The following is a 42,178-nucleotide window of genomic DNA, read 5'->3' as shown; positions in this document are numbered from 1 at the left end:
GCTCAAGCCCTACAATTAGCTTACCACAGCATTCGTGCCAAAGATAAAACCTTCAACCTTACCATTGAAACTGACTATGACAAATCAATTGAAGAACTAGATGTCGCCTTTTCTGACCTCAGCCGCGCCTTAATTAACATCATCGATAATGCTTGCTATGCCTCCCATATTAAACAATTTAAAATAACCGCAGATTTCAATCCAACAGTTTCTATCACCACTAAAAATCTAGGCACAACAATAGAAATCCGCATTCGTGATAACGGCATCGGCATTCCTAAAGAAAATCAACAAAAAATATTCCTCCCTTTCTTCACTACCAAGCCTCCCGGACAGGGGACAGGTTTAGGTTTATCCATCACTCACGATATCATTGTTGGACAACACAGAGGCAATTTGGAAGTGCAAACCGAAACCGGAAATTACACCGAATTTATCATTACTTTGCCCAAAAGTTAAATATCTTTGGCGCACGATAGAGGCGTTAAAACATTACATTAGTAACTTTACTAGAAGGTTTAAACCGCTTCTACACAAACCAAACCCACCTTTACGGGTTTAAATTATACAGTGAATTTTCAGTATATTCACTTAATTAAACGTAAAATACGGATGACTAAAAAGCTGATTGCATAAGTATTCTTCCTTCTTCCTGACTACATCCTCATTAATAAATTTAATCCTTTACAAATTTTAAACAACGCGCTATATTAAGCTAATGACCCTAGTTATTTCTACCATAGGATACAGAATAGCTTCCCATGACAGCCAAAATCCTAGTCGTCGATGATGAACAACTTTTAGAATACGTCATTCAACAAAGATTCCGGCAAAAAATTCGGGTCAAAGAAATTGAATTTGTCTTTGCTCACAATGGCAGAGAAGCCTTAGAAAAAATTGCTGAATCTCCACCATTCGATTTAGTGCTAACAGATATTAATATGCCCGAAATGGACGGGTTAACTTTACTAGAAAAACTCTCAGAAATCGACAATACATTAAAAACAGTCGTCATCTCCGCCTATGGAGATATGCAAAACATTAGAACTGCCATGAACCGGGGAGCTTTTGACTTTTTGACAAAACCTATTGATTTTCAGGATATGGAGATTACTATCCAAAGAGCCTTAGAGACTGTCAAACAAGTCAGACAAAATTTAATAGAACTCCAACAGGTGCAAACCCAACTCATTCAAAACGAAAAAATGGCTTCCGTCGGCCAGTTAGTTGCCGGAGTTGCCCACGAAATCAATAATCCCATCAGCTTCATTTTAGGAAACGTTGAACACGCCGAAAACTACTTTCAAGAATTGATAACTGCCCTCAACATTTATCAACAATATTGCTCCCTAAATAACCCCGAAGTCCAAGCCAAAATAGAAGCTCTCGATCTCCCTTTTATCTTAGAAGACTTGCCACAATTGCTCAATTCTATGAAAGAAGGAACTGAGCGTATTCTGGGAATCAGCATTTCTCTGAGAAATTTTTCCCGGGCAGATAGTACATCTAAAGTTCGTTTCAATATCCATGAAGGAATTGATAGTAGCCTATTAATTTTGAGACATCGGCTCAAAGCGGCTGACGGTAAACCAGAAATTCAAGTGATAAAAGACTACGGAGATTTCCCCCCATTAGAGAGTTACCCCGGACAGTTAAATCAGGTGTTTTTAAATATCCTTGCTAATGCCATTGACGCATTGGAAGAGTGGAATGCAGGGCGGAGCCGCGATGAAATTAAGGCGAATCCTAATAAAATTACGATTCGGACTTTCCTTACAGATGAGAGCGAAAAGATTATCAATGAGCGTTCAACTTCTCATGTTATAATTTCTATTGCTGACAATGGGATGGGAATGACTGAAGAAGTGAAACAGCGGGTATTTAACCACTTATTTACTACAAAATCTGTGGGTAAAGGGACGGGATTGGGTTTGTCAATTTCACGGTCTATTGTTGAAGAAAAACACGGGGGGTGGCTCAGTTGTAACTCTGCACCTGGAGAGGGAACTGAATTTATTATTGAAATTCCCACTTAAGGGCTGGGAACTGATAAAGTTATGAGTGCGAGCGTAAGAGTTAAATTCTAGAGACGTATTGCTTGGACATGGTGTCAACAATTGCCTAAAACCTTCTGTCTCTCTGGCTTGTATCCAAGTCTCGCTCCCCCTAAATCCTTAAAAAGGGAAGGGGGACTTTGAGTAGTCGAGTTCCCCCTGTTTAAGCCACGGCTGATTCATTGTCGTAAAACCTGCCAGGGGGTTTCAACCCCTGACTAATAGCTGAAGTCGTCTTCAGACGATTAACATACTATTTTTTAGTCGGTTTTAACCGACTTTAGCTATCTCGTCAAGGGCTTCAACCCCTATCGGACTCCTCATCACTCGTTTCTCAAAATTCTCCATCTCCTGGCTACTTGCTAACAAGAGCAATTCCATGACAGCTAAAATCTTAGTAATTGATGACGAACCACTTTTAGAATATGTAATCCTTCAGCTATTTCGGCATCAAATCAGCACTCAAGAATTTGAGTTTGATTTTGCAATTAATGGACTCCAAGCTTTAGATAAACTGCAAGCTGATGGCTCCTTTGACTTGGTGCTAACTGATATTAGTATGCCCGAAATGGACGGTTTAACTTTGCTACAGAACCTGCCAGCTATTGACCCAACGCTCAAAGCTGTAGTGATTTCAGCTTACGGGGATATGCCAAATATTAGGACAGCTATGAATCGGGGTGCTTTTGATTTTTTAACGAAGCCAATTGATTTTGATGACTTAAAAATTACAATTAATAAAACTTTAGACTTTGTGCGACTTGCTAGGGAAAAAGAGCAGCAACTTGCTGCAGCAAATGAACAAATCCGCTACCAAGCATTTTACGACGAGCTGACGGGTTTGCCTAACCGTAATTTGCTCTTAAAGGAGATGCGTAGCGGCATAAATACTATCAGAGAATCTGGTCATCTAGAAGCTATTTTATTTCTGGCTCTTAACCGCTATCAAATTGTTAAATATAGCTTAGGTCATTCTAGAGGAGAGCAGTTGCTAGTAGAAGTAGCGCGGCGGTTAGAGGCTTGCGCTCTGAATACGAATCTTATAGCAAGAGTGGGAGAAGATGAGTTTGCGATTTGGCTGGCAGATATTACTAATTCTCAGTTAGCTTTAGATGCAGCAGAACGCATTCGCCAAGCATTAGAACTGCCATCGAATTTGAATGGAACTGCGGTTTTTTCTAGTGTTAGTATTGGCATCGCTTTAGGTGCAATCGGCACAGAAGAGCCGGAAGATTTGCTGCGGGCGGCTGATGCGGCTAGACATGAGGCTTTTGTTCGGGGTGCTGGTAGCGCTGTTGTCTTTGATGTTGATATGCAGTCGCGAGCTTTAGAGCTACTCCAGTTAGAAACTGACTTGCAAAATGCAATTAAATTGCAACAATTTCACCTTAATTATCAGCCGATTGTATCTTTTGCAACGGGTCAGCTAGTGGGGTTTGAAGCGTTGGTAAGATGGCGGCATCCGACCCGCGGGTTGGTTTCTCCAAGCGAGTTTATTCCTGTGGCAGAAAGAACGGGTTTGATTGTGGCGCTAGGGGAGTGGGTACTGTCGGAAGCTGTGGCTTGTTTAAGTAAATGGCAGTTGCAATTCCCTGACTATTTGCCTTTGAATATGAGTGTGAATTTATCTGGGCTTCAACTATTTTCTCCTAATTTGTTACCACTGTTAGACTCACTGCTACGAATGCATAATTTGAAGGGCGAATTTTTGAAGTTAGAGATTACTGAGAGTGTTTTAATGGAGAATGCTGAGGCGGCGGCTGGGGTGCTAGAGCTATTGAAAGCTCGGCAAGTTAGGGTTTGTTTGGATGATTTCGGCACTGGTTATTCAAATTTATCTTACTTACAATTGCTACCGATCGATACTCTCAAAATTGACCGCTCTTTTGTTTGCTGCATGGAGGAAGGGGGGAAAAATTTAGCTTTGGTGGAGGCGATTTTAAATATTGCGAGTTCTTTGGAATTAGAAGCGATCGCGGAAGGGGTGGAGACGCAAGAGCAACTAATTATGCTCCGTTCTTTGGGATGCAATTCCTATCAAGGGTACTTTTTCTCGCGGCCTTTGGAGGAGGAAGGGGCTGTTGCTCTGTTGAGGGCTGCAACTCTCTTGAGCGATACTTAAACGGCGGATATTTCAAGGCAAACTCATATAGAACCCATTTGATATCTATTAGCGATCGCCCACAGCAGGCGATCGCCCACAGCAGGCGATCGCCCACAGCAGGCGATCGCCCCAAAAGCTCTTTTTTCAGGTCATCCGGTTTAAACTATAGCGGGCGAGAGATTTTCAAGTTGGTTGTCTCTCCTTACTGATATTGATGTAAAGTTACCATCAAAACACACTCTCTGGTCATGCCGTATTCTACCAATCTCACAGATTCAGAATGGGAAATTATCGAGCCCTTAGTCAATCAAATATTGCCACTTAAAAAGAAAACTTTACCCCCTAACTGGACTAAAATAGAAATCTTGAAAGGCATCGCCCGATCGACTCAAAATGGTTGCAATTGGGCAAACTTAAGTAGGTCGGTGCAAAAAAACAAAACTATATCATTATAGACGAAGCTTACAAATAGTGAAAAAATACGGAAAATAATCTCACAAACTGCATGAAAATAACTTCATTAAATAGACATCTGGGGAAAATAAAATATCGCACCCGGAACGATCGCCCCCACTGACGAGAGTTAAGCATTTGGACATAAAACCAGAGGTTTGAAACATACATTTTCGCCCCTCAGCGTACTCCTTACATCTCTCGCCCAAATATGACATTACCCGTTTCCCGCCGGTATACGCACAGTAAAAATAGACCCTTTCCCCTCCTCACTTTCTACCAAAATCTCGCCGCCCATCATCTGACAGTAGTGGCGGCTAATTGTCAGCCCCAATCCGGTGCCACCGTACTTGCGCGTCGCCGAACAATCAGCTTGCACAAAAGCTTCAAACAACTTGTGCTGTTGTTCCTCCGACATTCCAATTCCGGTATCTTTAACTCGAAAACAAATCCAATCCGACTGTTGACTATTCACCAGCGGACAAGCTAGGGTCAAAGAGCGAGCCTCATCCGCAGCCATTGAATTGTCAACACCCGATTGGTTAGCTGCATTCGATTCTCCCGTTCCCTCAATGCGGCTGACACTCACTTTCACCCTGCCGTTTTTGGTAAACTTAGCAGCATTGCTCAGCAGATTCAGCAGCACTTGCCGCACTTTCCCCAAATCTGCGTGCATTGTGCCTGCTGTTCGATCGCACTCTATTTCTAAAACATTGCCATTCTTTTCTACCGACAATTTCGTCGCAATCGCCACATTATCAACCAGGGATTCGATGTCAAACTCTTCGATGTTGAGTTTCATCCCCCCCGCTTGAATTTTCGACAAATCGAGGATATCGTTAACCAAAGATAGCAAGTGTGCACCGGCATTCTGAATCTTGTCTAAGTCGGGAACAAAATCCTCGCATCCCTGATCCACCGCATCTTCTAAAAGTAGTTGACTGTAGCCGATAATCGCGTTTAAAGGCGTCCGTAACTCGTGGCTCATATTTGCTAAAAACTGGCTTTTAGCAGTGCTAGCCGCTAAAGCCTCTTCCTTAGCTTGTTCCAATTCTTTTGTATGTTCCGAAACTCGCTCGATCAGGTGATTGAGAGACACAGCTAATGAGCCTATTTCGTCTTGTCCGGTGACGGGGGCTCGCAAATCAAAATTCGACTCGGCGGCCACTTGTTCGGCAACCTGAGTGACGCTGACGACAGGTTTGGCGATCGCCCGACTCGTCCGGTAAGCCACCATTCCAGCCACGGCTACCGACAGCAGCATACTAACTATAATTATGCTCTTTTCGATGCCTTGCGCGTCCTCCATCACTACACCGCCTTGCCACTCTTGCTGCTGGGCAATATCGAGGATTTTGCTCAATTCCTCTAGGCTGCTGTTGAGCTGTTTTACACCTTCTCCGCTTTCTGTCGCCAACAATTTTCTGGCCGACTCTATCTCCCGAGGTGACAGTTGCGATTGCTGGACTTGCTGCAAAGTTGACTTGAGAGTATCGGCGTAGGATTCTAAATTTTCCGTGCAATCTTGCAGTAAACTTTTCAGAATTTGCGGCTTTGCTGCCAGCCAAGCAGGTTGGCTGTCGGCAAACTTTTCTATACGCAACCGCAGGTTTTTTGCCTGAACAATACTGTTGAGAAACTGCTCTTCTTTCAGTTTCAGCTTAGCGGAATTATCTACAAAAGAATCTAGCTGCGCTCCCTGCAATTGTACCGCCAGCGCTGCCTCTTTAAAATTGCCTAGCAATTGTGCTTGTAGGTGAGCATCATTGAGTTGTTTTAATCCTTGTCCTTGGTGGTAGTCGGCAATCGCCAGTCCACTCAGGGAGCCAAAAAAGCCGATTCCTATTGCTAGTAAATACCCGCCGCCTATTTTTTGATGGATGGGCCAGCAGCCAATTTTAGATGGCAAGATTTTGCGGAGTCTCAAGGATGATATTTCTAAAAAATCTTGGCTGGATATTGTTTTTTGTGCGGTTTCTAGAGAACCGAATTTTTCAGAAATTAAGAGTGGCATCAGTTTACCTACCTTGCTATTTTTTGGGTTGAAATTTTGCGTTGCCACAGGTTTTTTCTGCGGGTTAAATGATTCTAACTCTGGGTTGAATTCGCCCTGGCATTCCCAAAAGGCAACCGATAAACTTGCTTCGTGTTCTGTTTTTTTTAGCAAGTTAATTTTTGACATATGCAACCCCTGTATTCTGTTAAAATCTACCACGCTCTTAAGTTCTCCAAATGGAAAAGCTTGTTTGTTTTCCAGTAGACATCTGCGAAAAAGCATCTGAAACTCTTGTCGAGTCAGAGAAGAAACTTAAATTCGGTTGATGTCTAATAGATAATTAGGCTGTTGAGGGCTGTTGCCAAATTACTTGTTCGACTCGTAAAAGTCTGCAGCAGGCAAAAGAAAGAAAAATTTATCCGGCAGTGAATTATCTCTGCATGGAATTTTACAGGCAGAAAATTCTGTCTGATACGTTTTGCCTGTGAGTGGCCCAAAGCCGATCTTGTCTGTTGACAATGCACCCGATTCCTCAGCTTTGGAGTGTTGCTGCCAGCAATGCGACGATTGCTTGACGATTTTTGTTGACCCTCTGACGACTTAGTACCACAGAATGTGACAAATGCGGCAGCCGATCGAACTTTTGCACCCTGGCGATCGACTTTTGGCATCGCTGCCCCCCAAAGACAAGTCTGAGGTGAAGTGTCGTTAATAGAGTATAACTGTAGGGCTTACGAAAAGAAACCCGGTTTCTGCGAGTCAATTATTGGCAATTGCGAGTTCTGGAGTGGCAGCGGCCAATTCGATCGCGAGTGCCAACTTACCGTCTCTACCCAAAGCTTCATCGGTCAAGTGCACCATCCAGCGATTCGGCTTCGCTTGGGGTCTGGCGGCGAGCACCAGGGCCCAAGCTTCCCGTTCTTTGCCGCGACCCAACAGCGCAGCACAAACAGTCAAAGCTGTTGCCGTTGAACGGCTGATGCCGCTTTGGCAGCAGATCAGCAAACTGCCTCCCTGCGACGACATTTTCAGGGCGAAGTCAATAATTTTCAGTACGTCATCAAGGGTAGGCAAGATTTGATCGGGGTCGTCAACGGGGGTGTCGAGGTCGTTAAACTCCAAGCACATTCGGTTCGGAATTTGATGAAAAGTTTTGGGTTCGGGCACGCCCGGACTGGCGATCGAGATCAGGTATTTGAGCTCGCGCCCTGCAGGCCGATCGACAATGTATTCGCTGGCTTCTGCTTCCGAAGCAATCAGGATTTTCGGCAGTTTTTCACCCGAGAAATCTGGGGAAGCTGAGATATCTAAATTAACAGTTTCTGCCTCAGTGCTGACATCCAGCAAGTATTGGGCTGCCAGCGCGCGAACGTCAGCAAATTCGCGGTTTAAAGCTGCTTCCAGAGCCAAAAGAGCAGCGGTCGAGCCAATTTGACCGAGGGATTTAACAGCATTGTGACGCACTCCAGAGGTTTCGTCCCCCAGCAGCCGCATCAAACCTGCCACAGCTTCCTCTGTCCCAATTTGCCCCAAAGCAGCAGCAACTCTCCACCGGACATAAGATTCGCTGTCGCCGATTGCCATCGCCAGTCCCGCTGTCACCATTTTTTGCAAGTTAGCATCTGAAGCTGTATTGATGTTCCCGAGGGCAACCGCCGCCCTGCCGCGCACGAAAATGTCTCGATCCGAGAGCGATCGCATTACCGCCACCGCAGCCACCTCGCTGCTGATTTCCCCCAAGGCAGAAACTGCACTGCCGCGCACGTCTGAGTCGTCATGGTTGAGGGCTTGCACCAGCCCGGCCACAGCCGTTTCCGTGCCGATTTGTCCCAAGGCCTCGGCGGCCCTCAAAGAAACTGCATAGGAGTCGGGATCGTCGTGAAGCAATTCTACTAAGCCGGGTACTGCCTCAGAATCGCCGATTTTCCCCAAAGCCGCCGCGGCCCTAGCGCGGACGATGTGATTTTCGTCTCTGAGGGCGTTCAGCAGCCCGGGAACTACTTCAGAGACGCCGATTTTCCCGCAGTTGACCGCCGCCCGCCAGCGCACCTCGGAGTCTTGGTGTTTGAGGGCTTTGAGCATTGCGGGCACGGCTGTTTTCGGGTTAATTTTGCCCAAGGCCCAAACAGCCCAGGCGCGCACCTTGGAGGCTTTGTGGTTGAGGGCTTTCAGCAGTGCTGCGGCTGCTGGTTTCGAGTCAATTTCTCCTAAAGCCCAAGCCGCCCAAGCTTGTATTTGGGAATCTTCGGATTCGAGCGATCGGACTAATTCAATTACTGCTGCTTCGGAACCGATTTTCCCGATCGCCCGAATGCAATTAAGGCGCACTGCGCTGTCTTTGTGGTTCAATGCGGCCGCCAGGATCGGAATTGCCCGATCGGAACTTGTGAGGGCCAGCAGTTGAATTTTGAGCAGCGGCGAAGTTGGGATTTTTTCGATTAATTTTATTGTCGCTGTTTGAAATTCTGGCTTTACCGTTCCTGCTAGCTTCGAGCCGAGTTTTAAATTTACTTTTAGAGCTAATTTTACTGCCCGCAAAGCCAGACTTTGCTGTTCTACTTGCGGCAATATTGTCGCCAAGGTGTGCATCCCTTGTTTTTGTTTCAAATATTTTTGATGAAATTGAGCATCGCTGAGCTCGGGTAGCTGTTGGATGAGTGTTGCTGCTGAGTTCACTGATTTATCCTAATATTTTGGCGAGCGCTTGAGATTGCTCTTTATAAACTGTCTGTGTTAAAAAAATATGGCGCATACAAAACTCTACTTCTAAAAAAGCTTGCACCATTTCTAAAATATGTCCGATTTCACTATTTTTGCAACTCCCCAATTATTAATTATCGGGTTTGTTTGGGCCATCAGCTTGACAATTAGTTGCGCTTGCTGCTTGGCATCGCTGCGCTTTTAACTGGACTAGCTCTGCTATATCATTTTATACTCACATCTTGCACGATTGTCAGCAACAGGCAAGATGCCTGTTCCACAATAAAATTCACCGTTGGTGGAACAGGCATCTTGCCTGTTAATCAAAGCTTATTGAGAATGGTGCAACATCTTATTTTATACCAACTTGGCTGGAAATAGCGATCGGCTCGGTTGAACGCAGCGAACCGGAAACAGCTTGATTCCGGGACAGTCTCTCAACGAGCATAGGGCCCATTTTTCAAAACCTCAGCCAAAGCGTTACCGTTATCTCGCAAACCTTCGTAAAAAAACATCACTTCTCCTTGAATGCCGCGAGAGCGGTTGTAAGCAATTACTTGCAACAACAGCTCGGGATTGATGCTATAATTGGTGCCTCGATTCGTCAACAAAATACCGGGTGACACGCACTGTACTTGTTCGCCGCTAAGCTGTCCCCCAATCAGCCGATCGACCAATTGTTTGTAAGCGTTAAAATCGCGGCGGTAAAACTGCGGGTGAAGCAGATCGACCAAGTTTTTGTCAACCCAAGATTTAGAATCTTGCAAATATTCCAGCAGTCCCCACTCATAAGGATTCGGCGACATCGACAGCAACAAATCAGGATTAATAGCTTTCAGTTCTCGGTGTATGCGAGCCACAAACTCAGTAATAATATCAGCACGCCAGTGCAACCAGTGTTGCTCTCTAGGATTCGCCGGCGGTTCTCTGCCGCATTCTTCTCGGTAGCGTTTAATCGTTTTTTCGTCGTAACCGCCTTCTACCGGAAGCGCAATGCGATCGTCTCCTTGAACGCCGTTTACCGGATAATTCTGAGCCACTTCCAGCATCAAACCCAGCAAAAAGTCTTGCACTTCCGGGTCGAGAGAATTCATCCACTCAAAATTGTTTTTTTTCAGCAAATTTCCGGTGCGATCGCGCGCCGCCCACTCTGGTTTCTTCGCCAGCAAATGACCGCCGTTGAGATTGTAAGAACTCACAAACCCGTATTCAAAGCAAGGAATCACTTTTAAACCAACTCTATTTGCCTCAACAATTAATTCTGCCAAAGGGTCGCGACCTTGATAGCGCGAGTCAATTTCTGCCCCAAATTGTTCGCGCATAATTTGAGAAGGATAAGCCGTAAAACCCTTGCTCCAAACTACAGGAAAAACTGTATTAAATCCCGTATCGGCGAGAAAGTCCATTGCCTCAGCAATTCGCTGTTTTGAGGTGAGGACTTTACAGTCAGTGTTAGGTATCCAAACGCCGCGAATGCCACCAGCATTGTCAGCCGCTAACGAACTTGGCAGCCCAGAGGGATTTGGCGCCGAAAATCCAGTCGCCAACCGCTGTTGGAGCGAAGAAGCCAAACTGCGAATTGCTGATTGGAAAGGTGGAAAAAATGGCATTTATTTATTCTATTTTTGTTGTAATGTGTGCAGTACGCACGCTACGTTATTAATTTGTAGCACCCGATATTATTTATGGATCAGGTGCGCCGAAGCACACCCGATATTATTTATGGATCAGGTGCGCGGTGCACGCCCTACCTTGATTCGCAGCACCCGATATTATTATGGATAAGGGGCGCAGAGCACGCCCCAAAATTGTACTATCCAGCTACTCCAGACAACTTCTGGCTCAAAGCTTCTTTCAAAAGTTCCGCCTTATCAGTTTCCTCCCAAGGCAAATCTAAATCAGTGCGTCCGAAGTGACCGTAAGCCGCCACATCTTGATAGAAACGGCCGCCTCTTTCAGCAGGCAAATTCTGCAAGTTAAATGCCTGAATGATTCCCGCAGGACGCAGTTCAAAATGCTGCTTCACAACTTCTAAAAGGCGATCGTCATCAACTTTCCCAGTGCCAAAAGTTTCGATCGTGATGCTGACCGGCCGCGCCACGCCGATCGCATAACTCAACTGCATTTCGCACTTGTCGGCCAAACCTGCCGCCACGATATTTTTAGCAACATAACGGCAAGCATAAGCCGCGCTGCGGTCTACCTTGGTGGGGTCTTTCCCAGAAAAAGCGCCGCCGCCGTGGCGGGAATAGCCGCCGTAAGTATCCACAATAATTTTGCGGCCCGTCAAACCCGAATCCCCTTGAGGCCCGCCGACCACAAATTTGCCGGTGGGGTTGACAAGGAAGCGAGTTTCTGCATCCGGCTTCACGCTAATATCAGCAAACACGGGTTGGACGACTGCAGCCCAAAGGTCTTCTTTGATTTTGGCTTGAACTGCGGCTGTTTCTGTGATGTCGCCGATCGTTTCGGTATGCTGGGTAGAAATTAAGATCGTATCGATGCCAACAGGTTTCCCGTCCTCGTACATTACCGTAACTTGGCTTTTGCCGTCGGGACGCAGGTAAGATAACTGACCGGTTTTGCGGACTGCGGCCAGTTGACGGCAAATCCGGTGCGCTAGACTGATCGGCAGAGGCATCAATTCCGGCGTTTCGTTGCAAGCAAAGCCGAACATCAAGCCTTGGTCGCCAGCTCCAATGGCGTCTAATTCCTCTTCACTCGATTGTTCCCGGCTTTCGTGGGCTGTATTCACCCCTTGAGCAATATCGGGAGACTGAGAATCAAGAGCCACCAACACCGAGCAGCTATTGGCAGAAAAGCCGTTGTCAGCGTGGATGTAGCCAATATCGGCTATTTTTTTCCGGGCTAATTCTATGTAATTTACTTGAGCTTTAGTGGTAATTTCGCCCGTCAGCAGCATTAAGCCGGTGTTGACGACAACTTCGGCTGCGACGCGGCTTTTGGGGTCTTCAGTCAGTAAGGCATCTAAAATCGTATCTGAAATTTGATCGCAGATTTTATCGGGATGGCCTTCAGTGACCGATTCAGAGGTAAACAGGTAGCGGCGTGACAATGATTATTTCTCCTTGAATGGGGGCTCTTTCTGCGCCACATCGGCGACCGACGAGTTATTTTTCAGGTAAAGCCAAGAATCATCGCGTCTGGGCTGCCGTCGAAGTTTTGTCGGTCTGCAGAAGTGTTGAAGCAGGGTTTGAGATTGGGTAAAGTGACACTACTATAGCAAAGTCAGTTCCGCGAAGTCGCTAAAAACTTAGATTTTGTAGGATTATCAATAAGTCTTTGACACCGCTGCTTTACCCCCTAACGTGAAAAGGTAATATACAGTCAGGGTATCGCCTTGCACGATGACTATGCCAGGACTCCAAAAATCACCAAACTCGATCCAAACAGTTGCCGACCTAGAATTTCCCGGCGGCCCAATACCGCTTGACTCTCCATTTTATATCGATCGCTCAGGGGCCGAAGCCCAGGCCTGTGCAGAAATTAGCAAACCCGGAGGCCTCGTTCGCATTAAAGCTCCAAAAAAAATGGGTAAAAGTTCTCTGATGCTGCGGATAATTCACGGGGCGACTGTGCGGGGATACGCCACTGTCACGGTAGATTTTCAGCAGGCCGATGAAGCAATTTTTGCTAGCTTAGATAAATTTTTGCGCTGGCTTTGTCTCAATGCTGCGAGGCAACTCAAACTAGAACCACATCTCGATGATTTTTGGGATGAAGATATGGGCAGCAAGGTAAGCTGCACTATTTATCTTGAAAACTATTTGCTCGAACAAATAAATAGTCCTCTTCTCTTGGTACTCAATGAAGTAAATCGAGTATTTGAACGCCCCTATATTGCTAAAGAATTCCTGCCGCTGCTGCGTTCTTGGTACGAACAATCTCGACAATTTGAAACTTGGAAAAAACTCCGCATAGCAGTAATTCACTCGACAAAAATCAATATTGTTTTGAGTATCAATCAATCTCCATTCAATGTAGGGCTGCCAATTCAACTGTCAGAGTTTACTGCTGAACAAGTGCAAGAGTTGGCGAGGCGACACGGACTGGAATGGAGCGACAGCTATCCCGTTGGGCAATTAATGAACATGGTAGGGGGACATCCTTATTTAGTGCATTTAGCTCTCTATCACCTGGCAATTTCGGTACAAAATCGCCTGCCTGGGTGGGTAAATGATGGAGGTAAGGATCGGGCACAAGTTGAGTTAGAGCAACTGTTAAAAGCGGCTCCTACTCAAACCGGAATTTATAGCGACTATCTGCGAAATCACTCGTTCTTCCTCCAACAGCAGCCGAAACTAGCCTGCGCGCTCCAAAAGGTTGTTGCTGCTGAAAATAGCATTTGTCTAGAACCTTTAATCGCATATCAGTTAGAGAGTATGGGACTGGTAAAATTAGAGGGAAATAACTGTAGCGTGTCTTGTAAATTATATCGCTTGTATTTTCAATGGCAAAATTTGTGCGAGGACAATTTGTCGGTGGTTGGTTTTGAGGAGTTGCAGCAAGAAAATGAAAGGCTACAAGCTTTGGTGAATGTGGATGAACTTACTCAAATTGGCAATAGACGGTACTTCGACAGTTGTCTGCGAGCTGAATGGAAGCACATGGATCGCAGGGGTTCTCCTATATCTTTAATTTTGTGCGATATTGATTATTTCAAAATTTATAATGACACCTATGGACATCAAGGCGGAGATGATTGTTTGCGATCGGTAGCTCAGGCAATTAGCCGATCGCTCAAGCCTCCTGCTGAGTTAGCTGCTCGCTACGGGGGCGAGGAGTTTGCTGTGATTTTACCTGAAACTGATGCGTCGGCGGCTCTGGTTGTTGCTGAAAAAATTAGAGCGCAAATTAAAGCTTTGAATATTGTTTTTAATCCTGCGATAGTTGACTGTTTGCCTAATTCTGTGCTAACGATTAGTTTGGGAATTGCCAGTGTGATTCCGGGGCCGGAAAATGATGTGGCAACGCTGGTACTGGCGGCTGATGAGGCTCTTTACTACTCGAAAAGACAGGGGCGCGATCGGGCTACTCTCAGTATGCTTTTAAATTTTAGATTTGCCCCTGTTAATTAGATCCAGGGCGACGGTAAGTCGCTCACCAACGCGATCGCACGTACAAAGCCTGCAGAGGCAGACTGTAGAGTAAAGAATAGTGGAAAACGGGATTTGGTGTTAATAACGTGGGATAGTTCGATCGACCACCATTGAGTAAGCATCGATGCCGCCAACGATATTTTTAACGTTGGTAAATCCTCGTCGATCGGTCAACCACTGGCACATTTGAGCCGATCGCACTCCGTGATGGCACAGAACTAGGGTTTCCGTGTCGCGATCGAGTCGATCGTCAATTTCACCAGACCATTCGGCAAACTCGCTCAGCGGAAAAGCTACAAATCCCGGCAGCGCAGCAAGCTCAATTTCGTAGGGTTCCCGCACGTCTACAAGCTGCAATTGCTCAGCATTGCTTTCGGCTAATTGGCGACCTAATTCTTCGACTGTAATTTCAGCAAAAGTTTCTGACATTTGATTAGAAGGAAGAAGTCAGTTGGCAGTTGGCAGTTGGCAGTTGGCAGTTGGCAGTTGGCAGTTGGCGGTTGGCAGTTGGCAGTAGCTAATAGCTGTGGAATAACAAATAACAACTAACAAATAACAACTAACAACTAACAACTAACAACTGACAACTAACAACTGACAAATTAATTGAGCCTCGAAGGCGGTGAAATTAGCTCCACAGGAGGAGTAGGTGCAGGACGCCCGTCCAACTGGCTCACGCTGTCCCTCGGGTCAAGACAAGTGGCGATTAACCTGTCAGTGGGAAATTCGAGCCTGCCGCTCAAACCGACTACGCATTCAGCAAACTGTTGTGGCAATAAACTGCGGCGACACCCATCGAGCACTAACAGGGGAGCCGCAGGTTGAGTTCGAGTTTTGCCGTTAATATTCACTACGCAAGTAGCCAATTCGGCGGGACGCCTCACCCGCCGACAGCTAGAGAGCGCTTCGGTACCAGCAATATTGGTTTTGCGGTTGATTTGGAGGGCGCATTTAGATATGTCGCGGGGGTGGAGCGCGTCAGCACAAGCGGCGGCGGCGGCCTCGGCCCCCACTCCGGCTTCGATTAGTTCCAGAGCGCAGACGCGATAGGGATTCCTATTGCGAGGGAATCTAATCGTGATGGCTGATGCTGGCGAGATTGGCAGTGCACTCGCCAACAAACCTAGTGCTGCTAGCTGCGTGCCGAAAGCCAACATCCAGCGCCCGGTAAGGCTTGAGCCTGTCGGTGCTGGCTTTGGGGAAGAAGTGCGGGAAAATTTGCGGTTGTGCATGGCAGATCGAGTAGTGAGTTTTTTGGCTGATTGGGGCGATCGATCGATCGGCTTTTCCTTCAGAATTTACCGCACATAATGGATCGCGCTGCGGTCGATCGTTTTTTTATCGAGCTTTGTTGGAATTTTGACCATTACAAACATATAATATAGAGTCTGCATAAAATTGCATACAGAGATTAGAGAGGAAAATAAATGTCTCGATATCGAGGCCCCCGATTGAGAATCGTCCGTCGTCTGAAAGAGTTGCCGGGTCTAACCCGCAAAACCCCCAGACGAGATTATCCGCCCGGACAGCACGGTCAAAACCGCAAAAAGCTCTCTGAGTATGCGGTTCGTTTGCAAGAAAAGCAAAAACTCCGTTTCAATTACGGTGTGACGGAACGCCAACTGCTCCGTTACGTCCGCAAAGCCCGCCGTGTCACGGGCTCCACAGGTCAAGTGTTACTGCAATTTTTGGAAATGCGCTTGGACAATACTGTGTTTCGGATGGGAATGGCTCCAACCATTCCGTCCGCTAGACAATTGGTAAATCACGGTCACATAACAGTCAATGACCGCGAAGTCAATATCGCAAGCTATCAGTGCAAGCCTGGTGATGTGGTTGCGGTGAAAAATAGAGAGCGATCGCGCACAATGGTAGAAGCTAATCTCAAAGACCCAGGCTTGGCTCACTTGCCCAATCACTTGGAATTTGACAAGCAAAAACTGATTGGCAAAGTTAACGGCGTTATCGAACGCGAGTGGATTGCTCTTCAGATTAACGAACTGCTAGTGGTGGAATACTACTCACGGCAAGCCTAAGTTATTAGTCATCAGTCGCTGGTCATCAGTCATCAGTTGGTTGAAGGTGGAATTATTAAAGCGTATTCCAGGTTTATAAAGTAGGGACACGGCATTGCCGTGTATTCCAGGTTTATAAAGTAGGGACACGGCATTGCCGTGTCCCTACGGGGATTAATCAATTTCTACTGACACAAAACTGAGGACTGAGGACTGAGGACTAAGAATTAATAATTTTCAACACTCCCACCCCCTAAAAAGGGATGGGATTTTTTGAAGGTTTCGCTTGTTAACTTCCTTGAGTTGCGATTTGCTCGGACGACACCTGGCTGATGGCATTAAATGATGTCCCCGCCTCAAATTATTCCCTTAAAATGTTTCTTCTCCTGTTGGTTCTTGGTGGACGAGACCTCGCTTTTGAAGGCGATAATTCGCTACAACGGGATAAACAACACCGCGTATCCGATTGATCGCACCTACTGGACGATGAACTGCTAAGCCGTTCCAAGGAGAGAATCGCAGGTTTTCGTTGAAATCAGATTGTTTTTCATAATCAATTATCTGATGCTTGACGGTGAGACGACCTACTTTCAAGAAGGGCGATTCCTGTTCTTTCCAGACATTGATGCCATCGTCGATCGGCATTTTTAGGCTGGTTTGGAACTGGATGCCAAAATCCCACCAGTATTGGGCATCAGGTTTCGCCAAGGCTTGAATTAGATCGTTCCGATAATAATTGTCTGGTTTATTGGGATCTAAACCCAAGGCTTTAGCGCGATCGACAAAAGGAATTTTAGGAATTCCCGGTCGAGATTGTTCTGGAATTATCTCGTGCGGTGGTTTGCATGAAACTGGAGTAAACCCGTACTTAATTACAGCAGGATATTCGACAGGAACTAGACCAGGCTGGGAGGGATCGAAATCGGGATAGAGACCCAAAGCAGATGGTGAACCGCTCCAATATTTGGCTGTTAGCAAACTCTTCGGAGTCCGGCTACCCGTAAGCGTCGAGACCGCTAGAAAGTGTCTGGGATGTCGTATTAGCCACTTTTTCAATGTCTCTGGTGATTCAACCAGAGCAGAAAAAAAGCCGTAGTAGTCTTTGATGGTTTGACTCACAAATATCTCTGAATTGTGAACAATGATGTCCTGGGTTTTTGACTCGTGGCTTTGCGCCAGTCGTTCCCCTTCCACCCCCATCACTTTCAGTGATATTGAGCGCGAATCTTTGGCGTAATCATTGTATACTTTGGTAGCCCCGTTAGCAAATCGCAACCAAACAGGATATTCTTTAGGTTTTGCCAGCAAACCTTGCTTAAGGGAAATCGCATTCAGTTGCGAAGAAGTTAACGAAGCGTGTTTGCCCAATTCCCGTTTAATCGCTGCCTCATCAAAGTCAAAAATTTCCAGAGTTCCTTTAACGCACGCATGAGTTTTGGCGTGAGTATCTCGCAGCGCCCGCTCCTTATCCCCGTAAAGATTATCCATCCGAAGCTTGGCCTGCTCAACCAAAAGATCGTAGTATTTGCGTTCGTCCTGTTCGGGATATTCGGTAAATAACTTCTTGTTCATAAAAAACCTTTGCAAAGCTGATTGTGGTGCTAATGGTTTGCATTTTCCCCTCTCTAATACCAATTCTCCCAAGTCTTGCAACAATCATGAGTGTTGGGCGAGGTGCAACGGAGGGTTGTTTACGCTCACCCTGTTTGTAAGGTGCGTCGCTACGAGATTGTCGCTCTTTTTTAGGATTTAAAAGCGACGCACCCTACAGCTACTGTTGCAAGGCTCTAAGCTGGTTTCCAACCCTCATTATAAAAAGAAACTTTGTACTCTTTACCGCGAGGAACATTACGGTTCAGCACCTGCGAGAGGGTCTTGGTATTCCTAATCTCTTCCCAGCCTACAGGTGAAAAAGTTTCTGGATTGAAGACATTTTCGGCTAATAGAGGATTGGTGAAAGCTTGAGAAAAGGCATCAATTCCTATCAGTCGTCCGACTAAAGGAGGTAAAGCTGAATTTGGTCGCAGATCTTCTGCGTAGAGCCCCACATACAACTCAATGTTGTCTACGTGACCGTACAATCGTTTCAATTCTTTTTGGACATCTTCATCGGCAGTAATTTGATTGAAATCTGTAACCCGTGGATACTTACACAATTCGCGGTAATCGTTGTAGCTTCTTAATTTCGCCGCACGACCTACACGAATGCTGGCTGTCTCGGTTGGTATTAGGAACTCAGGCGTATTGAATAAACTCAATTGCGCTGCTGGTTGGGAACAAGCTTCTTCAAACATAGCTCCCAAACCCTTGTTGATAATCATATCATTGTTCCACATCGTCTCCGGCACAGACATTTCTTTCCCGTCATGGATTATCTTATCTGGCAGCATACTATGCCAACGGTAAACTAAAGTAAATTCTACCGTCATCCAATTGGTGCGATACCATTTTTCATCATTAAATGCTGGGGGATCGGTGAAGAATTGGAAGTGATAGGGAGTAATGTGGTTGATATAATCCTCTAGCACAATTTTGAGAAACTCCGCCATCACGATATTTCTGGCGGTTTGGAAAAGGCGTTCATCATCCCAAGTTGGATAGTTCTTTGCCAAGAGGTCGCACACGCGATTATGTTCTCTTAAGCTAAGAACGTTGAGCATTACATAGCCAACTTGCACATTAACACGCTCTAACTCTATCCCCATTACAAATAATTTTTGTCTCTTTTCATAGGGTAGTTTATCCGACTTTTTCTCGTCGAATTCACCGACTATTTGATGGGGAATTCCTTTGAATTCTTCCTTGGGCTGTCCGTTCTCATCATAGTAAAAAGGAGGATATTCTTCGCCATTAATAATTTGGCTTTTTAGCTTCCCTCCTTCATGAGACCTCAGTATGTGAGTAATATTGGCGTTCAACCCATAGACGTTACACAGATCGATTTGGTGGTTGGAGCTATTTTTGCGGTGATCCAGTCGATCTGTTCGCAGGAAACTGTCGGTAAACCATTGCACGAAATAGGGGAAAATAAGAGAGGATTTGGCCGAATATTTCGTCTTCCCTTTTTTGCGGTACAAAACCTCCAAATCCTTAAGAGCCGGGAAATTTTTTTCAAAATTCTCTGTGGGGTTCAAATTAACCCCAATGTAATTTTTATCCGTTAAGGGCTTCCAATCAGTAGGCGGTAGTTGGAGTCCGGAATAAGTGCGATCGTTTAATGACTCCCAAGAGGTGTAGGGAGACATGGTACTAAACGGATAGGGGCGAGTTGGAATTTTTAGAATGGCATTGTTAATCAGAGTTTTGTTCACTTTTTTGCTAAGCCCCTCGTTCTTTTGAATGAAGTTCCAAAGCGGTTTCAAGTTAGTTAAAAGGAAAGTCTCGATCTTGTTTTTCAGCCCGTCTCTTGATGTGTCTCTTGTTGAAGACATAATGGTTTTTCCTTTGAGTTATTGTAGATTCGATGGATTGCAAAGCCTTAATTCCGGGATTTTGATCGAGTCTTCTGTGCCTCTTCAATTTGATTTATGTTTGGATAAAATCTTTTCTAGATTCTTGGGGCGGTAGTCCTTTCGGCTTTCCAAACGCTTGAGCGTGCTTTCATGAAGCTCCTCAATAGCATCGCCCACCTCGCGGAACTTAATTCCTGCCAATTTGAAGAACCCAGGATCGTTTTTAAAATCAATCTCATAATTAGGATTGATACCTGTGGGAATGACACTGGGATCGAATTCAAGCCCCAATCCAAGCTTACCGGTTGAATCCAACATCCACTGCAAGGCAGCATCTGATAAACCGCTGTATTCTTTGGTTCCACCGCCGATGCAGATATGGGAGCCGGGAAACCAAACTTGAATAACCCGCTGGTTCTCAACATCAGGATTTTTCTTCATAGGGGTAACATCAAAGATTTCGCGAATTTCGTCGATCGCCACGGCGTGCAACGCATTCTGAACCAACTTATTTAAAGTGGTGTCGTGGAATCTGTACCTCTTATTGAGCTGTTCGCGATATTTCCTGAAGGCGGGTAGAGTAGGAATACCGAGGGCTCCAACGGTGTCGAAACAACCAAGCAAGGTAATCGGGACGCGCTCGCCGTAATCTTCGCGGTAATTGGCTGCTACCCGATCCTTTGGTTTAATGTCTCGGGTACGGTAAAGCTCGTAAGCTTCTGAGGCCCTGGTAATATGAGGGCGGTCTAGGAGACCGGAGCAATAAATCATCCCCGTGAGACTCCTGACTGTGTAAGCACCGCGACTGAACCCGAATAGATATATTTCGTCACCAGGCTCGTAGTTGAGACAAAGAAAACGATAGGCATCTTGTATATTTTTATCGATTCCCAGTCCAGTGGCTCCGCCCAAAATCTTGTTAGTATCCGATCCAACTCCCTCGTCATAAAACACGATCTGCGGAACCCCGTCACTGCCACTCGATTTCACTGCTTGGGCAAGCTTAATCACATTACTTGGGTAACTACTGTTTAGTTGTTGCCAAGTTCCATCACAGCAAACGATCAGACGTTTCATTTTTACATTCTCTCCTTGAATCTGAGATTCGCTAGCGAGCTGTCATTGGTCATCGGTTACTTGAGATCGCCAATTCCCGTTTTTCGATCGCCTGATACGATCCATGCTAATTTTTTGCTTTAAATTTTGCGATCTGGCTGGGGAATCTTTAGCTATTTCCCTTCTCAGGATATTAGTCTCAAAACACCATCTAGTCTAGTTTGTTGTATTAAAATGTCAATTTTATTTATATTTCTTAACTTAAATTCTTCAGAGCGTGAAATCGTAGGTTTGGTTCTTCTGAAAAAATCCTCGATTGTCCCTGTTTCGCAATTGAGGGGAAAAATACAAACCCCTCCCTAACTTGCGAGTTACTCCCGGATCTCGATTTAACTATGCTGGCTGAATACGTACAGCATCCCAACCCGCTTTTAGCAGTTAAATAAAGAGTTTCGCCAACAAATTCGGGGGGAAACCAAGTGAACTGCGGCGTTGCTGGATTGAGGTATGATATCAATTCCGGTTACACCGGACTGACTGTTGACTGTTGACTGTTGACTGTTGACTGTTGACTGTTGACTGTTGACTGTTAACTGTTGACTGTTGACTGTTGACTGTTGACTGTTGACTGTTGACTGTTGACTGTTGACTGTTAACTGTTGACTGTTGACTGTTGACTGTTGACTGTTAACTGTTAAAAATCTAAAATCGGTTGACTGTTGACTGTTAAAAATCTAAAATCTAAAATCTAAAATCTAAAATCGGTTGACTGTTGACTCGATTTTATGATTCCGATGCAACCGGAAACGATATGATAAGTGCGATCGTCGCGCGTGAGAATACTACTTGATTGCAATGATTCATTGAAGAGTGCAATGATTTATTAAATATGGAATGGGAACTTCCGATAATTTGAGAAGGGTGAATTAGTAGACGAATTAAATAAACATAAACGCCGAAATAGTTAACCCTCAAGATTGTTTTTGGGCTAACAAACGCGATCGAATAATGCCGATCTCAGGTTGAATGCCAAAGAAACCCGGTTTCTTTGGAAAATCTGGTTGGGCGACGAGAAATCTGTGAAGAAACCGGGTTTCTGACCCCGCGCGCGGAGCTTCCTATTAAACTAAACTACGATCGCATCGCCTGTTTTTGCTCGGCCTTCAAATCGCGGTTGCTAGCAGCCGCCAACTCCGCGTCCAACAGCGTCTTACCAGTCGCAGCCAAATACACATCATCTAAACTCGGCCGAGATTGAGCAATCCCAAAAGTAGGCAATCCCGCATTTTTTAAAGCTTGCTGAATAGTCACTAGCGCATCGCTTTGCGGTGTTACTACTAAATTGAGAGAATTTCCTTGAGCGGTATTGACAATTACTTCCTGCACAAAAGGCAGAGATTGCATTAAAGCTCGGGCTTTTTGGGCTTCTTCGATCGGCGAAAACTCCCGAATCCGCAAAGTCACCCGATCGCCCCCAACCCGATTTTTCAACTCCTCCGGCGTGCCCTGTGCAATTACTGTACCCTTGTCAATAATCGCCACGCGATCGGCCAAAGCGTCAACTTCTTCGAGATAGTGGCTGGTAATCAACACCGTCGTACCTTCCTCCCGCAACCGGCGCAGGAAATCCCACACCACCACCCGACTTTCAATATCCAGCCCGACTGTCGGTTCGTCTAACACCAAAACATCAGGCTGGTGCAGCAATCCAGCAGCCAAATCCAAACGCTTGCGGATACCGCCAGAATAAGTACCCGTCTTTTTATTTTCCCACTCCTCCAAACCGAGGAGTTTCACCATTTCGTCAATCCGCCCTTTAATCGTAGGGCGCGGCAAATGGTAAAGCGCTGCTTGCAGTTGCAGGAGTTCCCGCCCCGTCAGCACCTTATCGAGAGCGACTTCTTGGGCGACGTAGCCGAGTTTCTGTCTGGCAATTCTCGGCTGGCTGACAGCAGAAATACCAGACACTTCAATGCGTCCGCTATCGGGTGCACTCAAAGTACAAAGTACCCGCAGGGTTGTGGTTTTGCCTGCACCGTTGGGGCCTAGCAAACCAAATATTTCCCCCGGTTCTACCTTGAAGGAAACATCTTTAACGGCTTCTACAGTGCCGTAGCGTTTCTGAAGATTTTCAATTAAAACGGCGGGAGCCATATATTTTGGGGATGAACTGGTTGTTAATATTTTGACACTTCCGGGCTCAAATTGCCGGAATGTTCGATCGACCAATGCGACTGGCTGTGCTTGTAACGATCGGACAACCCTCCTCAACCGGAAACTGCTTACAGCATATTCCATGTATGTGCGGTACACACAATCTTGAGATCGCCCGTGTAAGGTGCGTCGCCCACGGGGGATCTGCAAGTTTTATCAAATATGAAGCAGCGACGCACCCTACTGATTAACACCACATAATATAGGTGCTACTGTACTTCATGAACCACCGAATATGCTGTATAGTTTTGATTCTTAATACCAGTTTAAAAAATATCAACTTTATAGCGGTTCCCAACCCTGATATTCATCAGTATTTCCCAATCTCAAATTTCAAATTTCAAATCCACAAAATTATGAGTTTTGAGTTAATTATAACTTCTCAGTTAGCAACTCAAAACTCACAATTTTTAAACAACAAGTAGAGATGCACCTGAAAGCTGTTCTTTTATAATTATCTCTACCTATAAGCCGATCTGGGTCGCGATTTTAATAATTAATACTGCTCTCAAACACATCGAACTGTCGAGCCAAGTATTAAACATGAAAAACTTGGGCAGGTAGCAAGTTCTACTTTTCATTCTCCTGAATGGAGTTGGCTGCCGCGTCTTTAATCGACAATTTTTACCCAACCGCGGCGCACGTTGTACAGCAGTCGGTTGATGATGGCATACTCATCTTCATTCAGCGTTCTTTCTAAAAGTGCGGATCTGAGCTGTCTCCGGTCGTGCCGAGTGACGACGCTGGAGAACATGACCTGACCAAATAACTCTTCGAGCGTCATTTGAGAGACTGACATGATAAACCTCCTAATTGATTGAGACAGTTGACACTCTCAGGTCTAAAGATACCCTCGATTCTTCATTCAACGAACTGACTTGCTTGCGACTGGATGACTCCTGTCTAAGTAGAGGTAAATTCTCCTGAAGCGTAAATTCCGGTATGCCTTACCGTACTTAATTAGTTATTGACCATAAGTTAGGTTTTGTTCGGATGCGAGCTTCCTAAACTGCAACACCTATCGGTGTGACGGATCGCTTAACTAATCTAGTTAAGTTTTTACGTTGTTTAGTTAAACTCAATTTTATATCGATAACGATCGTACCACACCCAGCATCAGACCGAGCAAAAAGAATACTCTTGACTAAAGTTCATTTAGTCGCTGGGAATCCGGATCGGATCGGGAGGCAATGTTTTCAATCTCCCAGAATATTTTTATAAACTTTTCAGAGGCTGATTGTAATTCTATTATCCTCTCTGCGAGCGCCGATTTATGCGATCGAAAACATTGACACGGTGTGATTTTTGGGCTACAAATCTGTGACCGAGACTTTGACGCCAAGTGACTCGGATCTTGTAAATTTGTGATGCTTGTCACTGAAGTCAGAAGGAAGAGGGAAAAAGGCCATCAAGGCGATCGCCAAATCTAAGTTTCGCCGATCGCCCTCAAAAGCTCTCAATTCCGTCCTAATTGCTTCTCAACCTCATTTTCCCCTATGCCAATTTTCCAGCTAATTGAGGCATCGCTCAATAGTGGCCACAACCGACTCGGCCAACTCTTTGAGCGCGTAACCCCCCTCCAAACCAAAGGCGATGCGGCGGGTGATTTGCAGGCAGTATCCGGTGAAAGTACCAAAATCTGACGGCGCCAGAGTCATGCTCGCCAGCGGATCGGACGCAGTAGCGTCGTAACCGGCGCTGACAATCAACAAATCCGGTTCAAAGTTCGACAAAAACGGTACGACAAGAGATTCAAAGGCGCTCAGGTATTCAGCTATGCCGCCGCCCGGATACAGGGGAATGTTCAGCACGTTGTCGTAGGCCCCGCGCTCGTCGGCATCTCCCGTTCCCGGATAGCACGGAGATTGGTGCAGGGAACAGTAGGCAATTTGCCTGTTGTTTTCCACCAAAGATTGAGTGCCGTTGCCGTGGTGCACGTCCCAGTCAAGGACGGCGACTCGGTTGATTCCCGGCTGTTCTAGGGCGTAGTTCGCTGCGATCGCAGCATTGGAAAACAAGCAAAATCCCATCGCGCGGGCATTTTCGGCGTGGTGTCCCGGCGGCCTGGCCAGCACGAAAGCTGGTTCTCCCGCAGCCAGCACTCGATCGACCCCATCGAGCCAAGCACTCGCCGCCAGCAGCGCTACGTCGTAACTTTCAGCAGAAATCGGCGTATCGCCGTCGAGGTAGCCGCCTCCCCGATGAGCCAAATGTTCGACTTCTTTGATGTATCTTTGCGCGTGAACTTTTTTGATAGCCCCGAACAGTTCTTGTTCGCGATCTGCAACTGGGGTGGGCAGTTGCCACTCAATTTGAGCCGCCCAGGGAGCAGCTTTCAGAGCGTTGGCGATCGCCGTTAAACGTTCTGGTCGCTCTGGGTGAAGCATTCCAGTCTTGTGCAGCAAGAAATCTTCGGAGTAGATGACGGGTAGCATCGGCTGATTTTAGATTTTAGATTTTAGATTTTAGATTTTTAGTTTGCTTTAAGAAGGCCTTCGGTTTTGTGAAATTAAAATTGCGATCGGGCAACCATTTTAATTTCTTATAGGCCAGTCAAAAAAACTCACGAAAGCATGAAAGCCGACCGCCTAAAAAAACCTTTCTAGCTTTTGCCAATTGATGACTAAATCACCAACTGCCAAATTGCCAATTGTCCTTGTTTCGTCCCTTAATTTTTCTGGCAGCTTTCCCATAAAGTCAAAGGCAAATTGTGATATAATTTCAGGAGTAATTTGCAATATTTGGCAGCTCTACTGAATCCAAACCGATTTTATCGCATTTTTGAGATTTATAGCGGTCAAATTTAAAGTTTTAACGGAGTTTTTCAACCTATGAGTATCTCTGAGTCGCGGATAATCCCGACGGATCTGGGTAATGAGATGTCCCGATCGTACTTGGAATACGCCATGAGCGTAATTGTCGGTCGGGCGCTACCAGATGCCAGGGACGGTCTCAAGCCCGTTCACCGACGCATTCTCTACGCCATGAACGAATTGGGCTTGACTCCCGATCGACCTTTCCGCAAATGCGCCCGCGTCGTGGGGGAGGTGCTGGGCAAGTATCACCCGCACGGAGATACAGCGGTTTACGACGCGCTGGTGCGGATGGCTCAAGATTTCTCCATGCGGGAACGCCTGATCAACGGCCACGGCAACTTCGGCTCCGTTGACAACGACCCGCCCGCTGCCATGCGGTACACCGAGTGCCGCCTCACAGCTTTGACTAGCGACTCCATGCTGCGCGACATCGACTCGGAAACAGTTGATTTCGGCGACAACTTCGACGGTTCACAGCAAGAACCCCTCGTACTCCCGGCACGCATCCCCCAAATTTTGCTCAACGGTTCCTCCGGGATTGCTGTGGGGATGGCAACGAACATTCCACCGCACAATTTAGGCGAAATAATTGACGGTTTAGTAGCACTAATTCACAATCCAGGAATTACCGACTTGGAATTGATGCAGTACATCCCCGGCCCTGACTTTCCCACCGGAGGGCAAATTCTGGGAAGAGGCGGCATTCGCGATGCTTACACCACGGGGCGCGGTTCGATTACAATGCGCGGAGTCGCCGGCATTGAAACCATCGAACATCCCGGCCGCCCCGACAAAGAAGCAATTATTATCACCGAATTGCCTTACCAAACAAACAAGGCAGCGCTAATTGAGAAAATTGCCGAACTTGTCAACGACAAAAGATTAGATGGAATTTCCGACATTCGCGACGAAAGCGACAGAGACGGAATGCGGATCGTGATCGAACTTAAGCGCGACGCCTATCCCCGCGTCGTCCTCAACAACCTCTACAAACAAACACCGCTCCAAGCCAACTTTGGAGCCAATATGTTAGCGCTAGTAAATGGGGAACCCCAATTACTTACGCTCTCCCAATTCCTCAATGTCTTCCTAGACTTCCGCATTGAGACAATTACTCGCCGGACTCAATACGAACTCCGCAAAGCAGAAGAACGCGACCACCTTCTGCAAGGCTTATTAATTGCTCTAGACAACTTAGATGCAATTATTCACCTAATTCGCGCCGCTGCCGACTCCGCCGCAGCGAAACAGGAATTGATGGATAATTACGGTCTTTCCGAACAGCAATCCGACGCCATTTTGCAAATGCAGCTCCGGCGCTTGACAGCCTTAGAAGCGCAAAAGATCCAGCAAGAACACGAAGAACTGCGAACTAAAATCGCCGATTTGGAAGATATCTTAGCGCGCCGGGAACGCATCTTAGAAATCGCCGAATTTGAAGCAGTCGAAATCCAAACCAAAATCGCCACTCCTAGGCGCAGCGTCATCGAACACGCCGAAGGAGAAATCGATGAAAGAGATTTAATTGCCAACGAACAAGCAATTATTCTGATCACAGAGCAAGGCTACATCAAGCGGATGCCTGTCAGCACTTTCGAGGCCCAAAGTCGCGCTACTCGCGGCAAAGCAGGCGCGAAAATGAAAGAAGACGACGGAGTAGAACATTTCCTTTCCTGCTGCGATCATGACAGCGTTTTGTTCTTCAGCGACAGGGGCGTAGTTTACTGTGTCAAAGCTTATCAAATTCCCATTTGTTCCCGGACGGCCCGCGGCACTCCCGTGGTGCAACTGCTGCCGATTCCTATAGAAGAAAAAATCACTTCTATGGTGTCAGTCACAGAATTCACCAGCGAAGAATACTTGGTCATGCTGACTCGCGGCGGCTACATCAAGAAAACCGCACTTTCAGCTTTTGGCAACATCCGCACTAATGGATTAATCGCGATTTCTCTAGAAGAAGGCGACCAACTGCGCTGGGTGCGGAGAGCAAAAGTGGGCGACAGCATCATCATCGGTACGCGCCAAGGCATGGCAATTCATTTCCGCACCAATCACGAACAGTTGCGCCCTGTCGGCCGCGCGACGCGGGGTGTAAAATCAATGAAATTGCGATCGGGTGATGAGTTGATCAGCATGGACATTTTGCCCAGTTCAATTGTTGCCGAGATTGCTGAATTGGAGACAGAAGATTCGGAATTTGAGGGAGCTAATATTGCTCAATTAGAAACAGAAGACTCGGAATTTGAAGGGGCAGAAATTGCTGACTTGGAAAATGAAGAGGCGGAATTGGAAGATGAAGAATTAGAACTGCAAGCCGAGGAAGTTGAAGGCGAAGAAGCCGAAGAAATTCAGAAAAATAGCAGCGAAGTTCCTTCGGTGTTGGTAATCACCACTAACGGCTACGGCAAGCGGGTTCCAGTTTCTCAATTCCGCCTGCAAAGACGGGCTGGTAAGGGATTGACGGCTACTAAATTCAAGTCGAAAAAGGCTAAAGATTACGTAGCTGCGCTGCGAATTGTCAACGAAGATGACGAGTTGATGATCATTACCAACCGAGGTATTATTATCCGTCAGGCTGTGAGTGCAATTTCCACGCAATCGCGCACTGCAACGGGCGTGCGGGTGCAGCGCTTGGACGAGGATGATTCCATCGTAGCTGTGGCTTTAGTGCCGCCTGCCGGTGAAGAATCTGCCGAAGAATCCGACTCTGAGGAAGTGACAGAATAGTCATAGGTTAATAGTTTGTAAGGTGCGCGCTGCGTACCTTACTGCTAAATGGTAAAATGCGATCGTTTGTAGGGTGCGCGGGCCGCACCTTACTGCTGAATCGTAAAAGTGCGATCGCCCCTACTCAGAAGTTTTCCCTCAAAAGTCAAAGATTTTTTCCGGTGAGGTAATGATGAGTCAACTCCAAACCAAACTACTAACTGATACCTGGGTTACAGCGACTTGGGATGAATATATAGAAATTATTAAACAGCCGGAGTACGATCGAGCAAAATGCTACTATTACAACGGACAGTTGAGGATTGAGATGGCAGCAGTCGGGCCAGATCGTGCTGATGACAGCGGAATTATCGTCATCTTAATCAATTTATTTGGCATTGCTAAAGGTATAAAAATGAGACTGCTGGTCAACTGTAGCTACGCCAAAACGGGTGTCAGAGGCGCTCAACCTGATGCTTCTTACTACATCGGAGACCGGGCGCAAACGGCACCTCGCGGCAGTTCTGTAGTGAATTTGGATAGCCTAGTTTCCCCAGATTTAGCGATTGAAATTGCCGACAGTTCTCTCGTTGACGATTTGGGTACCAAAAGAATGATTTATGAAGAATTAGGAGTGTCTGAATATTGGGTAGTAGACGTACAAAAAGCGCAAGTTATTGCTTTCAAAATAATTGCTAACCGGGGAAGCGAACGTCTGACGGAATCTCAAGTTTTGCCGGGGCTAAAAGTTGCTTTATTAGAGGAAGGTTTGCGCCGCAGTCGCCAGACGGACAATACAGAAGTAGGCAACTGGTTTTTAGAAGAAGTTCGCGAGAATCGTCAATAGTGCGATCGACTGCATTCTTTTTTTAACTGGAGGCTAAAAACCCGGTTTCTACGAGTTTTGTGAACAGGAACGAGAAATATAGGAAGAAACCGGGTTTCTGAGGTCTGCGCGTGTCCTGGACACGGCAATGCCATGTCCGGCGCTTGAATCGTTGACAATCTATCCGAGAATTGCTATAGCATAATATAAGCCTAAATTTAATAGCAAAAGTCTGTAAAAATGCCTTATTTAACAGCAGCAAACGACATCAAAGCACTCATCGCTAAATTTTCCCAAGCTAAAATCCTGTGGGTTGATACAGAAATAGCAGACTATAAATCCAACCCCAGATTATCTCTGATTCAGGTGTTAACTGACTCCACAGATTCGACGGGAGATGCCACTTTTCTACTAGATGTCTTGGATCGACCTGAATTGGCTACAGATTTCGTAAACCAAATCATGGTAAATCCAAATATTGAAAAAGTATTGCACAACGCCAGCTATGACATCAGATTTCTGGGCAATGACGACGCCCAAAATGTCACTTGCACATTGCAAATGGCTAGAAAGATTCCAGCTTACATTCTGCCATTACCTAATCGACAGCTCAAAACTTTAATAGAAACACTTTGCGGCATTGCTTATGTAGATAAAACAGAACAAAGCGGCGATTGGGGAAAGCGTCCTCTGACCCAGAAGCAGCTAGAATATGCCCAGATGGACGCGGTTTATTTAGCTGGAGTGCATCGCCGCCTGCTAGAAATCCTTGCTCAATGTTACCCCGAACCCGCAACGGAAAACTTGACAGCATTGGGGGAAAAATATCAGGAAATAGAATCTCAGTGGAAGCCGCTAGATTCAGAAATCGCTGAAGTTAAAGAACGATTTAAAGCGGGGATGCTGGCGCAAAATCTCAAAGATAGTTCTTATTTTCAGCTTTCCAGTTCGATAACGATGAAAGTTGATTTTATGACGCTAGCAAGACTGACGCAAACTGAGGGAATTGAGTTGAATTTTCCATTGACGCTGACGAAAGAAATTCAAAAACAGTTAGGCAAACTCATCGCCGATCCATCTTTAGCAGTTGAGGAGAGTGCGAGTTGGCGGTTAAATTCTAATGTACAGCAGCGGCGAAAATCTACTAAGAAAATTGCGCCGGAACCGGCTAGCGAGGATTTAACAGCATTGGGGGAAAGGTACAAAGAAATTTTGCCTGAATGGAAGTTGCTGGATTCAGAAGTTGAGCATCTGAAAGAGCGCATTAAAAAAGCAATGTTGGTGCAAAATAAGAGCAATACTCCTGATTTTAAGTTATCCAGTTCCTCGATTTTGAAGGTAGATTTTGCTAGCTTGGCAAAACTTGCGCTATCTGCGGGAGTTGAGTTAGATTTTATGGTCACACTGACTCAATACATCCAAAAGCAGTTAGGGGAAGCGATTAACAAAATTGACGTGCAAATTGAGTATATCACCAGTTCGCGGATGACGGCTAAGACGGTGGAAGATGAAGACGAGGAAATTCCGTTTTAAGTCAGGACTAAGGCAAGTGTCACACTTAAATCTACTTGTAAGGATTTAGTAGATTACCTGCCTCCTGCCGACACTCCTCAATATACTTTTTTAAAGTAGCTAGGGAATTGTCAGATGTTGATTTAAGCCCTGAACCAAAAACACTCTTAATTGCTGTATCACATTCTCGAACAGGAACAATGAAATCTCGAATAGTCTCAAAGCCATCGGCTTCAATATTTCTGAGAACAAGTTGCTCTAAGCACCATAATCTATGATTTAGAGATTCTTGAATGATAGGTAAGTTAACTGTTGCTAAGGCTTTGATGAATCTTTTATCTCCAGTAAAAATCTGAGCAGATTTATCTTTTTGGATAAGTTTGATAGCATGACTTGTGAGAATTGCCTCACCTTGATCGATATTGTTAATACTGGATAACTGGATAAAAATTTCTTGGTCAATATCGGCTTGAGATATGTTTGCTAAAGTTTTAGTAAGGGAAAGAACTTGTTTATAATTAATAACACGATCTTCTGTTTTTCGAGTTTTACCTGCTTCAAATTTGATCCAATCGTTTTCAAATTTATATTTTGCCGTCTCTAGGATATTAACTTGCTCATAACTAGCATCAAATAATTTAAGAGTATTATCGAATAGCTGGAATGTAGCAAGCTTTTTAATTATGTCATTATCAATGCAATAGATACAACTAGACAAAGCTATTCTCCTAAAATTTTGTCTAAGTAATCAGCATTGTCATCACTTAATTCATCCCAATTTAGATGCTGCTCTAAAAAATTGTTAATAGTCTTTTGTCCTTCTTTAGCACGCTTGATTAAATTTAAACATCCCATAGACAATGCAAAATAATCTTTATTATACCAGCTATAATTTAAAGCTAATGCACAGGGATCAATAGTTGAGTCATTTTGAACAAGTTGAATAATTTTATTCTTTAGGTCTTCTGCATTGTTAAATTTTTTATTGCCGAGGGAGTTATCAAAACTATTGACTAGCAGTTTAACTGCAAACTGATTGCTATCTCTTTCTTCTAGATCATCAGAGTCTTGCTTAATATCATCATCAATCAAAATACCTTCTTTAATATGACCAAGGGCAAGATGACCCAGTTCATGGGCAAGATGGAAGGCTAACCATGCTGGGTTAGTATGACTACTACTCAAAACAATCACAGGATAATCACATTGCCATTGGATCATGCCTGTAATTTTGCGGGTCTTTTTAGGGTAATCCTTGAAATAGATAACAGCGATACCATGTTCCCAGCAGTAATCGAGCAAGCTGTATAAAGTGACTTGAGGATGTTTGGCAACGATCTCTGAGCGGACTTGATGAGGGTCAGATGGGATGGGTTTAAATTCGAGCTTTATAGCGTCAGCAACAACTTCAGCAACCCGTGAGGCAAGTTGATGGGCCACATCAGGTACATCTGCTTTATCCTGTTGATGGTACTTGAATTTGGTGTGGAGTAAGGGCTTAAACTGAGGCTTCTGATTCTCGGCTAAGAGACTCTTGAGGTCTATGTGTAGACGTTGGGCAATATGACCAGCACCCTCTAGGACGGCGACGGGTTTATTGTCTAGTTCTTCATTCCACCAACTGGGCAAACCTTTTTCTCGAACGAAACGTTTTGGGAAACCGATCGCCGAGAGTTTTTTATAGAGAACAGACATTGATAATGTTTGTGTCATTGGTTTGCCCTCCGTATGAGAATTCGCGTAATATCATTGTAACCTAATTGCAGAGAATTTGGCTACTAGATTTTTTATAGAGCGTTGTTCTCTATCCTACCAGAGGATAAACTTTCGCAAAAGCAACACCAAAGGAAAGTTACAAACCCGAACGATTCCGCTCGCTCCTTTCGTCTTGGCAACCTAACACTTGTCCCATCTACCTATTTCCTAGTCGCCACTGCTGCGCCTTTGCAGTTCATTTCAATCCGCCATATTTGAGCAAGGTGGACAAATAATGCCCACCCTAATTCCTACTTTCCTACCGTGAAATACTCATTCTTAGCATACACGCTAATAATGCAGTCTCCCACTTCAAAAAACATCCCCTCTTGCTCATCTTTAGAAAATTGCAAGTTGCCGTATTTAGAATTAATTTCCTCAGCAGTCGCCGCTTTTGCTTCCATTTCATCGGGGATAAGTCCAGTAGAACCGATGTAGAAAACTAGCGGGGAAACTTTCTCGCCATAAACTTTTTCAGCGTAAGTTTCCATGCGCTCGTTTGCACTAGCTAAAGCAGCGACAAATTCGTCTCGCTTGACATCTTCTCCCTGCCATTTCGCTTGCAAAAGCCGCAGCAAACTATCTGCACCTACTTTAGCTAAAGTAGCGCTAACAATTCCGTTATTTTCTAATCCGAGAAATTCATCGAAAATCAGTTTCATCAAGTCGTCAACTTTGGTGATTTTTGTTCTGGATGACAGCGTTTTGTGTGCGAAGACAACAGGCTCATCTAAGGTGATGTCAAATGTCGGTTTTGCTAGCTTTTCGCCCGTGTTTTTGTGGTAAACTTCGTAAAGGCGATCGAGAAATTTGTTGGCGGAGTGGAATTTGCCGAAGTTGAGGATGTTTTTGCTGCCGATGTCGATTTTGTAGCTGACTCGCGAATCTACTGAACCGTGGGCGATCGCACTTTTTAAATCTGTGTATTCCGTCGTCGTCGGAAAGTTGATGTAAAGGCTTTTCGACAGATAATGCTGTTTCAAATCTTCCAATTGTTCCGCTGTGTAAGCCTCGGATTCTTCCTTCAAATGAGCGGAGAGAATGCTGGAGAGAATTTTGATGTTTGCAAGTTCTTCAAACACTCCGTCAAGGCTGCTGTAACGTCCGTCAAAAGGCACTAGCGGCAAACTCTCTAACTTAATGTCATACTCGGAATGGAAGTCAAATTTTGCCACAGGCGAACCGTCTTTTTCCAGGACACCTAATTTGTTGAGCAAATCAAACACTGCTTTGCTGCTGATTTTGGTTCGCAGCGACTTGATATTAACTTCGCCGTCGCTGACAATAGTATAATTGTTGAAAGTATTGAGGTCTGTTACCAGAATTCCTGCCACTTCTGCGATTAAAGTTTCATCTTCAACTTTTACCAGCTTAACTTTTCTGGTAATCAGCATATTGATGGTAGCGGTATTTTGATTGATGGCAAATGAACCCATTCGCACGTATTCGCCACCATCTAAAAATTCTGTTTTCAGCCAAGGTTTGACAAGGTTGCCGTTTTCGTCTCGCTTTCCTTCAATTCGCTTCAAACCTTTTCGCTGATAGTTTTCTTGCAAGTGTTTTAAGTTGATAATAATGCTGTTGCTGTTTTCCTCCAATATCTTGACTAACTCTAGCAGGGAAATTTTGTCGCTGACTTTTACCCGATCGCCAATTTCATGATTTTTCAACACATCAGGCGCAAAAACAGCCTGTTCCAAATCTTCCGTAAACTCCGCTATTTGGGCATTTGTCAAAGCTTTCGCGTGTTTTTCCGTCAAAGTAGCGTCGAAGGTGCTCGCCAGTGCATACTTAGCCGTATTTAAATTGCCGTCAGCGAGGTTAGCTTTCGCAAAAGCCAACACTGACTCATCAGTTTGAGCAACGGGAACATCTACTTTGTCATACTCATCTTTGGCGACTTTCTGATATTTGTAAAACAGTCCCCGATCGTCTGCTTTCAGCCCGCAGATTTTCAGCGTGCTCGATGAACCGTTGATTTTTTTCCCACTTTTGGAAACAAAAACTTGATAATCGTATTCCTTGATTAACGGTTCTTCCAACGGCGGTGCAACGGAACTGCCTAACAGTTTTGTGCTGTCGTAAAGAGCATCATAAACCATTTTTACTTCGCCAGCGCGGATACAATTTCCAGATAAGGTGTTGGCAATTTTGGAGAGCAGTTTGAAGTCAGCAGAGGCATAAGATATCGTATTTGCAAACACATCCATGTCTTTGAGTTCTTCGCAAATTTCCCCTAATTTTGCAGCTTCAGAACTGGCACTCGGGTCATTTGCATAGCCGTCTGTGTGCAAATTAATCGCTGTCACTTCTCCTGCTTTCACCAGAGATTTAGCGAGTTGCATCGACTGAGATATGCAGGTACACCCAGCAGTGCGTATTTTTTGAATTTCTTTGATGTATTCAGAGTCAAACTTTATCACTTCTTGAATGGGAATTCGCTGGAAGTGACAAATCACGTCCCCATTGTCAGCGTAGGAAATCAGGCTGACAATTAGCTGGTAATTGTTGTATTCGTCTAAGGTCAAAAGCTTGATTAGGGTTTCTTTCAGCGGTTTTAAGTCATAATACATTGAGCCAGAGCGATCGATGATGATGATGCTGTGAGCGACGGATTTTTCTGGGATATCACCGGGCTTTCTTTCTAAATTAATACGATCGACTAGATAGAATGCCTTTGCATTTCCGGCAAAATTGTAGAGGGTAAATTTGGTGCGAGTATTGGAGGCTGCTTGGCTGCTGGAACTTTTGACTTGAGATGATTGTTTTGCTTGCCGTGCCATAGTTTTCACCTATGTTGATTTATTCCTCAACTTTATGATTACACGCGCTTCTGTGGATGTCAAGGCCTGTCTGGAAAATTATCTGTGAGGCTGAATAAGCATTAATATTTAGCGCGGCGGTGCAAGAAAAAACTGTGGCGGTAGGGTAAATGCGGGCCCTTTTGGCAAAATTAGTCGATCGGCATAAGTCGTTTAGTAAATATTTAGTCAATCATGCTTTATTTAGAAAATCCGCTGCTCAAACTTTATCTAAATCTGATCGGATGGGTGGCGTTCGGATTTTTTATCGGCCGCCTGTTACCGAGAAGCTATTCTACATATTTAGCCAAGTTTCTTTTCTTCTTTGGCACGCCATTTAGCATTGTTGCTTTCATCCGCCGCGCCAATTTGTCTGGTGCTATTTTGATAGCGCCGCTGACAGCTTGGGTGGCAATTATAGCAGGTGGAGGACTCGCTTGGATTTTGATAAATTTCGTCAGAGAGGAACCTATCAAGACTGTTAATCGGAGCACCCAAAATAGCCCGGAAGACAAAACCGCTTGGAGTTTGCCCACTCAAGGCAGCTTCTTATTAGCAGCGATGGTTGGCAATACCGGTTTTTTAGGCATTCCCGTCAGCTTGTCCTTATTGGGTCCCGAACACTTTGCCTGGGCATTGTTTTACGACTTGCTAGGCACTGGCATGGCAATCAATACACTCGGAATTGCCATTGCTTCTCACTGCGGTAAAAGCAGGCAGCGTCAGGGTTTTTTAACTCCCCTGCGGGCAATTTTTCAGAATCCGGCACTGTGGGCTTTTGGTCTAGGATTTGTCTCGCGCAGCTTGCCGCTGTCGGCACAAATCGAAGAATTGTTAACAACAGGTGCTTGGGCTGTAATTACTTTATCTTTAATTACGATCGGGATGCAGTTGAGCAAGTTGAATTCTTTGCACAACCTCAAACAAGTTTTGACTTGTCTGGCGATTAAAATGCTGTTAATTCCCTTGGTAATTGGCGCGGGATTAACGTTTTTTGGGATAGCGGGCGCGCCGCGACTTTTGCTAGTGCTGCAAATGGCGATGCCTCCTGCTTTTGGTACTACATTGTTGGCAGAAGCTTTCAATCTCGATCGCGAATTTGCCGTAACTGCGATCGGCCTCGGCTGCGTTAGTTTATTATTCACTATTCCAATATGGATGAGGCTATTTAATTTTTAATAAACATAGGAATTGCTCTGTTTAAAAAGTGCTTTATTTCAGCGATAGCCATCACAAAAATTGAGAGTTATATGTTATAATAATTTATTTTAACAATCACTGGATCTGGAACTTTCTTGGCTTCTGCTAATCTGGAAATAGCCTGCGGATGGGAAGAATAAAAGTCAATACGCTTGGGATCGGACACTCATAGAGACAAAACCCTGTGAAAAATAGATACGGAGAAGGCGCGTGCGGGCCCTTCGGGCTTATGCTGAGCCCAAAGCTCTCTTCGGACAAAAAACATTAACCCAAGCGTATTGATTTATATTCAGGACATTTCATGGATTTCGACTTTTAGTTAATTGTTTTTGCAAATTTCTATTTGAACTAATCATACCTCAAATCAGCAACGCCAGATTTAGCATACTAAATACGGAAGAACCTAAATTTGTTGGCCGCAGATGGAGTTCATCCCAATCCGTCGGGATATCGAATGATTGCTTTTACTATCTTGCGCGGTTTGGGCGTACCCGCAAAGGATATTGAGAATTTGGCAGTCAAAATTTAATTTTTAAATTTAGTTAACTGTTGACAATCAAGCATCCAGGATACAAGCCCCCGGATTCATCCGTCCAGAAATAAAAAACCTGTATCCGATAAAGGAGCCCCCGAATTTATTCGTGGGGTGAATGCTTCAATTCTTTAATCTAAAATCTAAAATCTAAAATCGCGCAATCGATTGACTGTTGGCTGTTAATTGAAAGCATCCAGGGTACAAGCCCCCCTGATTTATCACTGGGTAAATTATTCAATTCTAAAATCTAAAAATCTAAAATCATTCAATTGGCGGGTAATACCGCTTCAACCAACAGCTACCAATAATCACCAACGCCACCACAACAATAATTTCCGTCCAAAAAAACGAAAGAAAATCGCTTGCAGTTCCCACCGGTGGTACCCCCGGTTGAGCATTGCGAATAGCGGGAAAAGCAAACAGCATCACAGCAGTCCAACTCAGCATTCCGACTTCCGGCAACTTGCCAGATTTCATCACTTTTAATGCTAGCAAAAGTGCCATAGTTGACAGAACCCACATGATGACAATAATCACTAAGGCAAAGAATTTCACCGGGAGCGATCGAGTTGCAGTAACATCAATATAAATAAAGATAGATGAATTCTCTTCCATCGGCTTATAACTGATGTCGAAACCGGGAACATCGGCATTAAACTTAAATTCCAGCGGCACCGGATTCAGTTCAAAGGGAGCAAACTTTTTACCAATCGAAGCCAGCGGGTCGATCGAAATAGCTACTTTAGCAATGTGCTTGTCAAACGGATAATTATTAATTTTTCCCTTGACTAAGTTAAATTTTAATGCAGGGACAATCATCGGTTTGCCTTCTTTAAAGGTAATTTCCGAATCCTGTACATTTGCGCCGTTAACTGTCATTAACAAGTCTTGAGCCGGGTAAGTTGGCCCTTTTTTATAGATACCTTTGAGTTCAAACTGCAAGCGGGTTTCTAATTCATTTTTAATGGGATCAACTGCAATTACCGTCATGTTTACCTCAACCAAGCTTTTGAGTGGCGCAGCGGTATCTTGAGACGGTCTGTAAGGCTCTTGGGCGTTAGCATTGTGAGAGTAAATAGATAAGATAATTGCCAAACTTACGGCGAGGCTGCAAATTAAAATAAGTGTTTTTTTAAGAGTAAATTTGTTGACAGTTTGCATTAATTATGGATATTTTTCATTTTGATTTGTTGTTAGTATTTCCCGCAGTCTGCCAGTCCGCGAGTCCGCCAGTCCGTCAGGGGTTAAAACTTGTGTCTCATAGCTAAAATCGGTGAAAACTGACATCTTGCACCATCTTGTGGAACAGGCATCTTGCCTGTTCCACAAGAGTTCAATTTTCCTTCTTGTGGGGTGGGCATCCTGCCCGCCCTAGCGCAACTACGAACCGATAGGAAGCAGTACATTTGGTGTAAAGCTGCCGTGCAAACCGTAAGGAATGTGCTGTTTTAAATTCAGTCGCGCTACGGGCCCTTTCGTAATATCGCGAGCATCTAAAATTACTAAGGTCGATCGATGATTAGCAGCATCATACATTAAAACCAGCAGCCAGCCGTCATCCTCAGCCCTTGCAGCTTCAGGCGAGACGCCTGAACCACGGGGAACAAACACCGGTTCCCCTGCAAAACCCCGTGGTGCCGCACTCCAAATTTGCCTTTCTCCCGTCAGGAAATCTATTTTGAGAATAGCTTGCAAAGGAGCGTTCCCAGTGGGAGAATCCGCAGCACCGATGTAAAGATATCGGTAAGGTTGTCCGACATTATTGGGATGCAAAGTTGGAAACTCGCAGCACCGAGTTTCAATTACTTGATGCTTGACAGTTTTCTCGTTCAAATTTAGCTGAAACCGCCACAATTCGCCCGCTGGAACGCTGTCAAAATCAAGTTCCCTAAAATCAGCGTCCGCTTCTACAGTTGGAAATGATTCGTAGCAAACTGAATCTACAAAAACTTCGCCTCCTTCTTCCCATGCGTTGCAGTGGTGGAAGACAAAACAAGGTTCGGTTTCTAATATCTTCACCTCGTCTGTGCCGTTGCGGGGAATCAAAATTGCTTGCGTGGGCTTGTTTGGCGAAAATTGAATGCACTGGGCTGCACTCCGAAATCCTAGCAAGAAAAGCAGGGGATTGAATGAGACTGGATTTTGGAAAAATATGCAGTAATTCGGGGTGATTACCATGTCGTGCAGGAAGGCAAAACCCGGTATTGCATGGGCGTGACGCTGCAAAAGTTTGCCGCTTTCGTCGAGTTCGTAAATCGTGATGGTACTCGACAAACCTGGCTTGACGGAAAAGTTTACTAATCTGTCTCCTTTGCCATTTTTCCCTTTTTCAATTCTGGGGTGGGCGGCGAAGGCTTCACCGGGTTCCAAGATGCCGTCTAGGGTATCTAAACCGAGTGTTTCTAGGGTGCGGGGGTCGAGTCTGTAGGGCTGTGCTGCTTCCCAAAGTGCTAGCAGTTTGTCGCCCCAATAAATGATGTTGGTGTTGGCAATGTTTTTGATTTTGACATCAAAGATGTTGGCTAGCCAGCCCCCTGGCTTCTGTGTGCCGAAAACGCCTCGGTGGAGGATTTTTCCGGCTTTTTGTTCGGCGAGATAGCCTTCTGTGTGTATGAATCGGTTGCGAAAATGGGCGCGGCCTTCGCTAAGGACGATCGCACAAACCATCCCGTCGCCGTCAAACGGGTGGTGGATGCGCTGGCCGTTGACATCCAATAATCCGGGCCCGTTGCGAAAGAATGTGCCTTGCAAGTCGGCGGGGATTTCGCCTTCTATGTCGTCAATCCAGTAGTCGGATTCGTTGGGTTGGGATTCGTAGCCGCGCTGCCAGTCTGTGCGATCGTAGGATGATTTTTTGGCGGCTTTTTGAGGTTGGGAAATCTGTAAGTTTGGCATTGGTAGAATAAGCTTTTATTGATTTAACCGCAGAGAACGCAGAGGGCGCAGAGAGGGTGAAAGTCGAAGAATTGGGAAACACAGTTAAATTCAGCCGTGTATCAGTGTCAAAATCCGTGTATGCCTGCCTTTATTTGCTATCTGCGGTGCGGTTTTGTGACCTTACTGTCGGTACTAAGTCGGGAAAGTATTCGGGAATGAAATGCTGTCCGCCTGGTTTGGAAGTGCCCAGTTCGGGTTCTAATACGGGAAGAGACTTTTGAGAGTTTGGATCGTTGCTTTCTGTACTCTCGGCGGGCAGCCAATGTAAGAACGGTAGGGGTAGAAGTGTGGAGAGGTTTGTGATGACAACTAGCAGCCAGAGGTTATCGAAATTGCGATCGGTAATTCCTAGCAAGTGGGTCAAAACTGCACCGCCTTCGTGGGACAAAAATCCTGCAAAATTTATGATTGACATCAGCAGCGCAAATAAAGTTGCCTCGACGCCTCGGGGACACAAGCGGGCGGAGAGTATCAGCACCGGCATATAAGCAATTTGTCCGATTACTGTCAGGATCAGGCTGTCTCCGATGCTGAACCATCGATCGTCAATTCCTAAAGATCGGTTGGCATGAGTTACTAATAATAAATTAGTCATGCCCAAAACAGTCGCAGCGACAGTTGACCAGCCAAAAATTACTCGAAAGGGAATTGTTTTGAGGAAGCGCTGAAACAGCCAGATGCCGGCGAGGGCGGCAATGCTGGTAACGAGGCGGACTCGTCCGAGAAATTCAGGTTGAAAGCCTAATTCGTTGGTGGTGAAAAAGAAGAAGGCCGAGTCTGAACTTGGGGTGGATTGCAAGATGAAGAGAAAGGCGGTTGGCAGCCAAATTGATTTTTGGGTAACAGCTTGCCGCAGTTTTTTTAATTGGTCTTTGACACTTTCAAAGTCGGTTATTTTGTTAGTTTTTTCTTCGGTAATTAACCAAGCTGTTGCTGATACAATTAGCGGGAAAGATGCGGTGATTAAAAATATGGTTTGGGTGCTGAAGTGTTGCAGCAGGGAACCGCTGAGGTAGGCGGTAATTAGTCCGCCGATGGCTGAGGCGCCCCAGGATAAGGATTGCAGGGAACCGGCGTCGGTAACTGATTCTTTTCGGGCTCTTTCGACTACCAGGGAGTCGGCAATCACGTCGCTGACAGCGAGTGAAAGCGAACTCAGGGCGATCGCCCCTGTAGCGGCCAGCGGCGTGTGTACAATTGTTGCGAGGCTCACCCATGCTAATGTTCCCAGCAGCCCGGAGATGACGATGTAAGGGCGTCTGCGGTAGCCGAATATCGGCAAGCCGTCGGACATGAAGCCGAACAGGGGTTTGATCATCCAAGGCAGGGCGACGACCCCCAGCATTGCCGAGACTGCGACGGGACTCATGCCCAGTTCGTCTTTGAGAAAGAAGCTGACGGCTAAGCGGGCTAGTCCGAGAATGCCTTGGACGAAGTAAATTAGTAAGATGGCTATGAGTTCGGGGGTTGGCTCATTCCCAAAGAATACTTTTTCTTTTAAATATTCTTTGAGTTTGCTGACGCCGGAGGGGGAAACGAGCATTTGAGCAATATTTCTTAATGAATCTCAATATTTATAACACATTCTTAATGAGTTGGGGGAACTGTCGGAGGTGGGATGCCGGAATGACGGGGAGCTGCCAACGGCTATAAACTTGTAATTAGCCCGAATTCAAGGATTTTTTGTAACAATGAAAGCAGAAATTAGAATTGTTTCTTTGGCAGTTGCTGGAATTTTAGGAGGATGGGCTAATTTAGCCTTGGCTTTACCTGTTGCTAACCAGCAAGGAGATTATCCGGTGCCACCTGCGAGGGCGCGAGGTAATAGGCAGGTAAACTGGGTAGTTGTTGACCAAAAATTTCTTGATGGTACCCGCCACGTGATTTATCCGTGGAATCAATCCAAAATCTCAAATCTAAAATCCT

The 42,178-nt window shown here is 45.4% G+C and carries 30 protein-coding genes and 1 pseudogene; 13 read left to right on the top strand and 18 right to left on the bottom strand.

Annotation, left to right across the window (positions count from 1 at the left end; translation table 11 throughout):
* The 5 genes from QUA56_RS29610 to QUA56_RS29590 form a co-directional block, all read left to right on the top strand.
* Nucleotides 1-459, top strand: a 459-nt coding sequence (locus QUA56_RS29610; protein WP_333365400.1) for an ATP-binding protein, incomplete at its 5' end; no start/stop codon positions are given.
* 302 nt (nucleotides 460-761) lie between these two features.
* Entirely contained in the window at nucleotides 762-2,036 is a 1,275-nt protein-coding gene (locus QUA56_RS29605; protein WP_333365398.1) for a response regulator, read from the top strand.
* Between the two features lie 397 nt (nucleotides 2,037-2,433).
* Nucleotides 2,434-4,176 carry an EAL domain-containing protein gene (locus tag QUA56_RS29600; protein ID WP_333365395.1) on the top strand — a complete coding sequence of 581 codons (1,743 nt, stop codon included), beginning with the start codon at nucleotides 2,434-2,436 and terminating at the stop codon, nucleotides 4,174-4,176.
* 38 nt (nucleotides 4,177-4,214) lie between these two features.
* Nucleotides 4,215-4,367 carry a hypothetical protein gene (locus QUA56_RS29595; protein WP_333365392.1) on the top strand — a complete coding sequence of 51 codons (153 nt, stop codon included), beginning with the start codon at nucleotides 4,215-4,217 and terminating at the stop codon, nucleotides 4,365-4,367.
* Nucleotides 4,368-4,406: 39 nt separating this feature from the next.
* Nucleotides 4,407-4,613, top strand: a complete 207-nt coding sequence (locus QUA56_RS29590; RefSeq protein ID WP_333365390.1) for a transposase — start codon at nucleotides 4,407-4,409, stop codon at nucleotides 4,611-4,613.
* Between the two features lie 215 nt (nucleotides 4,614-4,828).
* Here QUA56_RS29590 and QUA56_RS29585 read toward each other — a convergent pair whose 3' ends face one another.
* The 4 genes from QUA56_RS29585 to metK form a co-directional block, all read right to left on the bottom strand.
* Nucleotides 4,829-6,793 carry a HAMP domain-containing sensor histidine kinase gene (locus QUA56_RS29585; protein ID WP_333365387.1) on the bottom strand — a complete coding sequence of 655 codons (1,965 nt, stop codon included), beginning with the start codon at nucleotides 6,791-6,793 and terminating at the stop codon, nucleotides 4,829-4,831.
* Between the two features lie 573 nt (nucleotides 6,794-7,366).
* Nucleotides 7,367-9,283, bottom strand: a complete 1,917-nt coding sequence (locus QUA56_RS29580; RefSeq protein WP_333365385.1) for a HEAT repeat domain-containing protein — start codon at nucleotides 9,281-9,283, stop codon at nucleotides 7,367-7,369.
* Between the two features lie 461 nt (nucleotides 9,284-9,744).
* Nucleotides 9,745-10,917 (bottom strand): family 10 glycosylhydrolase, encoded by a 1,173-nt coding sequence (locus QUA56_RS29575; protein ID WP_333365383.1) that lies wholly within the window; start codon nucleotides 10,915-10,917, stop codon nucleotides 9,745-9,747.
* A 203-nt stretch (nucleotides 10,918-11,120) separates the two neighbouring features.
* Entirely contained in the window at nucleotides 11,121-12,383 is a 1,263-nt protein-coding gene (gene metK, locus QUA56_RS29570; protein WP_333365380.1) for a methionine adenosyltransferase, read from the bottom strand.
* Between the two features lie 292 nt (nucleotides 12,384-12,675).
* Between metK and QUA56_RS29565 the strand changes: the two genes are divergently transcribed.
* Nucleotides 12,676-14,406, top strand: a complete 1,731-nt coding sequence (locus QUA56_RS29565) for an AAA-like domain-containing protein (RefSeq protein WP_333365378.1) — start codon at nucleotides 12,676-12,678, stop codon at nucleotides 14,404-14,406.
* A 99-nt stretch (nucleotides 14,407-14,505) separates the two neighbouring features.
* Here QUA56_RS29565 and QUA56_RS29560 read toward each other — a convergent pair whose 3' ends face one another.
* The gene (locus tag QUA56_RS29560; RefSeq protein WP_333365375.1) at nucleotides 14,506-14,856 is read right to left on the bottom strand and encodes a rhodanese-like domain-containing protein; all 351 of its coding nucleotides are present in this window, start codon (nucleotides 14,854-14,856) and stop codon (nucleotides 14,506-14,508) included.
* Between the two features lie 173 nt (nucleotides 14,857-15,029).
* Nucleotides 15,030-15,440, bottom strand: a complete 411-nt coding sequence (locus QUA56_RS29555; RefSeq protein WP_333365373.1) for a hypothetical protein — start codon at nucleotides 15,438-15,440, stop codon at nucleotides 15,030-15,032.
* A gap of 64 nt (nucleotides 15,441-15,504) precedes the next feature.
* On the opposite strand from QUA56_RS29555, the gene QUA56_RS29550 reads away from it, so the two are divergent.
* Nucleotides 15,505-15,738 (top strand): hypothetical protein, encoded by a 234-nt coding sequence (locus QUA56_RS29550; RefSeq protein WP_333365371.1) that lies wholly within the window; start codon nucleotides 15,505-15,507, stop codon nucleotides 15,736-15,738.
* A gap of 116 nt (nucleotides 15,739-15,854) precedes the next feature.
* Nucleotides 15,855-16,463 (top strand): 30S ribosomal protein S4, encoded by a 609-nt coding sequence (gene rpsD / locus QUA56_RS29545; protein ID WP_193975783.1) that lies wholly within the window; start codon nucleotides 15,855-15,857, stop codon nucleotides 16,461-16,463.
* Between the two features lie 348 nt (nucleotides 16,464-16,811).
* On the opposite strand, the gene QUA56_RS29540 is transcribed toward rpsD, so the two are convergent.
* The 6 genes from QUA56_RS29540 to QUA56_RS29515 form a co-directional block, all read right to left on the bottom strand.
* Nucleotides 16,812-18,014 carry a catalase gene (locus tag QUA56_RS29540; protein ID WP_333365368.1) on the bottom strand — a complete coding sequence of 401 codons (1,203 nt, stop codon included), beginning with the start codon at nucleotides 18,012-18,014 and terminating at the stop codon, nucleotides 16,812-16,814.
* Nucleotides 18,015-18,229: 215 nt separating this feature from the next.
* Nucleotides 18,230-19,873, bottom strand: coding sequence for a peroxidase family protein (locus QUA56_RS29535; RefSeq protein ID WP_333365365.1), 1,644 nt, complete (start codon nucleotides 19,871-19,873; stop codon nucleotides 18,230-18,232).
* An 84-nt stretch (nucleotides 19,874-19,957) separates the two neighbouring features.
* The gene (locus QUA56_RS29530) at nucleotides 19,958-20,971 is read right to left on the bottom strand and encodes a DUF2235 domain-containing protein (protein ID WP_333365362.1); all 1,014 of its coding nucleotides are present in this window, start codon (nucleotides 20,969-20,971) and stop codon (nucleotides 19,958-19,960) included.
* Nucleotides 20,972-22,081: 1,110 nt separating this feature from the next.
* Nucleotides 22,082-23,104, bottom strand: coding sequence for an ABC transporter ATP-binding protein (locus QUA56_RS29525; RefSeq protein WP_333365402.1), 1,023 nt, complete (start codon nucleotides 23,102-23,104; stop codon nucleotides 22,082-22,084).
* Nucleotides 23,105-23,774: 670 nt separating this feature from the next.
* On the bottom strand, nucleotides 23,775-23,963 hold the full coding sequence (locus QUA56_RS29520) for a hypothetical protein (RefSeq protein ID WP_015175516.1): 189 nt from the start codon (nucleotides 23,961-23,963) through the stop codon (nucleotides 23,775-23,777).
* A gap of 712 nt (nucleotides 23,964-24,675) precedes the next feature.
* Entirely contained in the window at nucleotides 24,676-25,599 is a 924-nt protein-coding gene (locus QUA56_RS29515) for a histone deacetylase (RefSeq protein ID WP_333365359.1), read from the bottom strand.
* A gap of 396 nt (nucleotides 25,600-25,995) precedes the next feature.
* Between QUA56_RS29515 and gyrA the strand changes: the two genes are divergently transcribed.
* The 3 genes from gyrA (at nucleotide 25,996) to QUA56_RS29500 (ending at nucleotide 31,045) form a co-directional block, all read left to right on the top strand.
* Nucleotides 25,996-28,707, top strand: coding sequence for a DNA gyrase subunit A (gene gyrA / locus QUA56_RS29510; protein ID WP_333365356.1), 2,712 nt, complete (start codon nucleotides 25,996-25,998; stop codon nucleotides 28,705-28,707).
* A gap of 169 nt (nucleotides 28,708-28,876) precedes the next feature.
* Nucleotides 28,877-29,533 carry a Uma2 family endonuclease gene (locus tag QUA56_RS29505; protein WP_333365354.1) on the top strand — a complete coding sequence of 219 codons (657 nt, stop codon included), beginning with the start codon at nucleotides 28,877-28,879 and terminating at the stop codon, nucleotides 29,531-29,533.
* A gap of 219 nt (nucleotides 29,534-29,752) precedes the next feature.
* Nucleotides 29,753-31,045, top strand: coding sequence for a ribonuclease D (locus tag QUA56_RS29500; protein WP_333365350.1), 1,293 nt, complete (start codon nucleotides 29,753-29,755; stop codon nucleotides 31,043-31,045).
* A 31-nt stretch (nucleotides 31,046-31,076) separates the two neighbouring features.
* Here the strand turns inward: QUA56_RS29500 and QUA56_RS29495 are convergent, their stop codons facing one another.
* From QUA56_RS29495 to QUA56_RS29485, 3 genes are all read right to left on the bottom strand, one after another.
* On the bottom strand, nucleotides 31,077-31,742 hold the full coding sequence (locus QUA56_RS29495; protein WP_333365348.1) for a hypothetical protein: 666 nt from the start codon (nucleotides 31,740-31,742) through the stop codon (nucleotides 31,077-31,079).
* 2 nt (nucleotides 31,743-31,744) lie between these two features.
* Complete coding sequence (locus QUA56_RS29490) at nucleotides 31,745-32,737, bottom strand: ImmA/IrrE family metallo-endopeptidase (protein ID WP_333365345.1); 993 nt, start codon at nucleotides 32,735-32,737, stop codon at nucleotides 31,745-31,747.
* Nucleotides 32,738-33,030: 293 nt separating this feature from the next.
* On the bottom strand, nucleotides 33,031-35,562 hold the full coding sequence (locus tag QUA56_RS29485; RefSeq protein ID WP_333365343.1) for a vWA domain-containing protein: 2,532 nt from the start codon (nucleotides 35,560-35,562) through the stop codon (nucleotides 33,031-33,033).
* 213 nt (nucleotides 35,563-35,775) lie between these two features.
* Between QUA56_RS29485 and QUA56_RS29480 the strand changes: the two genes are divergently transcribed.
* Nucleotides 35,776-36,759, top strand: a complete 984-nt coding sequence (locus QUA56_RS29480; RefSeq protein WP_333365340.1) for an AEC family transporter — start codon at nucleotides 35,776-35,778, stop codon at nucleotides 36,757-36,759.
* Between the two features lie 817 nt (nucleotides 36,760-37,576).
* On the opposite strand, the gene QUA56_RS29475 is transcribed toward QUA56_RS29480, so the two are convergent.
* From QUA56_RS29475 to QUA56_RS29465, 3 genes are all read right to left on the bottom strand, one after another.
* The gene (locus tag QUA56_RS29475; protein WP_333365337.1) at nucleotides 37,577-38,476 is read right to left on the bottom strand and encodes a DUF4436 family protein; all 900 of its coding nucleotides are present in this window, start codon (nucleotides 38,474-38,476) and stop codon (nucleotides 37,577-37,579) included.
* A gap of 219 nt (nucleotides 38,477-38,695) precedes the next feature.
* Nucleotides 38,696-40,210, bottom strand: coding sequence for a carotenoid oxygenase family protein (locus tag QUA56_RS29470; protein WP_333365335.1), 1,515 nt, complete (start codon nucleotides 40,208-40,210; stop codon nucleotides 38,696-38,698).
* Nucleotides 40,211-40,340: 130 nt separating this feature from the next.
* Nucleotides 40,341-41,795: a folate/biopterin family MFS transporter gene (locus QUA56_RS29465; RefSeq protein WP_333365332.1), complete on the bottom strand. Its 1,455-nt coding sequence runs from the start codon at nucleotides 41,793-41,795 to the stop codon at nucleotides 40,341-40,343.
* A gap of 148 nt (nucleotides 41,796-41,943) precedes the next feature.
* On the opposite strand from QUA56_RS29465, the pseudogene QUA56_RS29460 reads away from it, so the two are divergent.
* Nucleotides 41,944-42,178, top strand: a pseudogene (locus QUA56_RS29460) (hypothetical protein); the annotation flags it as partial.

Origin of the sequence: Microcoleus sp. N3A4, from assembly GCF_036701805.1 — a bacterium.
GTDB lineage: Bacteria > Cyanobacteriota > Cyanobacteriia > Cyanobacteriales > Microcoleaceae > Microcoleus.
This window is presented reverse-complemented; position numbering and strand designations above follow the sequence as displayed.

Bases quoted from the DNA above. Each gene is read 5' to 3' on its own strand.
- QUA56_RS29605 (WP_333365398.1), top strand. From the start codon at position 762: ATGACAGCCAAAATCCTAGTCGTCGATGATGAACAACTTTTAGAATAC.
- QUA56_RS29600 (WP_333365395.1), top strand. From the start codon at position 2,434: ATGACAGCTAAAATCTTAGTAATTGATGACGAACCACTTTTAGAATAT.
- QUA56_RS29590 (WP_333365390.1), top strand. From the start codon at position 4,407: ATGCCGTATTCTACCAATCTCACAGATTCAGAATGGGAAATTATCGAG.
- QUA56_RS29585 (WP_333365387.1), bottom strand. From the start codon at position 6,793: ATGTCAAAAATTAACTTGCTAAAAAAAACAGAACACGAAGCAAGTTTA.
- QUA56_RS29575 (WP_333365383.1), bottom strand. From the start codon at position 10,917: ATGCCATTTTTTCCACCTTTCCAATCAGCAATTCGCAGTTTGGCTTCT.
- QUA56_RS29565 (WP_333365378.1), top strand. From the start codon at position 12,676: ATGACTATGCCAGGACTCCAAAAATCACCAAACTCGATCCAAACAGTT.
- QUA56_RS29560 (WP_333365375.1), bottom strand. From the start codon at position 14,856: ATGTCAGAAACTTTTGCTGAAATTACAGTCGAAGAATTAGGTCGCCAA.
- rpsD (WP_193975783.1), top strand. From the start codon at position 15,855: ATGTCTCGATATCGAGGCCCCCGATTGAGAATCGTCCGTCGTCTGAAA.
- QUA56_RS29540 (WP_333365368.1), bottom strand. From the start codon at position 18,014: ATGAACAAGAAGTTATTTACCGAATATCCCGAACAGGACGAACGCAAA.
- QUA56_RS29535 (WP_333365365.1), bottom strand. From the start codon at position 19,873: ATGTCTTCAACAAGAGACACATCAAGAGACGGGCTGAAAAACAAGATC.
- QUA56_RS29530 (WP_333365362.1), bottom strand. From the start codon at position 20,971: ATGAAACGTCTGATCGTTTGCTGTGATGGAACTTGGCAACAACTAAAC.
- QUA56_RS29525 (WP_333365402.1), bottom strand. From the start codon at position 23,104: ATGGCTCCCGCCGTTTTAATTGAAAATCTTCAGAAACGCTACGGCACT.
- QUA56_RS29520 (WP_015175516.1), bottom strand. From the start codon at position 23,963: ATGTCAGTCTCTCAAATGACGCTCGAAGAGTTATTTGGTCAGGTCATG.
- QUA56_RS29515 (WP_333365359.1), bottom strand. From the start codon at position 25,599: ATGCTACCCGTCATCTACTCCGAAGATTTCTTGCTGCACAAGACTGGA.
- gyrA (WP_333365356.1), top strand. From the start codon at position 25,996: ATGAGTATCTCTGAGTCGCGGATAATCCCGACGGATCTGGGTAATGAG.
- QUA56_RS29505 (WP_333365354.1), top strand. From the start codon at position 28,877: ATGATGAGTCAACTCCAAACCAAACTACTAACTGATACCTGGGTTACA.
- QUA56_RS29500 (WP_333365350.1), top strand. From the start codon at position 29,753: ATGCCTTATTTAACAGCAGCAAACGACATCAAAGCACTCATCGCTAAA.
- QUA56_RS29490 (WP_333365345.1), bottom strand. From the start codon at position 32,737: ATGACACAAACATTATCAATGTCTGTTCTCTATAAAAAACTCTCGGCG.
- QUA56_RS29485 (WP_333365343.1), bottom strand. From the start codon at position 35,562: ATGGCACGGCAAGCAAAACAATCATCTCAAGTCAAAAGTTCCAGCAGC.
- QUA56_RS29480 (WP_333365340.1), top strand. From the start codon at position 35,776: ATGCTTTATTTAGAAAATCCGCTGCTCAAACTTTATCTAAATCTGATC.
- QUA56_RS29475 (WP_333365337.1), bottom strand. From the start codon at position 38,476: ATGCAAACTGTCAACAAATTTACTCTTAAAAAAACACTTATTTTAATT.
- QUA56_RS29470 (WP_333365335.1), bottom strand. From the start codon at position 40,210: ATGCCAAACTTACAGATTTCCCAACCTCAAAAAGCCGCCAAAAAATCA.
- QUA56_RS29465 (WP_333365332.1), bottom strand. From the start codon at position 41,795: ATGCTCGTTTCCCCCTCCGGCGTCAGCAAACTCAAAGAATATTTAAAA.